This window comes from Klenkia sp. AC732 (assembly GCF_979256525.1).
Map to the genome: position 1 here is coordinate 1 of NZ_CEEDOS010000036.1, position 51,331 is coordinate 51,331.

47 protein-coding genes, 4 tRNA genes, 1 other RNA gene and 1 pseudogene are annotated in these 51,331 nt (G+C 74.8%); 24 read left to right on the forward strand and 29 right to left on the reverse strand.

What is annotated here, in order from left to right; genetic code table 11:
* The 6 genes from AC0IVP_RS16235 to AC0IVP_RS16260 form a co-directional block, all read left to right on the forward strand.
* Positions 1–929, forward strand: a 929-nt coding sequence (locus AC0IVP_RS16235; protein ID WP_471757852.1) for a carbohydrate ABC transporter permease, incomplete at its 5' end; no start/stop codon positions are given.
* Positions 930–938: 9 nt separating this feature from the next.
* Entirely contained in the window at positions 939–1,844 is a 906-nt protein-coding gene (locus AC0IVP_RS16240; RefSeq protein WP_471757854.1) for a carbohydrate ABC transporter permease, read from the forward strand.
* Between the two features lie 47 nt (positions 1,845–1,891).
* Complete coding sequence (locus AC0IVP_RS16245; protein ID WP_471757856.1) at positions 1,892–2,983, forward strand: ABC transporter ATP-binding protein; 1,092 nt, start codon at positions 1,892–1,894, stop codon at positions 2,981–2,983.
* 25 nt (positions 2,984–3,008) lie between these two features.
* A complete protein-coding gene (locus tag AC0IVP_RS16250; protein ID WP_471757858.1) occupies positions 3,009–4,403 on the forward strand; it encodes a GH1 family beta-glucosidase in 1,395 nt (464 codons plus the stop codon).
* Positions 4,404–4,557: 154 nt separating this feature from the next.
* Positions 4,558–5,544, forward strand: a complete 987-nt coding sequence (locus AC0IVP_RS16255; RefSeq protein WP_471757860.1) for a pirin family protein — start codon at positions 4,558–4,560, stop codon at positions 5,542–5,544.
* A gap of 1 nt (position 5,545) precedes the next feature.
* Complete coding sequence (locus AC0IVP_RS16260; protein ID WP_471757862.1) at positions 5,546–6,514, forward strand: pirin family protein; 969 nt, start codon at positions 5,546–5,548, stop codon at positions 6,512–6,514.
* A gap of 104 nt (positions 6,515–6,618) precedes the next feature.
* Here AC0IVP_RS16260 and AC0IVP_RS16265 read toward each other — a convergent pair whose 3' ends face one another.
* The 3 genes from AC0IVP_RS16265 to AC0IVP_RS16275 all read right to left on the reverse strand — a co-directional run bounded on the left by AC0IVP_RS16265 (position 6,619) and on the right by AC0IVP_RS16275 (position 11,674).
* Positions 6,619–8,643 (reverse strand): TPM domain-containing protein, encoded by a 2,025-nt coding sequence (locus AC0IVP_RS16265; protein ID WP_471757864.1) that lies wholly within the window; start codon positions 8,641–8,643, stop codon positions 6,619–6,621.
* A gap of 52 nt (positions 8,644–8,695) precedes the next feature.
* Positions 8,696–10,639 carry a TPM domain-containing protein gene (locus tag AC0IVP_RS16270; RefSeq protein ID WP_056294045.1) on the reverse strand — a complete coding sequence of 648 codons (1,944 nt, stop codon included), beginning with the start codon at positions 10,637–10,639 and terminating at the stop codon, positions 8,696–8,698.
* 75 nt (positions 10,640–10,714) lie between these two features.
* Entirely contained in the window at positions 10,715–11,674 is a 960-nt protein-coding gene (locus AC0IVP_RS16275; protein WP_471757866.1) for a PDR/VanB family oxidoreductase, read from the reverse strand.
* Between the two features lie 95 nt (positions 11,675–11,769).
* On the opposite strand from AC0IVP_RS16275, the gene AC0IVP_RS16280 reads away from it, so the two are divergent.
* Together AC0IVP_RS16280 and AC0IVP_RS16285 are read left to right on the forward strand one after the other, a co-directional pair.
* Positions 11,770–13,113 (forward strand): FAD-binding oxidoreductase, encoded by a 1,344-nt coding sequence (locus AC0IVP_RS16280; protein WP_471757868.1) that lies wholly within the window; start codon positions 11,770–11,772, stop codon positions 13,111–13,113.
* Positions 13,110–13,703 carry a pyridoxamine 5'-phosphate oxidase family protein gene (locus tag AC0IVP_RS16285; protein WP_056294053.1) on the forward strand — a complete coding sequence of 198 codons (594 nt, stop codon included), beginning with the start codon at positions 13,110–13,112 and terminating at the stop codon, positions 13,701–13,703. Before AC0IVP_RS16280 ends, AC0IVP_RS16285 begins: the two co-directional genes overlap by 4 nt.
* 26 nt (positions 13,704–13,729) lie before the next feature.
* Here AC0IVP_RS16285 and AC0IVP_RS16290 read toward each other — a convergent pair whose 3' ends face one another.
* The 5 genes from AC0IVP_RS16290 to AC0IVP_RS16310 all read right to left on the reverse strand — a co-directional run bounded on the left by AC0IVP_RS16290 (position 13,730) and on the right by AC0IVP_RS16310 (position 19,654).
* Positions 13,730–14,857, reverse strand: a complete 1,128-nt coding sequence (locus AC0IVP_RS16290) for an ABC transporter ATP-binding protein (protein ID WP_056294056.1) — start codon at positions 14,855–14,857, stop codon at positions 13,730–13,732.
* On the reverse strand, positions 14,854–15,894 hold the full coding sequence (locus AC0IVP_RS16295; RefSeq protein WP_235564733.1) for an ABC transporter ATP-binding protein: 1,041 nt from the start codon (positions 15,892–15,894) through the stop codon (positions 14,854–14,856). Before AC0IVP_RS16295 ends, AC0IVP_RS16290 begins: the two co-directional genes overlap by 4 nt.
* Before the next feature lie 5 nt (positions 15,895–15,899).
* Positions 15,900–16,853 carry an ABC transporter permease gene (locus AC0IVP_RS16300; RefSeq protein WP_235564734.1) on the reverse strand — a complete coding sequence of 318 codons (954 nt, stop codon included), beginning with the start codon at positions 16,851–16,853 and terminating at the stop codon, positions 15,900–15,902.
* Positions 16,850–17,854 carry an ABC transporter permease gene (locus AC0IVP_RS16305; RefSeq protein ID WP_056294059.1) on the reverse strand — a complete coding sequence of 335 codons (1,005 nt, stop codon included), beginning with the start codon at positions 17,852–17,854 and terminating at the stop codon, positions 16,850–16,852. Before AC0IVP_RS16305 ends, AC0IVP_RS16300 begins: the two co-directional genes overlap by 4 nt.
* A gap of 96 nt (positions 17,855–17,950) precedes the next feature.
* Positions 17,951–19,654: an ABC transporter substrate-binding protein gene (locus AC0IVP_RS16310; protein WP_056294060.1), complete on the reverse strand. Its 1,704-nt coding sequence runs from the start codon at positions 19,652–19,654 to the stop codon at positions 17,951–17,953.
* A gap of 227 nt (positions 19,655–19,881) precedes the next feature.
* Between AC0IVP_RS16310 and AC0IVP_RS16315 the strand changes: the two genes are divergently transcribed.
* Positions 19,882–20,802 (forward strand): aldo/keto reductase, encoded by a 921-nt coding sequence (locus AC0IVP_RS16315; protein ID WP_471757870.1) that lies wholly within the window; start codon positions 19,882–19,884, stop codon positions 20,800–20,802.
* A 4-nt stretch (positions 20,803–20,806) separates the two neighbouring features.
* Here the strand turns inward: AC0IVP_RS16315 and recR are convergent, their stop codons facing one another.
* Together recR and AC0IVP_RS16325 are read right to left on the reverse strand one after the other, a co-directional pair.
* On the reverse strand, positions 20,807–21,406 hold the full coding sequence (recR, locus tag AC0IVP_RS16320; protein ID WP_056294067.1) for a recombination mediator RecR: 600 nt from the start codon (positions 21,404–21,406) through the stop codon (positions 20,807–20,809).
* 58 nt (positions 21,407–21,464) lie between these two features.
* Positions 21,465–21,797 (reverse strand): YbaB/EbfC family nucleoid-associated protein, encoded by a 333-nt coding sequence (locus AC0IVP_RS16325; RefSeq protein WP_082556796.1) that lies wholly within the window; start codon positions 21,795–21,797, stop codon positions 21,465–21,467.
* Between the two features lie 52 nt (positions 21,798–21,849).
* On the opposite strand from AC0IVP_RS16325, the gene AC0IVP_RS16330 reads away from it, so the two are divergent.
* Entirely contained in the window at positions 21,850–22,707 is an 858-nt protein-coding gene (locus tag AC0IVP_RS16330) for an N-acetylmuramoyl-L-alanine amidase (RefSeq protein ID WP_471757872.1), read from the forward strand.
* A 16-nt stretch (positions 22,708–22,723) separates the two neighbouring features.
* On the opposite strand, the gene AC0IVP_RS16335 is transcribed toward AC0IVP_RS16330, so the two are convergent.
* Positions 22,724–23,386 carry a TetR/AcrR family transcriptional regulator gene (locus tag AC0IVP_RS16335; protein ID WP_471757874.1) on the reverse strand — a complete coding sequence of 221 codons (663 nt, stop codon included), beginning with the start codon at positions 23,384–23,386 and terminating at the stop codon, positions 22,724–22,726.
* Between the two features lie 96 nt (positions 23,387–23,482).
* On the opposite strand from AC0IVP_RS16335, the gene AC0IVP_RS16340 reads away from it, so the two are divergent.
* Positions 23,483–25,003 carry an MFS transporter gene (locus AC0IVP_RS16340; RefSeq protein WP_471757876.1) on the forward strand — a complete coding sequence of 507 codons (1,521 nt, stop codon included), beginning with the start codon at positions 23,483–23,485 and terminating at the stop codon, positions 25,001–25,003.
* A 127-nt stretch (positions 25,004–25,130) separates the two neighbouring features.
* On the opposite strand, the gene AC0IVP_RS16345 is transcribed toward AC0IVP_RS16340, so the two are convergent.
* The 3 genes from AC0IVP_RS16345 to ffs form a co-directional block, all read right to left on the reverse strand.
* Positions 25,131–27,620 carry a DNA polymerase III subunit gamma and tau gene (locus tag AC0IVP_RS16345; protein WP_471757878.1) on the reverse strand — a complete coding sequence of 830 codons (2,490 nt, stop codon included), beginning with the start codon at positions 27,618–27,620 and terminating at the stop codon, positions 25,131–25,133.
* Between the two features lie 45 nt (positions 27,621–27,665).
* Entirely contained in the window at positions 27,666–28,334 is a 669-nt protein-coding gene (locus AC0IVP_RS16350; RefSeq protein WP_056294087.1) for a YceI family protein, read from the reverse strand.
* A 110-nt stretch (positions 28,335–28,444) separates the two neighbouring features.
* Positions 28,445–28,540, reverse strand: an RNA gene (gene ffs, locus AC0IVP_RS16355) — signal recognition particle sRNA small type.
* A 58-nt stretch (positions 28,541–28,598) separates the two neighbouring features.
* Here ffs and AC0IVP_RS16360 point away from each other — a divergent pair.
* Positions 28,599–29,390, forward strand: a pseudogene (locus AC0IVP_RS16360) (DMT family transporter); the annotation flags it as partial.
* 63 nt (positions 29,391–29,453) lie between these two features.
* On the opposite strand, the gene AC0IVP_RS16365 reads toward AC0IVP_RS16360, so the two are convergent.
* A tRNA-Ser gene (locus AC0IVP_RS16365) sits at positions 29,454–29,538 on the reverse strand.
* A 38-nt stretch (positions 29,539–29,576) separates the two neighbouring features.
* Entirely contained in the window at positions 29,577–31,562 is a 1,986-nt protein-coding gene (locus tag AC0IVP_RS16370; protein WP_056294095.1) for a CASTOR/POLLUX-related putative ion channel, read from the reverse strand.
* Between the two features lie 200 nt (positions 31,563–31,762).
* On the opposite strand from AC0IVP_RS16370, the gene AC0IVP_RS16375 reads away from it, so the two are divergent.
* Both AC0IVP_RS16375 and AC0IVP_RS16380 read left to right on the forward strand, forming a co-directional pair.
* Positions 31,763–32,113: a hypothetical protein gene (locus AC0IVP_RS16375; RefSeq protein WP_056294100.1), complete on the forward strand. Its 351-nt coding sequence runs from the start codon at positions 31,763–31,765 to the stop codon at positions 32,111–32,113.
* Positions 32,114–32,147: 34 nt separating this feature from the next.
* On the forward strand, positions 32,148–33,764 hold the full coding sequence (locus AC0IVP_RS16380) for a serine/threonine-protein kinase (RefSeq protein ID WP_471757880.1): 1,617 nt from the start codon (positions 32,148–32,150) through the stop codon (positions 33,762–33,764).
* Positions 33,765–33,803: 39 nt separating this feature from the next.
* On the opposite strand, the gene AC0IVP_RS16385 is transcribed toward AC0IVP_RS16380, so the two are convergent.
* Positions 33,804–34,637 carry an alpha/beta fold hydrolase gene (locus AC0IVP_RS16385; protein ID WP_471757882.1) on the reverse strand — a complete coding sequence of 278 codons (834 nt, stop codon included), beginning with the start codon at positions 34,635–34,637 and terminating at the stop codon, positions 33,804–33,806.
* A 102-nt stretch (positions 34,638–34,739) separates the two neighbouring features.
* Between AC0IVP_RS16385 and AC0IVP_RS16390 the strand changes: the two genes are divergently transcribed.
* A complete protein-coding gene (locus AC0IVP_RS16390) occupies positions 34,740–35,180 on the forward strand; it encodes a MarR family winged helix-turn-helix transcriptional regulator (protein WP_471757884.1) in 441 nt (146 codons plus the stop codon).
* 54 nt (positions 35,181–35,234) lie between these two features.
* Here the strand turns inward: AC0IVP_RS16390 and AC0IVP_RS16395 are convergent.
* The 5 genes from AC0IVP_RS16395 to AC0IVP_RS16415 all read right to left on the reverse strand — a co-directional run bounded on the left by AC0IVP_RS16395 (position 35,235) and on the right by AC0IVP_RS16415 (position 37,627).
* A tRNA-Ser gene (locus AC0IVP_RS16395) sits at positions 35,235–35,322 on the reverse strand.
* Between the two features lie 10 nt (positions 35,323–35,332).
* Positions 35,333–35,791 carry a nucleoside deaminase gene (locus tag AC0IVP_RS16400; RefSeq protein WP_471757886.1) on the reverse strand — a complete coding sequence of 153 codons (459 nt, stop codon included), beginning with the start codon at positions 35,789–35,791 and terminating at the stop codon, positions 35,333–35,335.
* The gene (locus AC0IVP_RS16405; protein ID WP_056294113.1) at positions 35,788–36,432 is read right to left on the reverse strand and encodes an HAD family hydrolase; all 645 of its coding nucleotides are present in this window, start codon (positions 36,430–36,432) and stop codon (positions 35,788–35,790) included. Before AC0IVP_RS16405 ends, AC0IVP_RS16400 begins: the two co-directional genes overlap by 4 nt.
* Positions 36,429–36,968: a tRNA adenosine deaminase-associated protein gene (locus AC0IVP_RS16410; RefSeq protein ID WP_235564735.1), complete on the reverse strand. Its 540-nt coding sequence runs from the start codon at positions 36,966–36,968 to the stop codon at positions 36,429–36,431. Before AC0IVP_RS16410 ends, AC0IVP_RS16405 begins: the two co-directional genes overlap by 4 nt.
* Complete coding sequence (locus AC0IVP_RS16415) at positions 36,965–37,627, reverse strand: O-methyltransferase (protein ID WP_471757888.1); 663 nt, start codon at positions 37,625–37,627, stop codon at positions 36,965–36,967. The genes AC0IVP_RS16410 and AC0IVP_RS16415 overlap by 4 nt, the downstream gene beginning before the upstream one ends.
* On the opposite strand from AC0IVP_RS16415, the gene AC0IVP_RS16420 reads away from it, so the two are divergent.
* The 3 genes from AC0IVP_RS16420 (at position 37,626) to AC0IVP_RS16430 (ending at position 39,464) form a co-directional block, all read left to right on the forward strand.
* Positions 37,626–38,219 carry a PaaI family thioesterase gene (locus AC0IVP_RS16420; RefSeq protein WP_471757890.1) on the forward strand — a complete coding sequence of 198 codons (594 nt, stop codon included), beginning with the start codon at positions 37,626–37,628 and terminating at the stop codon, positions 38,217–38,219. The two genes, AC0IVP_RS16415 and AC0IVP_RS16420, sit on opposite strands and share 2 nt — an antisense overlap.
* Entirely contained in the window at positions 38,216–39,151 is a 936-nt protein-coding gene (locus AC0IVP_RS16425; RefSeq protein WP_471757892.1) for a prephenate dehydrogenase/arogenate dehydrogenase family protein, read from the forward strand. The genes AC0IVP_RS16420 and AC0IVP_RS16425 overlap by 4 nt, the downstream gene beginning before the upstream one ends.
* Before the next feature lie 76 nt (positions 39,152–39,227).
* Complete coding sequence (locus AC0IVP_RS16430; protein ID WP_056294124.1) at positions 39,228–39,464, forward strand: DUF2630 family protein; 237 nt, start codon at positions 39,228–39,230, stop codon at positions 39,462–39,464.
* Position 39,465: 1 nt separating this feature from the next.
* Here the strand turns inward: AC0IVP_RS16430 and AC0IVP_RS16435 are convergent, their stop codons facing one another.
* A complete protein-coding gene (locus AC0IVP_RS16435) occupies positions 39,466–40,008 on the reverse strand; it encodes a MarR family winged helix-turn-helix transcriptional regulator (protein ID WP_056294127.1) in 543 nt (180 codons plus the stop codon).
* Between the two features lie 14 nt (positions 40,009–40,022).
* Positions 40,023–41,117 carry a hypothetical protein gene (locus tag AC0IVP_RS16440; protein ID WP_471757894.1) on the reverse strand — a complete coding sequence of 365 codons (1,095 nt, stop codon included), beginning with the start codon at positions 41,115–41,117 and terminating at the stop codon, positions 40,023–40,025.
* A gap of 270 nt (positions 41,118–41,387) precedes the next feature.
* Here AC0IVP_RS16440 and AC0IVP_RS16445 point away from each other — a divergent pair, with 270 nt between their 5' ends.
* The 5 genes from AC0IVP_RS16445 to AC0IVP_RS16465 all read left to right on the forward strand — a co-directional run bounded on the left by AC0IVP_RS16445 (position 41,388) and on the right by AC0IVP_RS16465 (position 46,937).
* Positions 41,388–42,668: an alpha-hydroxy-acid oxidizing protein gene (locus AC0IVP_RS16445; protein ID WP_471757896.1), complete on the forward strand. Its 1,281-nt coding sequence runs from the start codon at positions 41,388–41,390 to the stop codon at positions 42,666–42,668.
* A 61-nt stretch (positions 42,669–42,729) separates the two neighbouring features.
* A complete protein-coding gene (locus AC0IVP_RS16450; protein ID WP_471757898.1) occupies positions 42,730–44,136 on the forward strand; it encodes an amino acid permease in 1,407 nt (468 codons plus the stop codon).
* Positions 44,133–45,026 (forward strand): universal stress protein, encoded by an 894-nt coding sequence (locus tag AC0IVP_RS16455; protein WP_471757900.1) that lies wholly within the window; start codon positions 44,133–44,135, stop codon positions 45,024–45,026. Before AC0IVP_RS16450 ends, AC0IVP_RS16455 begins: the two co-directional genes overlap by 4 nt.
* A 133-nt stretch (positions 45,027–45,159) precedes the next feature.
* Positions 45,160–45,441: an MSMEG_0570 family nitrogen starvation response protein gene (locus AC0IVP_RS16460; RefSeq protein WP_471757902.1), complete on the forward strand. Its 282-nt coding sequence runs from the start codon at positions 45,160–45,162 to the stop codon at positions 45,439–45,441.
* A 29-nt stretch (positions 45,442–45,470) separates the two neighbouring features.
* Complete coding sequence (locus AC0IVP_RS16465; RefSeq protein WP_471757904.1) at positions 45,471–46,937, forward strand: NAD-dependent succinate-semialdehyde dehydrogenase; 1,467 nt, start codon at positions 45,471–45,473, stop codon at positions 46,935–46,937.
* A gap of 12 nt (positions 46,938–46,949) precedes the next feature.
* Here AC0IVP_RS16465 and AC0IVP_RS16470 read toward each other — a convergent pair whose 3' ends face one another.
* The 4 genes from AC0IVP_RS16470 to AC0IVP_RS16485 form a co-directional block, all read right to left on the reverse strand.
* The gene (locus tag AC0IVP_RS16470; RefSeq protein ID WP_471757906.1) at positions 46,950–48,059 is read right to left on the reverse strand and encodes an ABC transporter ATP-binding protein; all 1,110 of its coding nucleotides are present in this window, start codon (positions 48,057–48,059) and stop codon (positions 46,950–46,952) included.
* A gap of 187 nt (positions 48,060–48,246) precedes the next feature.
* Positions 48,247–48,319: transfer RNA gene (locus AC0IVP_RS16475), tRNA-Arg, on the reverse strand.
* Positions 48,320–48,344: 25 nt separating this feature from the next.
* Positions 48,345–48,433, reverse strand: a tRNA-Ser gene (locus AC0IVP_RS16480).
* A gap of 76 nt (positions 48,434–48,509) precedes the next feature.
* Positions 48,510–49,712, reverse strand: coding sequence for an MFS transporter (locus AC0IVP_RS16485; RefSeq protein ID WP_471757908.1), 1,203 nt, complete (start codon positions 49,710–49,712; stop codon positions 48,510–48,512).
* Between the two features lie 148 nt (positions 49,713–49,860).
* On the opposite strand from AC0IVP_RS16485, the gene AC0IVP_RS16490 reads away from it, so the two are divergent.
* Entirely contained in the window at positions 49,861–50,391 is a 531-nt protein-coding gene (locus AC0IVP_RS16490; protein WP_056294162.1) for a CGNR zinc finger domain-containing protein, read from the forward strand.
* Positions 50,392–50,395: 4 nt separating this feature from the next.
* On the opposite strand, the gene AC0IVP_RS16495 is transcribed toward AC0IVP_RS16490, so the two are convergent.
* Entirely contained in the window at positions 50,396–51,226 is an 831-nt protein-coding gene (locus AC0IVP_RS16495) for a hypothetical protein (RefSeq protein ID WP_471757910.1), read from the reverse strand.
* Between the last annotated feature and the right edge of the window lie 105 nt (positions 51,227–51,331).

Sequence of the window (51,331 nt, forward strand, 5' to 3'; positions counted from 1 at the left end):
CGCCCACCCCCGACGCACCGCCGGCCCGCCGCCGGACCACGCTCACGCGCAACCGCTGGGGCTACGCCTACGTGGCCCCGTTCTTCCTGGTCTTCGCGGCCTTCAGCCTCTACCCGTTCCTCTACACCGCGTGGGTGTCCCTGCACCGCACGAGCCTGTCCGACATCGACGGCGGCACCTTCGTGGGGCTGGAGAACTACCGCAACCTGCTGCAGAGCGAGTTCTTCTGGAACGCCGCCCGCAACACCCTGACCATCGGCATCCTGGGCACGGTCCCCCAGCTGTGCATGGCCCTGGGCCTGGCCCACCTGCTCAACTACAAGCTCCGCGGCCGGACCTTCTTCCGCACCGTGATGCTGATGCCCTACGCGACGTCGATCGCTGCGGCCACGCTGGTCTTCGCCCAGCTCTTCGGCCGCGACTACGGCCTGATCAACACCGCGCTGGAGGCCGTCGGCCTGGACCGGGTCGACTGGGAGGCCGGCACCTGGACCAGCCAGATCGCCATCGCGGTGATCGTGACCTGGCGCTGGACCGGCTACAACGCGCTGATCTACCTGGCCGCGATGCAGTCCATCCCCGGCGAGCTCTACGAGGCCGCCGAGATCGACGGCGCCAGCCGGTGGAAGCAGTTCCTGCACGTCACGATCCCGTCGCTGCGGCCCACGATCCTCTTCACGATCGTCGTGTCGACCATCGGTGCGGTCCAGCTGTTCGGTGAGCCGCTGCTCTTCGCCGGCAACGGGACGACGTCGGGCGGGTCCTCGGGCCAGTACCAGACCCTCGGCCTGCTGATGTACCAGCAGGGCTGGACCAACTTCCACATCGGCCAGGCCGCGACGACCGCCTGGGCCATGTTCCTGATCATCCTCCTGGTCGTGGGGGCCAACGCCGTCGTCGGCCGCCTCCGCGCCCGGGCCGACCGGTAGGAGACCGGCATGGCGACCCTCGCACTCCCCGGGACCGAGACCACCTCGGTCCAGCCGGTCGACCGGCCCACCGACCGCCGCGGCGGCCGGGGCACCAAGTCCGGCAAGGCCGGCCCGGTGACCTACGTGCTGCTGACCCTGACCGCGCTGGTCTCGGTCTTCCCGCTCTACTGGACCCTCGTCGCCGGCTCGCACACCAACGCCGAGATCGCGGCGACCCCGCCGCCGTTCCTGCCCGACGCCGACCTGTTCACCAACTTCGGGCTGGCCCTGGAGCAGGCACCGATCGGCAAGGCGATCCTGAACTCGGTGCTCGTCGCCGGCAGCATCACGATCGGCACGGTGCTCTTCTGCACGCTGGCCGGGTTCGCCTTCGCCAAGCTGCGCTTCCGCGGCAAGGGACTGCTGCTGTCGCTGGTGATCGGCACGATGATGGTGCCCACCCAGCTCGCGGTGATCCCGCTGTTCATGATGATCGCGGACCTGCAGTGGGTGAACCAGCTGCAGGCGGTCGTCCTGCCCACCCTGGTCAGCGCGTTCGGCGTCTTCTTCATGCGCCAGTTCCTGACCTCGGCGCTGCCCGACGAGCTGCTGGAGGCAGGCCGCGTCGACGGCGCCTCCACCCACCGCATCTTCTGGTCGATCGTCGTCCCGGTGGCCCGCCCGGCGATGGCCGTGCTGGCGATGCTGACCTTCCTGACCGCCTGGAACGAGTTCTTCTGGCCGATCATCGCCCTCACCCAGGCCAACCCCACCGTGCAGGTCGCCCTGGCCGGCCTGGGCTCGGGCTACGTGCCCCAGCGGGCCGTGATCATGGCCGGCACCATCCTCGGCACCCTGCCCGTCCTCATCGTCTTCGCCGTCCTCGGCAAGCAGATCGTCGGCGGGATCATGCAGGGCGCGGTCAAGGGATGACACCGGTCCGAACCACCCCCACCCCCTCCCCCACAGAGAGCTGACCCGTGGCCACCGTCTCCTTCGCCGCCGCCACCCGCCGGTACACCGCCACCGGCCGCCCCGCCGTGGACGCCCTGGACCTGGACATCGCCGACGGCGAGTTCCTGGTCCTGGTCGGCCCCTCCGGGTGCGGGAAGTCCACCTCGCTGCGCATGCTCGCCGGCCTGGAGGAGGTCGACTCCGGCTCCGTCCTCATCGGCGACCGGGACGTCACCGACTCCCCGCCCAAGGACCGCGACATCGCGATGGTCTTCCAGAACTACGCGCTCTACCCGCACATGACCGTCGCCGAGAACATGGGCTTCGCCCTGAAGCTCGCCGGCGTCGGCAAGGCCGAGATCGGCACCCGGGTCCGCGAGGCCGCCGGCATCCTGGACCTCACCGACCACCTCGAGCGCCGGCCCAAGGCACTCTCGGGCGGCCAGCGGCAGCGCGTCGCGATGGGCCGGGCCATCGTCCGGTCCCCGCAGGTCTTCCTGATGGACGAGCCGCTGTCCAACCTGGACGCCAAGCTCCGCGTGCAGACCCGCACCCAGATCGCCGCGCTGCAGAAGCGGCTGGGCACCACCACGGTCTACGTCACCCACGACCAGGTCGAGGCCATGACGATGGGCGACCGGGTCGCCGTCCTCAAGGACGGCGTGCTGCAGCAGTGCGCCCCGCCCGGGGAGCTCTACGACCGGCCGGTCAACGTCTTCGTCGCCGGCTTCATCGGCTCCCCCGCGATGAACCTGGTCACCGGGGACGCCGTCGAGGGCGGGGTCCGGGTCGGCGACGCCGTCCTGCCGGTGCCCCGCACCCAGCTGGACCGGGCCGCCGCCGGCAACGGCCAGGTCACCGTGGGCTTCCGGCCGGAGTCCCTCGTGCTGGGCGACGAGGGCCTGCCCGTCGTCGTCACCCTCGTCGAGCAGCTGGGCTCCGACGCCTACGTGCACGGCCGCCTCGCCGGCTCCGACGACAGCCCGCTGCACGTCGACGACGTCGTCCTGCGCACCGCGAGCCGGGAGGCCCCGGCCGTCGGCTCGACCGTCCGGGTGCTGACCCGGCCCGACGCCGTGCACGTCTTCGACCCCACCACCGGCACCCGCGTCGACTGACGCGCCACCCCACCTGGAGACCCGCGTGACCACCACCGACACCCGCGAGACCACCGCCACCGGGCTGGTCTTCCCGCCCGGCTTCGTCTTCGGCGCCGCCACCGCCGCCTACCAGATCGAGGGGGCCGTCGACGTCGACGGCCGGGGCCCCTCGATCTGGGACACCTTCAGCCACACCCCCGGCAAGACCCACCTCGGCCACACCGGGGACGTCGCCGTCGAGCACCACGCCCGCTACCGCGAGGACGTCGCGCTGATGGCCGACCTGGGCCTGGCGGCCTACCGGTTCTCCGTCTCCTGGTCCCGGGTGCTGCCCGAGGGTGCCGGCCGGGTCGAGCAGCGCGGCCTGGACTTCTACCGCCGGCTGGTCGACGAGCTGCTGGAGGCCGGCGTCGACCCGTGGCTGACGCTGTACCACTGGGACCTGCCGCAGGCCCTGCAGGACCAGGGCGGCTGGACCTCCCGGGACACCGCCGAGCGCTTCGCCGACTACGCCGGGGTCCTCTACGACGGGCTCGGGGACCGGGTGTCGCACTGGTCCACGCTCAACGAGCCGATGTGCAGCGCGCTGCTGGGGCACATGGCCGGCCAGCACGCACCCGGGCACCGGGACGCCGTCGAGGCCTCACGGGCCACCCACCACCTGCTGCTGGGCCACGGCCTGGCCACCCGGGTGCTGCGCGAGCGCGGGGCGGACTCCTGCGGGCTGACCCTGAACTTCACCCCGATGACGCCGGCCAGCGACTCCCCCGCCGACGTCGACGCCGCCCGCCGCCTCGATGGTCAGCAGAACCGGATGTTCCTGGTCCCGGTCGTCACCGGCGAGTACCCGGCCGACGTCGCCGAGGACCTGGCTGCCGCCGGCGCCCCGCTGCCGATCGAGGACGGCGACCTGGAGCTGATCGCCACCCCGCTGGACTGGCTGGGCGTCAACTTCTACTTCGGGTCCGTCGTCCGGGCGACCGAGGAGCCCACCGGCAAGGCGAGCTCCTTCATCGGTGGCGAGCGGGTCGAGGAGGACCCGCCGACCGGGCCGACCACGACGATGGGCTGGGGCGTCACCCCGCACGCCTTCACCGACCTGCTGCTGCGACTGCGGGACACCGCACCGGGCCTGCCGCTGGTGATCACCGAGAACGGCTCGGCCTGGCCGGACGAGGTCTCCCCCGACGGCGCCGTGCACGACCCGCAGCGGGTCCGGTACCTGATGGACCACCTGGCCGCGGTCACCGACGCCATCGAGCTCGGGGCCGACGTCCGTGGCTACTTCGCCTGGTCGCTGCTGGACAACTACGAGTGGGCCCGCGGCTACGACCAGCGCTTCGGCATCGTGCACGTGGACTACGACACCCAGGTCCGGACGCCGAAGGACAGCGCGCTGGCCTACGCGGAGGTGATCCGCCGCCACGCCGCCGGCTGACCCGCCCCGGCATGGGATCCCCCGCATACAGAAGGCCGCTCCTGCCATGTGCGGGGGATCCCATGCCACCGCGGGCGGGGGAAGACATCCGGGTGGGCGCGGGTTAGGGTCCTCACAAGCAGTTGAGCACTCAACTAGCAACCTGGAGGTCGGGATGCCCGCCGTCACCGTCGAGGACACCACCACGCTGGCCCGGGTCCCGGTGCCCGCGCCCGGCACCGTGCGGCGCCGCGTCCGCTCGGTCACCACCGCCCCGCGCGGCTTCGAGGGCGAGGGCTTCCCGGTCCGCCGCGCCTTCGCCGGCGTCGACCTGCGCGACCTGGACCCCTTCATCCACATGGACCAGATGGGCGAGGTCGAGTACGCCCCGGGTGAGCCCAAGGGCACCTCCTGGCACCCGCACCGCGGCTTCGAGACCGTCACCTACATCATCGACGGCACCTTCGAGCACGCCGACAGCCACGGCGGCGGCGGGTCGATCACCAACGGCGACACCCAGTGGATGACCGCCGGCGGCGGCGTCCTGCACATCGAGAGGCCCCCGGAGTCCCTGGTGCTCTCCGGCGGCCTCTTCCACGGCCTGCAGCTGTGGGTGAACCTGCCCAAGGCGCAGAAGTGGGTCGAGCCCCGCTACCAGGACCTGCGCGCCGACCAGTCGGTGCTGCTGGCCAGCCCGGACGCCGGGGCGTTCCTCCGCGTCATCGCCGGGGACGTCGGCGGCCACGCCGGCCCGGGGACGACGTACACCCCGATGGCCATGGTGCACGCCACCATCGCCCCCGGCGCCACCCTGGACCTGCCGTGGGAGCCGGACTTCAACGCCCTGGTCTACGTGCTGAGCGGCAACGGCACCGTGGGCGCCGGCGACCAGCCGGTCACCGGCGGCCAGCTCGCCGTCTTCGGGCCCGGAGACACCGTCACCGTCAAGGGCGCCCTGAACCAGGACAGCCGCACGCCGTCGCTGGACGTCGTCGTCCTGGGCGGCCGCCCGATCCGCGAGCCCATCGCCATGTACGGGCCGTTCGTGATGAACACCCGCGAGGAGGTCCGGGACGCCTTCACCGACTGGCAGGGCGGCCGGCTCGGCTCCATCCCGGCACAACACGTCGCGCACGCGGGCGTGCGTGGGCAAGCTGACTGACGTGAGCGACCTCGAGCCCCGTCCGGACACCCACGTGCTGGGCGGGCTCGGGGGCGTCGCACCCCGCCCGGCCCTGGACCTGCTCCCCGGCAAGACCGTCACCCTCGGCGAGCGCATGCAGGTCCGCCGGCTGCTGCCGACGCTGGGCCGCCGGATGGTCGGCGCCTGGGCGTTCGTCGACCACTACGGTCCCGACGACGTCGCCGGCACCGACGGCATGCAGGTCCTGCCGCACCCGCACACCGGGCTGCAGACGGTGTCCTGGTTGATCGAGGGCACCGTGCACCACAGGGACTCCCTGGGCAGCGACGTGCTCTTCGGTGCCGGCGAGCTGGCGCTGATGACCGCCGGGCGGGCGATCAGCCACAGCGAGCAGTCCCCCGTCGCCCGCCCGGGACTGCTGCACGGGGCTCAGCTGTGGGTCGCGCTGCCCGACGGCGTCCGGGACGTCGCCCCCGCCTTCGAGCACCACGCCACGTTGCCCGGCTTCGTCTCCGACGGGGTGACGGCGACCGTGCTGATGGGCTCGCTGGGCGGGGCCACCTCGCCGGGCACCGCGTACTCCCCGCTGGTCGGCGTGGACCTGGCCCTGGCGGCCGGGGCGGACGTCGAGCTGCCGCTGGAGCCCGGCTTCGAGCACGCCGTGCTGGCGTCCTCCGGTGACTCCGTCGTCGAGGGCGCCCCGGTGGCGCACGGCTCGATGCTCTACCTGGGCACCGGCCGCAGCACCGTGCGGGTCCGCGCCGAGCAGCCCAGCCGGCTGCTGCTCCTGGGCGGGGAGCCCTTCGAGGAGCAGATCGTCATGTGGTGGAACTTCGTCGGCCGCAGCGGCGACGAGGTCGCCGGGTTCCGCGAGCAGTGGGAGTCCGGCGAGCGGTTCGGCCACGTCGACGGCTTCGAGGACGGCGAGCGCACCGGCGCCCCGCCGATGCCCCCGGTACCGCTCAAGGCCCGCGGCCGCGAGCGCTGACCCGCGGCCGCTCCTGCTCCGGCAAAGGAAGCTCTACACCCCCCATCGGGCGCGCGAGGAGGTGTAGAGCTTCCCATGCCGGGGGCTGGGGCGATCTGGGGTGGCTAGAAGCCGCCGCCGCCGAAGTCGCCGCCACCCCCGAAGTCTCCGCCGCCGAAGTCCCCTCCACCGCCGCCGTCCCCGAAACCGCCTCCGTTGCCTCCGCCGAGACCGCCGATGAGCAGCCCGCCGAGCAGGCCGCCGGCCAGCCCGCCGCCGAAGCCGCTGCCCCCGTAGCCCCGGCCGTACCCGCCGCGGCCGTAGCCCTGGCCGTACCCGCCGCCGTAGCCGCCGTCCTGGTACTGCGCCACGTCCTGCTGGGCGGCCTGCATGGCCTGCTGGGCCAGTGCGTCGGCGCGCTGGGCCGCGCGCAGCGCCGCGATGGGGTCGGTCGACCCGGTGCGCGACGCCTCGTCGAGGTACCGCTCCGCCTCGGCGAGCCGGGTGCGCGCCGAGCTGCCCACCGCACCGCGGCGGGTGGTGATGAAGTCCCCGGCCGAGGCGACCGAGGCATCCGCCGCCCGGATGGCCTGCTGCAGGTGGGCGGTGGCCCGCTCCTGCTGCTGACGCAGGTCGCGCGCGGGCTCCAGCGCCGCCTCCAGGGCGAGGTCGGCCTCGTCGAGGCGGCGGGTCACCGCCAGTGGGTCGGGCAGCGAGCCGTCGGCCGGCTGCAACTGGCCGACCGTCCCGGCCAGCGCCGCCTCGGCGCGGGCCAGCTGCTCGCGCAGCCCCGGGGTGTCCACGCCCCGACTGAGCATGGCGTGCGCCTCGGCGATGTCGCGCTCGGTCTCGGCCCGCACGGCCTCGAAGTGGCCAGGGGCGTCCCGCAGGTCGGCGACCGTGCGGTCCACGGCGTCCAGCAGCGTGCCGGCCTCGGAGAGGGAGTCCTCGCCCGCCCGGACGGCGGGCACCGCACCGTTGGGTCGACCGGCCTCGATCTCGGCCCGGCCGGCGACCACCAGCTGCTCGGCCCGGTCGATCCGGGCCCGCGCCTCGTCCACGTTGTCCGCGACCGGGGCCCAGGCCGACCGCGCGTACCGCTCCGACAGCCAGACCAGGGTCCGGTCGCCGTCGGGCAGCCGGTCGCGCAGCCGCTGCGCCACCGGGGTCAGTGCCTCCAGTGCCTCGGGCGCGGAGTCGGCCAGGTGCCGCAGCTCGGCGTAGGCCTCGCGCTGGCCCTGCAGCCGGCCCCGGGCGGACGCGGTGAGCTCCAGCAGCTCGGTGAGCATCCGCCGCTGGGTGGGCTCGTCCTCCGGGATGTCGTCGTCGAGCTCCTGGCGGATGGTGAACGCCCGGGAGAGCTCGGCCTTGGACTCCGCGAGTGCCTCGCCGAAGCCGGCCACCGGGCCGTCGCCGTACTGCGACCGGGCGTAGGCCAGGTCCAGCTCGGAGGTCTTGACCGCCTCGTCCAGGCCGAGCAGCTCCTCGCTGGCCCGGAACGTCAGCTGCTGGGTGGGGGTGCCGTGGTGCGGGTCGCGGGCGGCGGCCTCGGCCTCCTCCTTCTCCCGGCGGACCTGGGCCGAGGCGGCGGCGGCCTTCTTCTTGCGTCGGTTGCGCAGCAGGGCGTACCCGCCAGCGCCCACGACGGCGACACCGACGAGCCCACCGAGAGCGATCGCGCCCCCGTCACCTGGCTGCAACCCCTCGGCCAGGGCCGTCGCAGCCCCCGCGTAGTCGTCCTGCGTGAGCAACGGCTCCACGTCCGAGGCGAGCACGTCCTGGACCTGAGAGGCAGTCACCCCAGGGTCGCTGCCGGCCCAGACGCGGTAGTTGTCGTCGCCGACCGAGGCGGCGAAGAGGAGGTCGTTGCCGCCCAGGCCAGACTCCTGGAAGGTCTGCTCAGCCCACTCTGCAGGTGTCAGATCACCAAAGTCGTCCACGTACGCCACGTACAACGTGGTGCCGTCCTGCTGCAGGGCACTGATGGCATCGCTGACCGAGCTCTCCTGCGAACTCGACAACACGTCCGCCGAGTCCGTGAGCTGTTCGGTCAGCTGCAACGGCTCCTCCGCGGACGCCGCACCGGCACCGGCGAGCAGGACGGTCAGGCCGACGGCGGTCCCGGCGAGGAGTCGGGAGAGGGGTCGCATGACCCCATGGTCCCCCACTCCGCTGTGTGCCGCGGCGCCTCGGAGGGACCGCTCAGAAGCGGCCACCGCTGCTGCGCCGGCCGCCGGAGCTGCCGCCGGAACTCCGTCGGCCCGACGACGAGGACCGCCCGGACGACGACGAGCGGCCGGACCGGCCCGAGGAGCCGAACGACCCACCGCTGGACCAGCCACCCCCGCTGCCACCGAAGAACCCCCCGGAGTAGGAGGAGGACTGCCGTTCCCGGTCCCGGCGGGCGTCGCTGATGGAGCTCTGCACGGTGTCGGCCAGCGAGTTGGCCTCGGTGGCCTCGCGCAGTGCGGTGGCCGGGTCGGCCAGCAGGGCGGCCTCGGCCGCGGCCAGGTGCCGCTCGGCCTCGCTGAGCCGGGTGCGCGGCACGGTGCTGGCGACGTCCCGCCCCGAGGACACGGCGAGGGCGGCGGCGTTCACCGCGCTGCGGGCGGTGGTCACCGCGCGCTCGGCGCGGGCAGCGGCGTCCCGGCGGGCGGTGGCCGCCTGCTGGGCCCCGGCGAGGGCGGTGTCCAGTGCGTCGTCGGCGGCGTCCAGCCGGGACAGCGCGGCGATCGGGTCGGGTGCCGTGCCGCCGGCCAGCTGGTCGGCGACGGTCAGCGCCTCCTGGGCCTGCGCGACCGGGCCGGCGACCGCGGCGGCGTCGGTGGGGTCGACGGACCGGGCTGCGGTGATGCCGGCCTGCACCTCGGCGCGGGCGGCGGGCACGGTCGTGGCTGCGGTCTCCAGCTCCTGGGCCCGGGCACCGACCGAGTCCAGGGTGGCCTGGGTCCCGGACAGCGCGGCCTCGGCGGTGCGCAGGTACGGCACGGCCCCGCCGGTGCGCCCGGCGGCGAGCTCGGCCCGGGCCGCGGTGACCGCGTGCTCGGCGGAGGCCAGCTGCTCACGCGCCTGCGGGACCGCCTGGTCGACCGGGGCGACGGCGCTGGGCGCCCACCGCCGGCGCAGCTGCTCGACCTTCTGCTCCTCGGCGGGCAGCCGACCGGTGAGCGCGGTGACCCGGGGCGCGAGGCCGTCGAGGACCTGGGGGGCGTTCGCCTCCAGGTCGCGCAGCTGGGCGAACTCGGCGGCCTGGGCGTCGAGCCGGTCGTCGGCGGACTTCACCAGGCCGAGCAGGTCGGCGAGCATCCGGCGCTGGGTCGGGTCGTCCTCGGGGACCTCGTCGTCGAGCTGCTGGCGGATCGTGAAGGCCTGCTGCATCTCCTGGCGGGCGGTCGCGACGGTGCCCGCGAACGGGGCGACGCCGGCCTCGCCGTACTGCAGCTTGGCGTAGTCCAGGTCCAGCTGGGAGGTGCGCAGTGCCTCGTCGACGGCCAGCAGCCCCTCGCTGGCGCGGGCGGTGAGCTGCTCGGTGCTCTCGTCCGGGAACGGGCCGGCCGCGCGCACCCGCTCGGCCTCGGCAGCGGCATCCCGGCGGCGCTTGACCAGCGCGTACCCGCCTCCACCCACGGCCAGCACCCCGGCGCCCGCGCCGAGCAGGCCCCACGGCACGGACCCGGGGACGAGCCCGTCGGCGAAGGCGGTGGCCGCACCGGCCCAGTCGTCGTCGCCGAGCGGGGGCTCGACGTCGCTGAGCACCAGGTCGTCGACCTGGCCGGCGTCCAGCCGGAACCCCTCGGGCACGTCGACGCCGTAGGACCGGTCCTCGACCGCGACGGCGAAGAGCACGTCGCTGGTGCCCAGCCCGGACAGCTCCGCGGTCTCGGCGGCCCAGTCCGGGCCGCTCAGTCCGTCGAAGGTGGCCACGAAGGTGACGAAGAGCTGCGTGCCGTCCTCGTCCTGCAGCCGCTGCAGCGCCTCCTCGACCTGCTGGCGGCCCTCGTCGTCCAGGACGCCGGCGTCGTCGGTGAGCTGGCCGGCCAGCCGGGAGGGCTCCTCCGCGGACGCCGGAGCGGCCAGCAGCAGCGGGGCGGCGACCAGGCCGAGCACGGCGAGCGTGCGGGTGAGCAGGGCGGACGGGCGCGACATGCCGCACATGGTGTCCCACCCGGGGGCCGAGGGGCGGGACCCCCACGCCCTGGGTCCGCGCTCCACGGCCCCGGCTCAGAGGTCGAGCACCAGCCGGGGTCCGGCGGCGCGGGAGACGCAGACCATCATCACCGTGTTCGAGGCCCGCTCGCCGTCGCTGAGGATCGAGTCCCGGTGCTCGACGTCGCCCTCCAGGACCGGGGTCTCGCAGGTGCCGCAGGTGCCCTCGCGGCATGAGCTCAGCACCAGCACGTCCTCGGCCTCCACCGCCTCGAGCACGGTCTGCCCCGGCTCGACGGTGACGGTCGTGCCGGACAGCGCCAGTTCCACCTCGAAGGGCCCGTCCCACACGGGGGCGCCGAACTCCACGGCCTCGAAGCGCTCGGCGTGCACCGTCAGCCCGAGCGCGGCGCCGGCCTCGACGACGGCGTCGATGAGCCGGGCCGGGCCGCAGACGTGCACCTGGGCCCCCGCCGACAGTGCGGCCAGCGAGCCGACGTCCAGGCGGCCCCCCTCGTCGGCGGCCAGCACCCGCACCCGTCCCGGGTGGGCGGCAGCGAGCTCGTCGGCGAAGGCCATCGTCGACCGGGAGCGACCGGCGTAGTCCAGGGTCCAGTCCGCGCCGGCCTCCTCGGCGGCGGCCGCCATCGACCGCAGCGGGGTGATCCCGATGCCCCCGGCGACCAGGTGGTGCCGGGCGCCGGCGGCCGGGTCGAACGGGAAGTGGTTGCGCGGGCCGCGCACCCGCAGCCGCTGCCCGACCTCGACCCGCTCGTGGACGGCGACCGACCCGCCCCGGCCGGCGTCCTCGCGCAGCACGGCGACCCGCCAGCGGGTGCGGTCGGCCAGGTCGCCGCACAGCGAGTACTGCCGTTCCAGGCCGGGGCCCAGCAGCAGGTCCAGGTGCGACCCCGGCGTCCAGGCCGGCAGGTCCCGTCCGTTGTGCGAGACGAGGTCCACGGCCAGCACCCCGTCGGCCAGCACGGTCCGCCCGGCGACGACGAGGTCGCGCTCCACGTCGCTGAAGAAGCTCACGCCCGGCAGGGTGCCGCGCGCGTGTTCCGACGGGGTGACGACGCCGTGCCCCGGTCGTCACACGGGCGCAACGCGGGGCAGCGACGATCGCCGGCATGAGCGCCCCGCCTGCCGCTGCCCCCACCGCTGTCGCCGCCCTGGAGTCCGAGCTCGTCGAGCTGCTCGGGGAGAAGAACGTCAGCAGCGAGCTGCGGGTCCGGGAACGGGCCTCGGTGGACGGCAGCCGGATGTCCCCGATCATCGCCGAGCAGCTGCCGCTGGGCGTCGCGGACCTGGTCGCCTTCCCGACCACCGCCGAGGAGATCGGGCTGGCCGTGGCGGCCGCCGTCCGGCACGGGGTGGGGGTGACCCCGCGCGGCAAGGGCACCGGCAACTACGGCCAGGCCATCCCGATGCCCGGTGGCCTGGTCCTCGACGTGTCCCGCGCCCGCGCGGTCGTCGAGGTCGGCGAGGGCTGGGTCACCGCCGAGGCCGGCGCCCCGATGGTCGCCCTGGAGCGTGCCGCGCACGCCACCGGCCAGCAGCTGTGGATGTACCCCTCGACCGCGCAGTCCTCGATCGGGGGGTTCCTGGCCGGCGGGTCCGGCGGCACGGGCAGCATCGCGCACGGGGCCAACCACATGGGCTTCGTGCAGGCCCTCGACGTCGTGCACGCCACCGGGTCCGCCGAGCTGGTCCACGTCGAGGACGCCGAGGCCGACCTGTACGTGCACAACTACGGCACCGCCGGCGTCATCGCCCGGGCCACCGTCCGGCTCGAGCCGCTGCAGGAGTGGCGCGGGGTCTACGCCAGCTTCCCCGACGCCGCGTCGGCGTTCTCCGTCGTCCGGCCGCTGGGCAGGCTGGACCCGCTCCCCCGGCTGGCCTCCGCCGACGGTCCGGTGATCACCGCCGCACTGCCGGAGGACCCGGCGTTCGTGCCCGGCCGCGCGAGCCTGCGGGTGATCGCCGACCTGGCCACCGTCGAGGAGGTCACCGCGATCGTGGAGGCCGCCGGCGGCCGGGTCGAGGACGTCCGGGAGGGCGCCCAGACCGCGCTGACGATCTCGATGCTGAGCTACAACCACCCCATCGAGTGGCTGCAGAAGTCCGCACCCGGCGTGTACTTCCACCTCGAGGTGGGCGGCGATGCCCTGGTCGACCGGCTGGGGGAGGTCGAGGCCGTCTTCGAGGGCGGTCTGCTGCACATCGAGGCCGGGCACACCACGCCGATCGGGATGCTCGCCGGGGTCTACCAGAGCCCCGAGCAGGTGTACGCCGGGATCGCGGCGCTGGGCGAGCTGGGCGTGGGCGTGCACGACCCGCACCAGTGGAACGTGGACTTCCAGCTGGCCCGCACCGTCGAGGTGGCCCGGCGCACCGACCCCGACGGCCTGCTCAACCCGGGCAAGCTCAACCCCGACTACGCCGGCCCCACCAAGGGCGCGATCATCCGGTGACGCTCGGGGCCGAGGTCCACGCCGACACCGCACCGCCCGCCGACCCGGTCGCGCTCGCCGTCTCCTGGCTGCCCGCCGACGACGACCCCGACCGGCCGCAGGTCACGCTGTCCACGCAGGGCCTGGACGGGTGGCCGAACGCCCGCACCGTGCTGCTGTCGGCGGTCGACCGGACCGGGTTCGCCTTCCACACGTCGGCGTCCAGCGCCAAGGCCCACGAGCTGGCCGCGGTCCCGCGGGCGGCGATGACGGTGGTCTTCGCACCCGCGTTCAGCCGCCAGCTCGTCGTCCGTGGGGACGTCGTCCGCTGCTCACCGGGCGAGCTGGCCGCGGCGTACACGGCCCGCTCCCCCTACCTGCGCCGGCTCGCCTGGCTCAACGACGACGCCCTGGCCGCCCTCCCCCGGGCCGAGCGGGTGGCCCGCTGGGCGGCGGGCGAGCCCGCGGCGGGTGCGCCCGAGGGCTGGACCGGCTGGCGCCTGGTGCCCCGGGAGCTGACCTTCTGGGTCAGCGACGCCGACACCGCCAGCCGTCGGCTGCAGTACCGCCGCACGGCCGAGGGCTGGCGCGTGCGCCCCCTCGCCGGCTGACCCCCACGCCGGCGAGGGGGCGCCCCTCAGAGGTAGCTGATCGGCTCGTCGACCCCGCCGACGAGCGCGTCGTCGGCCGCCCGGCCGCCGGTCGCGGCGACCGACACGCCCTGCGTGGCGGCCACCTCGTCCGGGCCCTTGGGCAGCAGCCGCCCGTCCCGCACGTCCTCGGCCCAGTGGCAGCTGACCAGGTGGCCCGGCGCGAGCTCGCGCAGCACCGGCACCTCGTCGTCGCAGCGGGTCTCCTGCCGCCAGGGGCAGCGGGTGTGGAACCGGCAGCCCGAGGGCGGGTCGGCCGGCGAGGGCAGGTCACCGGAGAGCAGGATCCGCTCCCGGGCGTCCTCGACCACCGGGTCGGGCACCGGGACGGCGCTCATCAGCGAGCGGGTGTAGGGGTGCAGCGGCTGCTCGTAGAGGGAGTCCGCCGGCGCCTGCTCGACCAGCGAGCCCAGGTACATGACCCCGACGACGTCGCTGATGTGCCGGACGACGGCCAGGTCGTGCGCGATGACCAGGTAGGTCAGGCCGAGACGCTCCTGGAGCTCCTCCAGCAGGTTGAGCACCTGGGCCTGCACCGAGACGTCCAGGGCCGACACCGGCTCGTCGGCGATGAGCAGGTCGGGCTCGACGGTGATGGCCCGCGCGATGCCGATGCGCTGGCGCTGGCCGCCGGAGAACTCGTGCGGGTAGCGGCGCAGCGCGGCCGTGGGCAGCCCGACGGCGTCCAGCAGCTCGCGCAGCCGCGTGCTGATCGCGGCCTTGTCCCCGCCCAGGCCGTGCGCCTTCAGCGGCTCGGCCAGCAGCGACTCGACGTCCTGGCGCGGGTCCAGGGAGCCCAGCGGGTCCTGGAAGACCATCTGCATCCGCCGGCGCATGTGCCGCAGCGGCTCGGGCTTGAGCGAGGCGACGTCCACGCCGTCGAACCAGACCTGCCCGGCGGTGGGCTCCTCCAGGCGCAGGATCGCCCGCCCGAGCGTCGACTTCCCGCACCCGGACTCGCCGACCAGCCCGTACGTCGTCCCCCGGTCGATGGTGAGGTCGACGCCGTCGACGGCCTTGACGTGCCCGACGGTGCGGTCCACGAAGACCCCGCGCTTGATCGGGAAGTGCACCTGCAGCCCCTCGACGCGCAGCAGCGGTCCGGCGTCGGTCACGAGGTCGCTCCAGGGGTCAGCGGGGAAGTGGTCGGGACGGCGGGGGTCAGCGGGTGCCGGCAGCGCAGCTCCCGGCCGCCCGGCTCGGTGACCAGGTCGACCTCGGAGCCGGACACCTCCACCAGGCAGTCGTCCTCGGCGGAGTCGCAGCGCGGGGCGAACGCGCAGCCCTGGGCCCACGGGATGGTGTCCCGGGCGGACCCGCGGATGGGGGTCAGCGGGGTCCCGCGGCCGCTGTCCAGGCGGGGCACGGAGTTCAGCAGCCCGCCGGTGTAGGGGTGCCGGGGGCGGGCGAAGAGGTCGCGCCGCTCGGCGGTCTCGATGATCCGGCCGGCGTACATGACGTGCACACGGTCGCACAGGCCCGCGACGACGCCCAGGTCGTGGGTGATCATCACCAGCGCCGTCCCCGAGCCCTGCACGAGGTCGCGGAGCAGCTCGAGGATCTGGGCCTGGATGGTGACGTCGAGGGCGGTGGTCGGCTCGTCGGCGATCAGCAACCGCGGCGAGCAGGCCAGGGCCATGGCGATCAGCGCCCGCTGGCGCATGCCGCCGGACAGCTGGTGGGGGTACTCCCCCAGCCGGCGCCGGGGGTCGGGGATGCCGACCCGGTCCAGCAGGTCGACGGCCTCGGCCTTGGCCGCCTCGCCCTTGAGGCCGCGGTGCTGGGCGAGCACCTCGGTCACCTGCAGGCCGACGGTGACCGTCGGGTTCAGCGAGGACAGCGGGTCCTGGAAGACCATCGCCATGTCCTTGCCGCGCAGCTTGCGCAGCGTCCGGTCCCCGGCGCCGAGCAGCTCGCGTCCGTCCAGGCGGACCGAGCCGTCCACCTGCACGCCGCGGGAGGGCAGCAGGCCCATCGTGGCCAGCGAGGTGACGGACTTGCCGCAGCCGGACTCCCCGACCAGCCCGACGGTCTCCCCGGGCGCCACGGAGAAGCTGACACCGTCGACGGCGAGGGTCGCGGGCTCGCCGCGGCGCTGGAAGCGGACCCGCAGGTCCTCGACCTCGAGGACGGGGGTGGTCAGGGGGTTCACGGCGCTCACCTGCGGAACTTGGGGTCGAGGGCCTCGCGCAGCGACTCCCCGAGCAGGGTGAAGCCGAGCGCGACCACGATGATGCACAGCGCCGGGTAGACGGCCAGCTCCGGACGGACCGACAGCACGGCCTGGGCGCTGGCGAGCATGGCGCCCCACTCGGGCCGGCTGATGTCGGGGTCGCCCAGGCCCAGGAAGCTCAGCGCGGCGGCCTCGATGATCGCCGTGGCCAGCGACAGCGTGGCCTGCACGATCACCGGGGACAGCGAGTTGGGCAGCACGTGGCCCAGCACGATCGTACGGCGCTTGACCCCGAGCGCGCGGGCGGCCAGGGCGTAGTCGCTGTCCCGCTGGACCAGCATCGACCCGCGCAGCAGGCGGGCGAAGACCGGCACCTGGGTGACCGCGATGGCGATCATCAGCGACAGCTGGTTGGCCCCCAGGAGCACCGACACGCTGATCGCCATGAGCAGGCCGGGGATGGACAGCAGGATGTCCACGAAGCGCATGACGACCGTGTCGACCCTGCCGCCCAGCCCGCCGGCCAGGATGCCCAGCAGCATCCCGACGGCGGCGCCGAGCACGGTGGAGACGACGCCGATGACCAGCGACTGGCGCGAGCCGTAGACCAGCCGGCTGAGGACGTCGCGGCCCAGCTGGTCCACGCCCAGCGGGAAGCCCTCGCGGGCACCGGGGATGGAGCCCTGCCGGACCTCGGACAGCAGGGTCTGCGCGAACGGGTCGCGCGGGGCCAGCCACGGGGCGAGGACGGCGACGACGAGGAACACCAGCACGATGACCGCGCCGGTGATGGCCACCGGGTCCCGGCGCAGCCGCCGGACGGCGCTGCGCAGCAGGGACTCCCCGCCGGTGCCGGCCGACAGCGTCCCGGCGCGGGCGGCCAGCTCGTCGATCTTCTCCCGGCGGCGTCCGCCCGGGGTCAGGGTGGGGGCGCTCACCGGGCACGCACCCGGGGGTCGAGCAGCCCGTAGGAGACGTCGACCAGCAGGTTCACCAGCACGTAGACCACCGCCAGGATGAGGATGAAGCCCTGCAGCAGGGCGTAGTCGCGGTCGCTGATCGCCTGTCGCAGCGCCGACCCCACCCCGCCGAAGGCGAAGACGGTCTCGGTGAGGACCGCCCCGGACAGCAGCAGCCCGGTCTGCAGGCCGATGGTGGTGGACACCGGCAGCAGCGCGTTGCGGACCACGTGCCGGTTGCGCACGGTGGTGACGCTGAGCCCCTTGGCGTTGGCGGTCCGGACGTAGTCCTCGTTCACCACGTCGAGGACCGCGGCGCGGGTGATGCGCACGATGATGGCCAGCGGGATGGTGCCCAGGGCGATGCCGGGCAGCACCAGGTGGGTGACGGCGTCCCAGGCGGCGTCCCACTCGCGGGTCAGCAGGCCGTCCAGGACGTAGAAGTTGGTGATGTGCGTGGCGTCGATGCGCACGTCCTGCCGGCCGGACCCGGGCAGCCAGCCCAGCTCGACGGCGAACAGCAGGCGGAGCAGGTAGGCCAGGAAGAACACCGGGATCGTCACCCCGAGCAGCGAGCCGATGACCGAGGCGTTGTCGACGAACCCGCCGTGCCGCTTGGCCGCCAGGTAGCCCAGCGGGACGCCGAGGCCGATGGCGAAGGCCATCGCGAAGAGGGTCAGCTCGATGGTGCCGGGGAAGCGGAGCAGGAACTCGGAGGTGACCGACTGCCCGGTGCGCGCGGAGGTGCCGAAGTCCAGCTGGACCGCCCGGCCCAGGAACTTCAGGTACTGCACGACGATGTTCTCGTTGAGCCCGAAGGCCTCGTTGTAGGCGGCGACCCGCTCGGGGGTGGCGCGCTCGCCGAGGGCGGCCTGGGCCGGGCCCCCGGGCAGCGCCCGGAGCCAGGCGAAGAGCAGCACCGACAGCCCCAGCAGGATCGGGACCAGCTGCAGGAGCCGGCGGACGATGAAGCGCAGCACGCGCGGGTCAGCCTCTCGGTCGGGGGGCCGGGCCGGCGGGGCCCGGACGGACCTCCGGCCGGCACCCCCGCGAGGGGGCACCGGCCGGAGGGTGGGTCAGTTGCCGATCGTGACGGTGGAGAAGTCCTCCGCCGAGAGCGGGCTGGGGACCAGCCCGTCGACGTCGGCGGCCACCACGAGGGCGTTCGGGGCGTGCGAGACCGGGACCGCCGGGAGGAAGTCCATGATCGCGGCGTTGGCCTCGGCGTAGAGCTCGCCGCGGGCGTCGATGTCGGGCTCGCTGTCACCGGCGGCGAGTGCCGAGAAGACCTCGGGGGCCTCCCAGCCGCCGAACTCCGCCTTCATCCGGCCACCGCCGGCGTCGGCGAAGAACGTGCCGATGAAGTTGTAGGCGTCGTTGTAGTCACCGGTCCAGCCCAGCAGGTGGATGTCGGCCTGACCGGCCTGGACGGCGTCCAGGTAGTCCGGGTTCCACGGCAGCGAGACGGGCTCGATGGTGAACCCGGCGTCGGTCAGGTTCTGGCTGATGACCTCGAACATGGCGGCCGGGTCCGGCAGGTACGGCCGGCTGACGTCGGTCGGGTAGTAGAAGCGCAGCGTGGTGTTCAGCGCACCGGCCTCGGTGAGCAGCTGGCGGGCCCGGTCGGGGTCGTAGTCGTAGGTGGTGACGTCCTCGGACCACCCGTCGACGGCCGGCGGCACGAACTCGATGGCCTCCTCGGCGCCCTCGGGGAGCAGCGAGTTGACGATGGTCTCCCGGTCGATGGCGTGCGCGACGGCCTGCCGGACGCGGACGTCCTGCAGGGCCGGGTTGGCGCTGGTGCCCTCGACCCCGCCGCCGTTCATGCCCAGGTACAGGATGTTGAACGGGTCGCGGGGCAGGACCTGGAAGCCGCCCTCCTCCAGCGTCTGGTAGTCCGCGGGGGCGACGAGGTCGTAGCCGTCGATGGAGCCGGCCTGCAGCTCCTGCCGGCGGGTGTTGCCGTCGGCGATCGAGCGGAAGACGATCTCGTCGACGCCGGGGGCGTCGCCCCAGTAGTCCTCGTTGGCCACGATGCGGACCTCGCCGTTGCCCTGGTCCCAGCTGTCGAAGCGGAAGGGCCCGGTGCCGGTCGGGTGCTCGATGGCGTACTCGGTGTAGGTCAGTGCGTCGCCGTTGCCGCCCAGCTCGTCGGCCTGGTACTGCTCCAGGGCCTCGGGGCTCTGCATGGCGAAGGACGGCAGCGCCAGGACCGCGGGGAACCGGCTGGTGACCTGGGTGGTGCTGACCTCGGCGGTGAACTCGTCGGTGGCCTCGCAGCCGGCGTACAGGCTGGGGACGTCGGGGGTGCTGGCGAAGCCGCCGAAGTTGTTCTGCCAGTACTCCGAGGCGGCGGGGCTGGCCGCCAGGCCCTCGAAGTTGTACCAGCGCTCGAAGTTGAAGCAGACGGCCTCGGCGTTGAAGGGCGTCCCGTCGTGGAACGTCACGTCGTCGCGGAGGTCGAAGGTGTAGGTCAGGCCGTCCTCGGACGCCTCGTAGCTCTCGGCGAGGGCCGGGGCCAGGTCGGCGGAGCCGGGCTCGTTGGTGAGCAGGCCCTCGTAGATCTGCCGGGTGACGCGGAAGGACTCGCCGTCGGTGGCGAACGCCGGGTCGAACATCGTCGGGTCGCCGGCGGCGCCGAAGACGAAGGTGCCGCCGGAGGACTCGCCGCCCTCGGCAGAACCGGAGTCGTCCCGGTCGCTGGAGGCACAAGCCGCCATGGTCAGGGCGGTGAGGGCGGCCGCGGAAGCGGCCAGCACACGGGTGGGGCGACGGTGCATCGCGGAAGACCTGCCTTCTCGGCCCGTTCGGGCCGGATGAGCTGGAGCCTGATCGGCCGGTGACGGGAAGGCGTCCCGGCGCGAGACGGGACGTTAAGCCCCGTCTGTGACGGGCGTGTGACCCGACGGGGTGATCGTCACCGGATCGAGACCTCGGGCGTCCCTTTTCCGCGGCAATGACGTGGGTCACTCGCCACGGCGTCCGACGGCATCGGCAGGATGGGCCCATGACCGCCGTCCTGGGACTGGGCCTGGCCGCCGTCGGGCGCCCCGCGTACATCACCCTGGGCCGGGACGCCGACCTGCCCGGGGACCGCTCCCCCGACCTGCTGCGCGCCCGCGCGCACGAGCTGCTCGACGCCGCCGTCGACGACCTCGGCATCGGGTACCTGGACACCGCCCGCTCCTACGGCCGGGCGGAGGAGTTCCTGGGCGGCTGGCTCGCCGGCCGCCCCGACGACCCCTTCGTGGCCAGCAAGTGGGGCTACACCTACACCGCCGAGGACCCCACGGTCGACGCCGACGAGGTCAAGACCCACGACCTGCCCACCCTGGAGCGCCAGTGGGCCGAGACCCGGGCACTGCTCGGTGACCGCCTGCGACTCCACCAGGTGCACTCCCTCACCGTGGACAGCCCCCTGTGGGACGACGAGGCCCTGCTGCAGCGGCTCGCCGGGATCCGCGACGCCGGCACCGAGCTGGGGTTCTCGACGTCGGGCCCGCGCCAGGCCGACGCCGTCCGGCGTGGCACCGAGCTGCAGGTCGGGGGCGCCCGGCTGTTCGACACGGTGCAGAGCACCTGGAACCTGCTGGAGACCTCGGCCGGGCCCGCGCTGGCCGACGCGCACGCCGCGGGTCTGCGGGTGGTGGTCAAGGAGGGCGTGGCCAACGGGCGGCTCACCGACCGCGGGCTGCCCGCCCACTCCCCCGTCCGCACCGCCGCGGCGGCTGCCGGGGTCGCGCCGGACGCCGTCGCGCTGGCCGCGGTGCTGGCGCGCCCGTGGGTGGACGTCGTGCTCAGCGGGGCCGTGACGGTCGCCCAGCTGCGCTCCAACGCCGACGCCCGCGGGCTGGCCGTGGACCTGCCGGACCTCGCCGAGACCCCGGAGGCCTACTGGGCCACCCGCTCCGCCCTCGCCTGGCAGTGACGCCTCAGGCGTCGATGCGACGGCGGCCCTCGAACGCGCGGCCGAGGGTGACCTCGTCGGCGTACTCGAGGTCACCGCCCACGGGCAGCCCGCTGGCCAGCCGGGAGACCGCCAGCCCCATCGGGCTGATCAGCCGGGCCAGGTAGGCCGCGGTGGCCTCGCCCTCGAGGTTGGGGTCGGTGGCGATGATCAGCTCGGTGACCGTGCCGTCCATCAGCCGGGTCATCAGCTCCTTGACCCGCAGGTCGTCGGGTCCGATGCCCTCGATCGGGCTGATCGCCCCGCCGAGCACGTGGTAGCGGCCGCGGAACTCACGGGTCCGCTCGATCGCCACGACGTCCTTGGGCTCCTCGACGACGCAGATGACGTCCAGCGAGCGCCGCGGGTCACGGCACACCCGGCACTGCTCGTTCTCCGCCACGTTGAAGCAGGTCACGCAGAACCGGACCTCGGCCTGCACCCGCTGCAGCGAGGCCACCAGCCGGCCGACGTCGGTCGCGTCGGCGGCCAGCAGGTGGAAGGCGATCCGCTGCGCGCTCTTGGGCCCCACTCCGGGCAGCCGGCCGAGCTCGTCGATCAGGTCCTGGACGGCGCCTTCGTACACGGGGGCTCCTGCTCTCGACGCTCGTCGGGTGGTGCTCGGTGGTGCTGGTGGGTGGGGCTCAGAAGCCGGGCAGGCCCATGCCGCCCATGCCGCCGGCCAGCGGGCCCATCGTGGTCTGGGTGAGCTCGCCCGCTGCCCGGTTGGCATCGCGCACGGCGGCCACCACCAGGTCCTGGAGGGTCTCGACGTCGTCGGGGTCGACGGCGTCCTTCGCGATCGTGATCGCGGTCAGCTCACCGCTGCCGGTCATCGTCGCGGTGACCATGCCGCCACCGGCGGTGCCGGTGACCTCGGCCTGGGCCAGCTCCTCCTGCGCGGCGGCGAGCTGCTGCTGCATCTTCTGCGCCTGCTTCATGAGCTGCTGCATGTCGGGCTGTCCACCGGGTCGCATGCCCCCGAGCGTATGCGCTGGCCGTCGGGTCGGCCGTGGCACGCTGCTGTCCGTGCGACGAGCGACGGTCCTGCTGGCGGCGTCCGTGCTGGTCCTGGCCGGGTGCGGCGGTGGTCCGGGCCCGGCGTCGTCGTCGGCGTCGTCCCCGTCGGCATCCGCCCGATCCAGCGAGAGCGGCCACCCGGTGACGACAGCCCCGCCCACCACCACCCCGCCCACCACCACCCCGCCACCGACCGCCGAGCCCCCGGCGCCCGCCACCACGGCGCCGGTGGTGGTCATCGACCCCGGGCACAACGGGGGCAACGCGGCCGCACCGGCGGTCGTCGACGCCCCGGTCCCGGACGGGACCGGGGGCACCAAGCCGTGCAACACCACCGGCACCTCGACCGACGCCGGGTACGCCGAGCACTCCTTCACCTGGGACACCTCGCTGCGGCTGCGCGACCTGCTCACCGCCGCCGGCGTCCAGGTGGTGCTGACCCGCCCCGACGACACCGGCGTCGGCCCGTGCGTCGACGTCCGGGGGCAGCTGGGCGCGCAGGTGGGCGCGGCGGCGTTCGTCGGGGTCCACGGGGACGGCGCGGCCCCCGGCTCCCGCGGGTTCCACGTCATCACCTCCTCCCGGGACCCGGGCGGCGCCGAGGTGGCCGCCTCGACGCAGGCGCTCGCGGTCGCCCTGCGGGACGCCCTCACCGCGGTCGAGCCGGTCAGCGACTACCTGGGCACCGACGGCCTGGACAGCCGCCCGGACCTGGCCGGGCTGAACCTGAACACCGTCCCGGCGGTCTACGTGGAGTGCGGCAACATGCGCAACGCGGCGGACGCGGCGCTGATGAGCTCCCCCGAGGGCCGGCAGGCACTGGCCCAGCAGCTGGCGACGGGGGTGCTGGCCTTCCTGGACCGGTGACTGGACCGGTGGGTCCTCAGCGTCGGCGCGCGGGCGCCACGATGCAGGCCAGGTCGTCCTCCGACGCCGGCACGGGAGCCAGCGGGGAGGGCCCGTCCCGGCGCACGGCCAGGCCGTCGAGCACCAGGGTCACGTAGCGCTCGCGCAGCTGGCTGCGGTCGGTGCCGCCGACCCGGCTGATCATCGCGACGGCGATGCCGATGTCGAGCTCGGTGACGTCGCCCCGCAGCACCCCGGCGCGCTGGGCGTGCCGGACGAGCGCCGCGACCGCCGGCCGGAGCCGTTCGCGGCCCGTGGCGACCCGCTCGTGCCCGTGCCCGGCCAGGGCCAGCACCTGGGCCAGCCCGCGGTCGGCGGCCTGCGCCTCGACGCCCCAGCTCAGGAACTCGCGCAGCCCGCGCCAGGGGTCCGGGTCGGCGGCGGCCTGCTCGGCCCGCGCGACGACGGCGTCGACCTCCTGCTCGAAGAGGGCCTCGACCAGGTCCGCGCGTTCGGGGAAGCGGCGGTAGACGGTGCCGACGCCGACCCCGGCGACGCGGGCGATCTCGTCGAACCCGGCCTCGAGGCCCTGGGCGGCGTACACCTCGCGCGCGGCGTCCAGGATCAGGGCCCGGTTGCGCTCGGCGTCCTTGCGCAGCGGCCGGACGGCGGTGTCCGCGGCTGACGTGACGGAGGACATGACGCCATCGTAACCGAAGCGGAACAAGTCCTCCGGTTCTGTTGCTAGCCTCTCGGAAGAACCGGAAAGACCGTTCCACTTCGTACCGGAGGACGCATGACCAGCACGACCGAGACCGGCCCGGGTGCCACCCCGAGCACCGGCACGGCCTCCGACGCCCCCCACGACGCGAGCGACCGCCGCCGTTGGCTGGTGCTGGGCGTCGTCGCCCTGGCCCAGCTGATGGTCGTCCTGGACGCCACGATCGTGAACATCGCGCTGCCCACCGCGCAGGCCGACCTGGGCTTCGGCAACGACAGCCGGCAGTGGATCGTCACCGCCTACGCCCTGGCCTTCGGCTCCCTGCTGCTGGTCGGCGGCCGCCTGGCCGACCTCGTCGGCCGCAAGCCCGTCTTCCTCGTCGGCCTCGTCGGCTTCGCGCTGGCCTCCGCCGTCGGCGGTGCCGCCGACGGCTTCGGCGTGCTGGTGGCCGCCCGCGGCGCCCAGGGCGTCTTCGGTGCCCTGCTGGCGCCGGCCGCCCTGTCGCTGCTGACCGTCACCTTCACCGACGGCAGGGAGCGCGGCCGGGCCTTCGCCGTCTTCGGCGCCATCTCCGGCGCCGGCGGCGCCATCGGCCTGATCCTGGGCGGCGCGCTCACCGAGTACCTGTCCTGGCGCTGGTGCCTCTACGTGAACATCCCGATCGCGGTCGCCGCCGTCGTCGGTGCGCTGGTCTTCCTGCCCCGTCGCGCCTCCCGCTCCGCCGACGCCCCCGGCCTGGACGTGCCCGGTGCCCTGCTCAGCGTCGCCGGCCTCGTCTCGCTCGTCTACGGCCTGGCCAGTGCCGAGACCGACGGCTGGACGGCGACGTCCACGCTGGGCTTCATCGCCGCGGGCGTCGTCCTGCTGGTCGCCTTCGTCGTCGTCGAGACCCGGGTGGCGCACCCGCTGCTGCCCATGCGGGTGGTCACCGACCGGGCCCGCGGTGGCGCGTTCGTCGCGGTCGGCGTGGTCGGTGCAGGCATGTTCGGCGTCTTCCTCTTCCTGACCTACTTCCTGACGACGGTGCTGGGCTACGAGCCGCTGCCCACCGGCGTCGCGTTCCTGCCGATGATCGTCGCGCTGACCATCGCCGCGCAGACCTCCCCGGCGCTGGTCGCCCGGGTCGGGGTCAAGGTGCCGGTGGCGCTGGGCTTCGTCATCGGCGCGCTGGGCATGCTGGTCTTCACCACCCTGGACGTCGACAGCGGCTACTGGACCCACGTCTTCCCGGGCCTGGTCGTCGTCGGCCTGGGCATCGGCCTGGTCATCGCACCGGCCTTCGCCGCCGCCACCCTCGGCGTCCGCGCCGACGACGCCGGCGTGGCCTCGGCCGCGGTGAACACCTTCCAGCAGATCGGTGGCTCCATCGCCACCGCGGTGCTCTCCGCGCTGGCCGCGGCTGCCGCCACCGACGCACTCGTCGGCGTGGACCCCAGCGACCCGGCCGCGCTGCTGCAGGCCTCGGTCTCCAGCTACACGACCGTGTTCGCCTGGTCGGCCGGCATCTTCGCCGTCGGCGCGGTCGTCTGCGGTCTGCTGCTCCCCCACGGCGCCGTCGAGCACGACCCCGACGCAGCACCCGTGATGGCGCACTGAGGGAGACCCCTCGTCGAGGGGTCCGTGACGGGGGCGTCCACCTGCGGGTGGGCGCCCCCGTCGGCGTCCCGGGCAGGGCGCCCAGGGCACCCGGGGCAGGACACTCGGGGCAGGACGACGCCCGGGCTCAGCTGTCGATCGGGTGGGCGCCCAGCTGGGCCTTGAGCAGGGCCAGCGCGGCCTGCTCGGGGTCGACCGGGGGCGGGGCGTCCGGGCCGGTGACGTCGGCGGCCCGCTCGGCCATCAGCTCGTCGGCCTCGGCGGACTCGGCCGCACGCGCCGCGGCCCGGGCCTGCTCCGGGGGCACGGGCGGGGCGTCGGCCGCGGGCTGACCCGGGGTGTCCACCAGGGTGGCCACCCGCCAGCGCACGCCCAACAGCTGGTTGAGCGACTCGCGGATGACGTCCTTGTTGAGGTCGTCGCCCAGCCGCCGGGACAGCGCCGGTGAGGTGGTGGACAGGGTCAGCACCCCGTTGGCCAGGTCGTGCACGGTCGCGCTCTGCAGCAGGGCCGCGGTGGTCCGCTTGTGCCCCTTGACCACGCTGAGCAGCTCCGGCCAGATCCGCCGGACGTCGGCCGTGGTCAGCTCGCCGTCGTCGGACTGCTCCTCGGGCGGGTTGGCCGACACCAGCGGCATCGGCTCACCACCGCGCGGGGCCGGGGAGGACTCGGCAGCGGCCCGCGGCTCGGGGCGATCGGCCGCCGGTGCCCCGGTCGGGGTCGCGGACGCGGCGGGCGCGGCGGGCACGGACGGCGCCGCCGGCGCGGCCGTGGGCCGGGACGGCTGCGGCCAGTCCTCGTCGTCGGTCGGCTCGGGGGGCAGCGGGATGTCCGGTTCGCCGGACGACGCCTGCGGGCGCGACCGCTCGGCGGCCGGGGAGGGGGGCGACGCCGCAGCCGGGCGTGCGGGCGCCGCACCCGGGGTGGCCGTGGCGGGCCAGCCGTCGACCTCGGCCGGCGGGGCGGCGGGAGCAGCCGGGGCGGACGTCGACCGGGTGGGCGCACTGCCCGGGGCGGTCGTGACGGGCCAGCCGTCCACCTCCTCCGCCGGGGGCGCCGGGACCGCCGGAGCCGACGCGGCTGCCGCCGGTCGGGCGTCGGGCGACGGCTCGGGCGTGCGCTCGGAGGAGGGCTCGGGCGCGGGCTCGGCCGGTCGGGCCACAGCCTCCCCCTGCGTGCGAGCCGCGGACGGGGCCGGCTCGGCCCGGCGCGGCGTCGCGGCGGCCGGGACGGGCGGGTCGTGAGGGGGCGCGGCCTGGGTCGGCGCAGCCTCCTCGGCCCGCGCGACCGGGCGGGCCGCCGGCTCCTCCCGGGCCTGGGACGGGCGCACGTACGTGGGCCGCCGGGCCTCCTCGGCAGCAGCATCCCGGGGCGCCTCCACCGGTCGCGGCGACTCGACCGGCCGCTGGGGGGCGGGCGCCGCCTCGGCCGCCGGGCGCCCGGCGTGCTCCCCGGCGATGGACATCCGCCGCTCGAGACGCTCGAGTCGCTGCAGGGTGGCCACCGCGGAGCCGTCCACGCCGGGCAGCAGCATCCGCGCGCAGACCAGCTCCAGCAGCAGCCGGGGCGCGGTGGTGCCCCGCATCTCGGTCAGGCCCTCGTGCACGGTGTCGGCCAGCCGGGACAGCGTCGCGGCACCCATGGACGTGGCCTGCCGGCTCATCAGGTCCAGCCGGTCCGGCGGGCAGTCCAGCAGCCCGTTGCCACCGGCCTCGGGCACGGCCTCCAGCACGATGAGGTCGCGGAGGCGGTCCAGCAGGTCGGTGGCGAACCGGCGCGGGTCGTGACCGGCCTCGACCACCCGGTCGACGGCCTGGAAGACCCCGGGGGCGTCGTGCGCGGCCAGGGCGTCGACGGTCTCGTCGAGCAGGGCGTCGTCGGTGACCCCGAGCAGGCCCACCGCCGTGCGGTACGTGACGCCCTCGGGCCCGGCACCGGCCAGCAGCTGGTCCAGGATCGACAGCGAGTCGCGCACCGAACCACCGCCGGCCCGCACCACCAGCGGGAACACGGTCGCCTCGACCGTGACGCCCTCCCGCTCGCAGGTGGACTCCAGCAGCTTGCGCAGCGTGGTCGGCGGCACGAGCCGGAACGGGTAGTGGTGCGTGCGCGACCGGATGGTCGGCAGCACCTTCTCCGGCTCCGTCGTCGCGAAGACGAAGACCAGGAACTCCGGCGGCTCCTCGACGACCTTGAGCAGTGCGTTGAAGCCCGCCGTCGTGACCATGTGGGCCTCGTCGACGATGTAGACCTTGTAGCGGCTGTGCACGGGGGCGAAGAACGCCCGTTCCCGCAGGTCACGGGCGTCGTCCACACCACCGTGGCTGGCCGCGTCGATCTCGATCACGTCGATCGACCCGGGGCCGTCCGGCGCCAGCGCCACGCAGGAGACGCAGACCCCGCACGGCGTCGCCGTCGGACCCTGCTCGCAGTTCAGCGAGCGGGCCAGGATCCGCGCGGAGGAGGTCTTCCCGCAGCCCCGGGGACCGCTGAAGAGGTAGGCGTGGTTGATCCGCCCGCCCTCGACCGCGTTCACCAGCGGGGTGGTGACGTGCTCCTGGCCGACCACCTCGGCGAAGGTCGCCGGACGGTACTTGCGGTAGAGCGCCAGAGCCACGCCCTGAGGCTACGGGTCGCCCCCGACACTCCTGCCGGGTGAGCGCTACTGGGTCAGGGCGAGGAAGAACTCGACGGAGCCGGCGTCCTCGACGCTGACGAAGCCCAGGTCCGGCGCGGTGACGTCGTAGTCGCCGAAGGTGACCGGGATCGAGCCCGAGGCCTGCACCCCGTCCGCCGTCCGGACGACGGACAGGTCCACCGTGACCGGCTGGGTGACCCCGTGCAGGGTCAGCGTGCCGGCGACCGGGACGGTGACCGGCGTGCCGGTGAGCTCGGGCAGGTCCACGGCGTCGGTGACGGCGAAGGTGGCCGTCGGGTTCGCGTCGACCTCCATGACGTCGTCCCGGAAGTAGGAGTCCCGGCGGTCGCTGTCGGTGGTGATCGAGGCGACGTCGACGGTGACGTCGGCCGAGGCGAGGTCGCCCTCGGCGACGACGACGGAGCCCGTCACCTGGTCGGTGGTGCCGGCGACGGTGACGTCGGCGCCGTTGAGCACCTCGTCGACCCGGTAGCCGGCGGAGGAACCCGGGCCGATGGTCCAGGTCCCGTCGGTGGTCTCGGTGAGCGGGACGTCGGACTCCTGCGCCTGCACGGTCTGCGCGGGCGGGGCGTCGTCCTCGAGGGCGGCGTAGACGAGCGGGCCGGCGACGGCGCCGACCACGACGAGCGCGGCGACACCCCCGGCGATGGTCCAGGTGCGGCGACTGGGCACGGAGCGCTCCTCAGCGGTTGAAGGTTCATGCAGTGAACCAGTCCGGGATGAGAGCGGGCTGTGCGAGATGTGCGTGCGCTGTGACCGTGCGCGGCACCCTGCCCGGGACACGAAGGGACCCCCCGCACACCCGCCAGAGCCCGCTTATCCTTGCTGCCTTCCGGCCCTGGGGAGGTTCACAGGTTGACGCCGCACGAGGGGTCTGCCGGAGAGTCTAGAGGACACCGCCGCGAACCCGGTGGACGGCTCCGCGACGATCTCCCCGTGACCACCCCGGCCCGCGGCTTCACCCTCGTCGTGCTCGCCGCGCTCTGCTGGGGAACCTCCGGTGTCGCCGGGGACGCGGTGCTGCGACGCACCGACCTGGACCCCCTCGACGTCGCCTGGCACCGGATGGCGGTCGGCGCGGTCGTGCTGGTGGGACTGCACCTGGCGCGCCGCCGGCCGGTGGGCACCGGCGGCGCCCGGGGCCGGCTGCTGCTGGTGGGCCTGGGGCTGGGGGCCTACCAGGCCGCCTACTTCCTCGCCGTCAGCGCGGCCGGGGTCTCGATCGCCACCCTGGTGGCGCTGGGCGCGGCCCCGCTGCTCATCGCGGTCGGCGGCACCGTGCTCGGGCACGGCCGCCCCGACCGGGCCACCGTGGTCGCCCTGGCCGTCGCGCTCGTCGGCCTGGTGCTGCTGGTGGGCGTCTCGGCGGCGGAGGACACCGGCTCGGCGGTCCTGCTCGGCGCGCTGACCGCGCTGGGCTGCGCGGTGGCCTACGCCGCGGTCGTGCTGACGTCGTCCCGGGTGCCGGCCGGGGTGCCCACGACGACGGTGGGCTTCGCCGTCGGCGCGCTCGCACTGACCCCGGTGGCGCTGCTGGCGGGGCTGGACACGACCGGCGACCCGATCGCCCTGGCCCTGCTGGTCTACCTGGGCGCGGTGCCCTCGGCGCTGGCCTACGGGCTGTTCTTCACCGGCGTCCGGGCGGTGCCCGCGGCGGTGGTCTCGATCGTGACGCTGCTCGAGCCGCTGACCGCGACGGCGCTGGCCACGGTGCTGCTCGGGGAGCGGCTGGCCCCCACCGCACTGGTGGGGGGCCTGCTCATGCTCGGCGCGGTGGCCGGGCTGTACCTGCGGAGGATGGGAGATTCGAACTCCCGAGGGCTTGCACCCAACCCGCTTTCCAAGCGAGCGCCATAGGCCACTAGGCGAATCCTCCAGTTGCGCCGCCCAGACTACCGGGCGGCTCGGGGCGACTCAGCCCCGGCTCTCCACCACCAGCACCTGGTCGGCCGCCTCGAGGGTCACCACGGCGGACTTGGGCGGGTTGAGGTGCACCGACCCGGTCGCGGAGACCCGCCAGCCGAGCACGGACTCCCCCCGCAGGGCGCCGGAGGAGACGATCGAGCCGTACCCCACCGGCGCGGTGCCGACGTAGCGGTGTGCGGGCCGGAAGGACAGCCGGGCGCCGTCCGGGGAGAACAGGTCCAGGAACACCTGGGCCAGCTCGGTGCGCTCGGAGAGCTGGGCCAGCATCAGGCTGGTGACCTCGTCGCTGACGATCCAGTCGTCGACACCGCCGGCCTGGGCCAGCTCGACGTCGTCGCGCTCGAGGACCTCGGCCACGATCCGCACCGACCGCTCACCGCCCGAGGGCCACACCCGGCGCAGCGCGAGCAGGGTCAGCAGCGTGCGGGCGTCGCCGTCCGCGGCCTCGACGGCGTCCCGGTAGCTGAGCACGATGCCCTGGTCGTAGGTCTGGTCGGCGACCAGCGTGGCCAGCTCGTCGGGGCCTGCGGAGGAGGCGAAGACCCGCAGCTGCGAGTGCGTCAGGCCCTCGACCCGGACGTCGGCCGGGTCGACCAGCGCCGGGTCGACGACCACGTCGACGACCGTGCCGTCGACGGCGAACTGGTCGATCTCGCGGACCACCTTGGGGCCGAGCACCGACCAGCCGACCACGAGCAGGTGGGTGGTCTGCGGCACCTCGTCGGTGGCCACCAGCGGCACCGAGGGCTCGACGGCGCGCACACCGGTGCAGGTGAAGGTGGAGTCGTCCTCGGCGACGGCGATGACCTCGTCACCGGCGACGACGACCCGGTCGGCGGGCGGGTTGACCTCGACGCTGCCGTCGGCGTGGGCCAGGCCCAGCACCGAGGCGCGGTCGAAGGCGACCAGCACGTCGGCGTACGTGGCGCCGGTGAGCTCGGGGAAGGAGGAGAAGTAGACCTCGTCGCCGGCGAAGTCCAGCAGGTCGCGCAGCACCTGGGACAGCCCCGACTGCCGGCACGACTGGGCGGTGATCTCGGCGATGACGTGGTCGGAGTTGACCGTGACGACCTTCTGGTCGGTCAGGGTCTGGATGCTGGCGGCGTAGGTGGGGTCGGCGATCTCGGCGACCACCCGCGGGCCGCTGAAGTCCGGGTCCAGGGTCTTGATGGCCAGCACGGCCTTGATCGCGTCGGCGTCCCCGGACCCCGCGCCCATGACGATCACCGAGCGCGCGCCGAGCAGGTTGACCATCCGCAGGTCGTCGGCCTTGGCCGGCGACCCCGAGCGGCAGACGACCCGGGTGGTGCCCAGGTCGCGGACGGCGGCGGACAACGTGTCCTCCATGACCGTCTTGTCCTCGACCCCCAGGACGACGACGGCGGCGTCCTTCTCGCTCTCGTTGGCGACCACCAGCTCGCTGACGATCGCGCCGATCCGCGGCGACCAGCCCAGCACCAGCGTGTGGCCGGTCTCCAGCACGTCCGAGCGGCCCTTGCGCAGGCCCTCGATCCGCTGGTCGACGCCGTTGGCGATCAGCCCGATGAGGCTGCCGGCGATGAAGATGCCGGCCAGGGTGACGACGAAGGAGAGCAGCCGGACCGGCCACGTGCTGTCCCCGGCGAAGGTGCCGGCGTCGACGACGCGCAGCATCGCCTGCCAGATGCCCTCCAACGGGTTCGACACCGCAGCGCCGCCGTTGACCCCGGTCAGCCCGGTGACCCAGAACAGGACGCCGAAGAGGACGAAGATCGCCAGGGTCAGAGCGGCGAGCCAGCCGATGACCACCGCCGGGCCCTTGGCCAGGGCGTTGTCGAACCGGTACCGGGTCTTCTGCGCGAAGGTGGGGTCCAGGACCGGGCGCTGGCGGCGCACGGTGTGGGCCGCGGGGGCCGGCTTGGCCATCCGGGTCCGGCGGCTGACCGCCTTGCCGGGCCGGGCCGGTCGCGCCGACTGTGTCTTGATCTCGCCCATGTGAAAGCTCCTCGCTGCCCCGGGTGGTCTCCCCGGGGGGTCCCCCGACCGTCCCGAGGACGGCGATCAGCCGACACCGTAGGGCCTGGTGGGCGCGCCGTTGCGGCACCGCACCGCCTCGTCGCCGGTGTGGTGGAGCACCGCTCCACCGGGCAAGCTCGCAGCCACCGACCCCGAGCCCGACCCAGGAGTGCCCCGAGATGACCGCCGAGACCGAGCCCGTCCGCCCCGAGGTGGTGGACGCGATCGTCGCCGCGCTGACCGAGACCGACCCCAGCGGGCTGCCCGCGGACGCCACCCGCGCGGAGAAGGACGCCGCCAAGGACCGGTACTTCACCCGGATGGTGGCCGGGCGCGACCAGCGGGACCGGCAGTCCCGCGCCTGGGAGCTGCTGCTGACCCGCAGCTACGACGACCCGCCCACCTGGTCCCAGCTCTTCGACGACCTGCCCGCCGGCAGCCAGGACGAGCTCGGCGACCTGTTCGACGCCCTCCCCGAGGGCGCGCAGGCCGAGTACACCAAGCGCTACGGCACCCCCGCCGGCGTCTGAGCGGCCCCCGTCCCGCGCCGGTAGCGTCGCTGCGGTGACGAGTCCCGGTCCCGGCCACCGGGTGGCCGGGCGGTACCGGTTGCTGTCCCGCATCGGTGGCGGCGGGATGGGCGCGGTCTGGCTGGCCACCGACGAGCGGCTGGGCCGCGACGTCGCGGTCAAGCAGGTCGTGCTGCCGGTGGGGGTCTCCCCGGAGGCCGCGGCGCAGCAGCACGCCCGGACGATGCGCGAGGGCCGGATCGCGGCCCGGGTCAGCCACCCGCACGCGATCGCCGTCTACGACGTCGTGGACGACGGCGGCTCACCGTGGCTGGTGATGGAGCACCTGCCCTCGCGCAGCCTGGCCGACGTGCTCTCCTCGGCCGGGGTGCTGCCGGTCCAGCAGGTCGCCCAGATCGGCGCCCAGCTGGCCGACGCGCTGACCGCCACCCACGCGGCCGGCATCGTGCACCGGGACGTGAAGCCGGGCAACGTGCTGGTCGGGCAGGGCGGCCGGCTCGAGGGCCTGGTGAAGATCACCGACTTCGGCATCTCGCACGCCACCGGCGACGTGCGGCTGACCCAGACCGGCATGGTCACCGGCACGCCGGCCTTCCTGTCCCCCGAGGTCGCGCGGGGCGAGGAGCCCGGGCCGGCCAGCGACGTCTGGTCGCTGGGCGCGACGCTGTTCACCGCCCTGGAGGGCGACCCGCCCTTCGGCTCCAGCGGCAACAGCCTGGAGCTGCTGCACCGGGTGGCGGCCGGCGACGCCGACCCGCCGGTCCGCTCGGGGGCGTTGACCGGACCGCTGCAGCGGATGCTGGCGCCCGACCCGACGCAGCGCCCGGAGATGAGCCGGGTGCGCGACGAGCTGGCCCGGATCGCGGCCGGCTCCGACGGCGACGTGACCGCCGTCCTGGACGCCCGGACGCCGCTGACCACGGTGCCGCTGCCGCCGGCCCGCTCGGCCACCCGGACCGACGTGCCGGTGCCCCCGCCGCGCACGGCTGCCCCGCCGCGGACGAGCGCGCAGCCCCCGCCGAGCCCGCAGCCCCGGCCGGTCGCCCAGCCACGTCCCGCAGCCGCCGGCCCGCAGGTCGGCGCCCGTCCCACCCGGCGGCGACGCGGGCCGGTGGTGGCCGCGGTCGTGGCGCTGGTGGCGCTGCTGGCCGCGGGTGGGGTCTGGCTGGGGACCCGGGACAGCGGCGGGCCGACGGCGGCGGACCCGGCCGGCAGCAGCACCCCGGCGCCGGCGCCGGACCCCACCACGGACGGGGCCGGCCAGGAGTCGACGCCGGCGCCGACCACCGAGCCGACCACGGCCCCCACCACGGAGCCCCCGCCGACCACCGAGCCGGACGTCGTCACCGCCAACGAGGTGGCCGCGGCCCTCGCCTCGTACTACGCCTTGCTCCCCGAGGACCCGCAGACCGCCTACGGGTTGACCGGACCGCAGCTGCAGGACGCCGCGAGCCGCGGGGACTACACGTCGTTCTGGCGGCGCTTCGACGACGTGGTGCTGGGCCCGGTGAGCGCCACCGACGGCTCGCTGGAGGCGACCGCGCAGGTCACCTACGTCGAGGACGGCGAGCAGCTGGTCGAGCAGCACCGGTTCACCCTGGTCGAGGCCCCGGACGGCTCGTTGCTGGTCGACCTCGACGTCGCGGTCTGAGCCCGGGGCGGGTGCGCCACCCCGGGCCCAGCCGGTGCGTCAGCGGGCCAGGAAGCCCAGCAGGGCCGCGTTGAACTCCGCCGGGTGCGAGGCGTTGACGCCGTGCGGTCCGCCCGCGATCACCACGGTCTCGGCACCGGGGATCGCCGCGGCGGTGCGCTTGCCGCTGGCCTCGAAGGGCACCACGGCGTCGGAGTCACCGTGCAGCACCAGCACCGGGATCGTGAAGGCCTCCAGGTCGCGGCGGAAGTCGGTGCCGGAGAACGCCACGACGCAGTCGTACGTGCCCTTGGGCGAGGCGTAGGCGGCGATGTCCGCGGAGTGGTCGCGGACGGCCTGGCTCACCGTCTGCTCGCCGTCCGCGTCGAAGAAGTTGCTGGCGAAGCCGTCGACGAAGGCCACCCGGTCGCTGCGGATCGCGTCCAGGAAGGACTGCACCGTGGCCGCGTCCAGCGCGCCGTCCGGGTTCTCGTCGGACTTCCCCAGGAACGGCGGGACGGCGGCGGCGAACACGGCCTTCGCGATCCGCTCGGTGCCGTACGTGCCGACGTAGCGGGCCACCTCGCCCCCGCCCATGGAGAACCCGACCAGGGTCACCTCGCGCAGGTCCAGGTGCTCGAGCAGGGCGTGCAGGTCTGCGGCGAAGGTGTCGTAGTCGTAGCCCTCCCACGGCTGGGAGGACTTCCCGAAGCCGCGCCGGTCGTAGGTCACGACCCGGTGGCCGGCCTCGACCAGGGCGGGTACCTGGGCCTCCCAGGAGCGGCCGGACAGCGGCCAGCCGTGGATCAGCACGACGGGCCGGCCGGCCCCGTGGTCCTCGTAGTACAGCTCGACGGGTGCGCCGCTCTCGGTGCCGACGGTCAGGGTCGTCATCGGGGTGCCCTCTCTGTCCGACCGCGGGATGCGGTCTCCGTCCCGCACAACACCTCGTGCACGAGGTTGTTCCCGGGAGGCGGCGCCGAGGATGATCACGGCATGGACGACGACGCCGCCGAGCTGTCCGAGCTGCTCTGCTTCGACCTGTACGCGGCCTCCCGGGCGGTCACCGGGCTCTACCGCCGGCTGCTGGCCGACCTGGACCTCACCTACCCGCAGTACCTGGTGCTGGTGCTGCTGTGGCGCCGCGGTGCCCAGCCGATCAAGGCCATCGCGGAGGACCTGCACCTGGACTACGGCACGCTGACCCCGCTGCTGCAGCGCCTGGAGGCCAAGGGGCTGCTGGTCCGGACCCGGCGGGCCGAGGACGAGCGGTCGGTCACGATCACGCTGACCGACGCCGGGGACGCCCTCCGCGGCCGGGCCCGCGGCATCCAGGCCGGCGTGCGCGAGGCGATGGCACTGGACCCCGACGAGACCGGGGCGCTGCAGCAGCAGCTGCGTCGACTGGCCGGCTCGGTGGAGCAGGCCGCGCGCTGAGACGCCGCACGGACGAGCGAGGGCGGCACCCGCGTGGGTGCCGCCCTCAGTTGCTGGCGGTGGCGGTGGGATTTGAACCCACGGAGGCTTTCACCTCACCCGCTTTCGAGGCGGGACCCTTCGGCCGCTCGGACACGCCACCGTCGAGCACACTACAGGCCGCGTCGGGCGGCGAAGAAGGCACGTAGCAGCGCGCCGGACTCCGCGGCCCGGACGCCGGCCACCACCTCGGGGCGGTGGTTGAGCCGGCGGTCCCGGACGACGTCCCACAGCGAGCCGGCGGCCCCGGCCTTCCGGTCGTCGGCGCCGTAGACGACCCGGGCGACCCGGGACAGCACGGCGGCCCCGGCGCACATCGTGCACGGCTCGAGGGTGACGACGAGGGTCGCACCGGTGAGCCGCCAGCCGTCCCCGTGCGCCGCGGCGGCAGCCCGCAGGGCCAGCACCTCGGCGTGGGCGGTGGGGTCTCCGACCTTCTCCCGCTCGTTGGCGGCCTCGGCCAGCACCTCCCCGCCCGCGGACAGGACGACGGCGCCGATGGGCGCGTCGCCCCACTCCGGCGCCTGCGCCGCCAGCTCCAGGGCCCGGTCCATCGCCTGCTCGGGGGTCACGTCAGGTCGACCCCGGTCAGCCGGGCGAGCTCGGCCAGCGCGTCGGCCGGGTCGACGACCTTGACGGTCTGCCAGCCCAGTGCGCGGGCGGGCTTCAGGTTGGGCCCCAGGTCGTCGAGGTAGCCGACCTCGGTCGGGTCGATCTCGCGGGCCACTGCCCGGCACAGCCTCTCCAGGGTCAGCGGGTAGATCGCGGGCTCGGGCTTGCGGATGCCCTCCACCGAGCTCTCCACGACGACGTCGAAGAGCTCCATGAGCGGCCCGTGCTCGCCCTCGGGGTCCATCGGGGCGGCGTTGTTGCTCAGCAGCGCCAACGGCAGCCCGGCGTCCCCCAGGCGGCGGACAGCGGTGACCACCTCGGGGCGCACCCGGCCGTGCAGCGCGGCGAGCACCCGGGTCGCGTCCACGTCGTGCCCGGCCGCGCGGGCCTCGGCCTCGAAGACCTCCACGAAGCCGTCGGTGTCCAGCTCGCTGCGCTCGAAGCGGGCCCAGGCGTTGTCGTGCGGGTTGGTCGTGTTCAGCCGGGCCACGGTGCCCTCGGGCAGCCCGACCTCGCGCTCGTAGTCGCCGAACGCCGCCAGCGGGCTGGTGGTGACGACGCCGCCCAGGTCGAACACGACGGCGGTCACCCGGGCGGTCACGGGCGCACCGCGGCGGCGAGCTCGTCGGCGAACCCCAGCCGGGCGGCGACGGCGGCCACCATCTCGTCGGCCCACAGGTCCGCGGCCAGGATCGGGGCCAGCTCGTCGGCGGGCAGGCCGGCGTCGCCGAAGAGGTCCAGGTCCCCGGCCGGCCAGCCGTCCTCGGCCTCGTCGGCGGCGTCGAGGTCGCCGGGGTCGATGCCGTAGCGCTCGACCAGCTCGCTGGCCAGCAGCCACTCCTGCAGGGTGACGTCGCTGATCAGCGCCCGCACCATGCCGCCGGGGCCGTGGGTGAGCGCCACGAAGTACAGCCGGGTGTCCACGACCAGCACGTAGGGCCCCGGCCAGCTGGTGCCCGGGGCGCCGAGCGCCCGCTCCAGCACGGGCAGCTCGTCGGAGGCGTCCTGGGCGAGCAGCTCGACCTCCCAACGGTCGGCCTTCTTCTCCACCCGGACGGCCCAGGAGGCGAGCACCTGGGTGACGGACTCCTCCGCGTCCCCACCCACCGGCTCCTCGCCCACCGCTCCCTCGTTCACCGCTTCCTCAGCAACGTCAGTCCGTCGGCGATCGGCAGCAACACGGTCTCCCAGCGTTCGTCGGTGGCCAGCGCGGCGTTGAGCGCCGCGATGGCCCGGTCGTCGTCGTCCTGCGGGTCCAGCACCCGGCCGGCGCGCAGCGTGTGGTCCAGCAGCACCAGGCCGCCGGGGTGCAGCCGCGGGTGCAGCGCCTCGACGTGGCCGGCGTACCCGGTCGCGTCGGCGTCGAGGGAGGCCAGGTCGAAGGTGGGCTGCAGCGGGAGGGCGGCCAGCAGCTCGGCGGCCTCTCCCAGGCGCAGCTCGATCCGCTCGTCCACGCCGGCGCGGGCCCAGTACCGGCGCGCGACGGCGGTCCGGTGCCCGTCGCGGCCCAGGCACAGCAGGCCGCCGTCGGCGGGCAGGCCGCGGGCGATGGCCAACGCGGACAGCCCGGTGGAGGTGCCGATCTCGACCGCCCAGCGCGCCCCGACGAGCCGGGTGAGCAGCTGCAGGAACCCGGCCTGCTCGGGGGCGACCTGGTGGATCGGGCGGCCGTCGCCGGCGGCAGTCGTCGCGGCGGTCTCGGCGACCAGGTCCGCGACGACGTCGTCCGGCGGGTCGCAGGAGGCCCGGACGTGGTCCGCCAGCTCCGCGCTCAGGAGGAACGACTGCGGCGTCATGGGTGCGATCATCGCCGACGTGTCCGACCCCACCGAGCCCGACGTCCCCCCGGCGCTGTTCGCGGCGCTGGCCGCGGACCCCCTGGCGGCCCAGCTGGGCATCACCCTGGAGCAGGTCCGGCCGGGCTACGCGCGCGCCTCGATGACCGTGGGGCCGGCGCACCTGAACGCCGTGGGCATGGCGCACGGCGGCGCCACGATGGCCCTGCTGGACGTCGTGCACGCCGCGGTGAGCAACAGCCACGGCACGCTCGCCGTCGCCCAGGACGTGCACACCGAGTTCCTCGCGGCCGGCCGGCCGGGCGACGTGCTCACCGCCGAGGGCACCGAGGTGCACCGCAGCAGCCGGACCGCGGTCTACCGGATCGAGGCCCGGGCCCAGGACGGCCGGATGGTGGCCACCGCGCTGGCCCGGGTGTTCCGGCTGGGCACCGAGTGGGAGCTGCCCACCGACGACTCCCCGCCCCCGGTCGCGCCCACCCAGCTGCTGGACCCGGTCGTGGTCATCGAGACCGCTCCCCCGCCGCCGCCCGTGGCCGGCCCCGGCACCCGGCCGGCCGGTCCCACCCCGGCGCCCGACGAGCTCCGGTGAGCCGCCTGCCGGTGCCCACGATGCCCGCGCCGCCGGTCTGCGTCGTCGGGCTGGGACAGCTGGGCGGGTCGCTGGCTGCCGCGCTGGTCGCGGCGGGCCGCCCGGTCACCGGCTGGGACACCGACCCGGCCGCCCGTGCGGCCGCCGCCTCCCGCGGGGTCACGATCGGTCGTGAGCTGTCCGGCGTCGTCGTGCTGGCCACCCCGATCCCGGCCCTGGACACCGCCCTGGACGACCTGCAGGTCGACGGCGACGCCACCGTCACCGACCTGGGCTCGGTGAAGGCCCCCGTGCTGGCCGCCCTGGGCGCCCGGTTCGGCACCCGCTTCGTCGGCGGTCACCCGATGTGCGGCACCGAGCGCAGTGGCCACGCCGCCACCGACCCGGAGCTGTTCCGCGGCGCCCGCTGGGCGGTGTGCCTGGAGCCCGACACCGAGCTGCCGCGCTGGCTGCGGGTGGCCGAGCTGGCCCTGGCCGTCGGGGCCGAGGTCGTGCCGGTCACCGCCCGGGAGCACGACGACGCCGTCGCCGCGATCAGCCACGTCCCGCACCTGCTGGCCGCGGCCCTCGCCGCCGCGGCCGCCGACGCCGGCCCGCTGGCGCTGGGCCTGGCCGCGGGCAGCTTCGCCAGCGGCACCCGGGTCATCGGCAGCGACCCGGCCTTCGTCACCGCGATGGTCGAGGGCAACGCCGGCCCCACCGCGGCCGCGCTGGCCGCCGTCCGGGCGCAGCTGGAGCGGCCGTGGCCCGAGCTGGTGGCCGACGGGCACGCGGTGGCCCGCCGCGCGGGCGACCACCGGACGCTGCGGGTGCCGCTGGACCGGGCCGCGCTGCTGGCACTGGGCCGGGCCGGCGGCGCCGTGTCCCGCCGGCTGGCCGCCTTCGTCGAGGGCTGGGTGCCCGAGGAGCCGGCGGCGTCGACCGCGCCCTGACCGGTTGACCGGGCCGTTCCGGGGCACGGTGCACGGTGGACGGCGGCACCAGCCGCCCTGAGGACAGGAGCGCAGCATGGACGAGAAGGACATCCTCGGCCGGATCCACGAGCTGGTCGAGGAGGAGCACCAGCTCCGCGAGACCGCCGCCGAGCACGGCGACGACCAGCGGGCCCGGGTCGCCGAGCTGGAGCGGCACCTGGACCAGGCCTGGGACCTGCTGCGGCAGCGCCGGGCCAAGCGGCAGTACGGCGAGGACCCCGACGCCGCGGGTGAGCGCCCCGAGCCGCAGGTGGAGAGCTACCTGCAGTAGGTCAGTGCGGCGGCCGCGCCACCGCGGCCACCCGGGTGAGGGCGTCGGTGACGCGGCCGGCGTCCTCCCCCAGCACCCCCAGCAGGTGGCCCAGCAGCGCGTCATGGGTGGCCTGCGCCGCGGCCAGCCGGTCGACGCCGCCCTCGGTCAGCCGGGTGCTGGTCGTGCGCCGGTCGCCGACACCGCGTTCCTGCACCACCCAGCCGTCCTCGGCCAGCCGGGCGAGCGCCTGACCCACCCCGGCACGCGAGGACCCGACGTCCTCGGCCAACCGGCCCACCGAGGCCCGCTCGCCGCCGACGGCCGCGACCAGGGACAGCAGGCGCAGGTCGGCCAGCGACAGCCCGTGCTGGGCCCGCAGCGCGGCGTCCAGCCGGACGCCCACCCGGGCGTGCACCTGCAGGACCCGGGTCCAGGTCTCGGTCACCGAGGGCCGGGCCCCGGCGAGCCCCCGCAGGTCCCGGGGGACCGTGGCGGCCGGGTCCAACGGGCGGTCGACGTGGGCGCGGTCGCCGGGGTCACCGTGCCTGCCGTGCCTGACCACCTCGGGGACGGCGCTCAGCCGGGGGTGCCGGGTGACGCCCAGTCGTCCCGGCGGGGACGACGGGCGGCCGCGGCGGCCAGCGCCACCGCGAGGAGCAGCAGGGCGAGGCCCGCGGCCATCAGCGGCCACGGTGCGCCCCGGCCGTCGTCGCGGGTCTGCACGGCGGCGATCTCCAGGTCCACGGCGGTGCTGGCCGCGGAGGCCCGGCCCAGCAGCTGCACGGTCGCAGAACCCAGCACCACGTCCTGCGGGATCTGGACGACGGCCTCGACCCGGCCGAGCTCGTCGGCGGTGACCGTGGCCAGCGGCGCGGCGACCCCGCCCAGGGACACCGTCACCTCCTCGCCGGGGGTGAACCCGGTGCCGCGCACGGTGACCACGCTGCCCGGGGAGACCTGACCGGAGGAGACGGTCCCGCCCAGCGGACCGCTCGGCGTGGGGGCCGCGGTGGGGCCGCTCGGGGTGGCCGGCGGCGCCGTCGTGGCGGGCGGCGTGGTGGTCGGTGTGGTGGTCGGTGCGGTCGTGGTGGGAGCCGTCGTGGTGGGGGACGCGGTGGGCGAGGGCGTCGGCCGCGTGGGCCGCGGCGTCGTCGGCGTCGGTGCGGGTGCGGGTGTCGTCGTGGGCACCGTCGTCGTCGGCACCGGGGTGGTCGTCGGGGCGCTCGTCGTCGGCTCGGTGCCGGTCGGCGGGGCCACGGCGGCGCAGTCGGCCTCGGTGGGGCGCGTGTAGTCCCGGAAGGTCAGCGGGTCCTCGGGCCCGTCGGCGCCCTCGACGGCGACGTCCACGACGACGGTGGTGCCCCAGTCGACCTCGCGGCCCTGCAGGGTGGCCTGGGCGCCGGCCGCCAGCTCGGTGGCCGGGCCGGCGGCGACCCCGTCGTAGCCGATCGTGAGCGTGAGCGGCTCGGACCCGTTGGTGACGGCGATCCGGACGAACCCGTCGGTGCAGTTCGGGCCGTACACGACCCGGCCGCTGGGGCGGGTCGGGTCCTCGATCGCCGCGGCGGGGCCGGCGGTCACGATCCCGCCGAGGAGGAGGACGGCCAGGGTGACGGCGAGGCGGGCGGCCGGCCGGTGCGCGCCGGGGACCGCGGACACTGCGCTGCGCACCCCACACCCCCGTCCGGTGCCGGCGGGGACGCTCCCCGGGCGACCCATGATGTCCACGGGACCTGCACGTTTGTCGAGCCGGAGCCGTTCCGCAGGCGTGTCGGGCGGTGTGTCGGGGCGCAGGTGGCGGGTGTGACGCCCGGGTCCCGGTCCGAGGGCCCGGGCCGGGGGTCTGGGCCGGGGGTCCGGGCCGGGGGTCCGGGCCGAGCACGCCCGTGGCCGCCCACGCCGTCCGTGGCACGGTGTGCAGCAGCTCACTAGCGTCGCGGCATGACCGCAGGGGCAGGCACCGGACGGCGACGGCAGGACGAGGTCTACCGGGCGGGCGTCTACGGCCGCCGTCCGCGGGTGCCCACGGTGCACACCGCGCTGGCCGCCGCGGCCCGCCGCAAGCTCACCGCGCGGGCGCTGGGCTACGTGGCCGGTGGCGCCGGCGGGGAGTCCACCGTGGCGGCCGACCGGGCCGCCTTCGACCGCTGGCGGGTCGTCCCCCGGGTGCTGCGCGACGTCAGCGCGCGGGACACCTCCGTCGAGCTCCTCGGCCGCCGGCTGCCCGCGCCGCTGCTGCTGGGCCCGGTCGGGGCGCTGGAGCTGGTGCACCGGGAGGCCGACCTCGCCGTCGCCCGCGCCGCCGCGGACACCGGTGTGCCGATGGTCTTCTCCAACCAGGCCTCGGTGCCGATGGAGACCACCGCCGCGGCGATGGGCGACAGCCCGCGCTGGATGCAGCTGTACTGGTCCACGTCGGACGACCTGGTCTCCTCGATGCTGCAGCGGGCCGAGGCCAGCGGGTGCGAGGCGGTCGTGGTCACCCTGGACACCACGATGCTGGGGTGGCGCCCCCGCGACCTGGACCTGGGGCACCTGCCCTTCGCCCTGGGCAAGGGCATCGCGCAGTACACCTCCGACCCGGTGTTCCGCCGGCTGGTCGAGGAGCGCGCGGCAGTCGCGGCGCCCCGGGACCCGCAGCCCCGCCCGACGCCGGCCGCCGTCCGGGCGCTGGTCGGGATGGCCCGGGCGTGGCCGGGGTCGCTGGCGGAGAACCTGCGCTCCCCGCTCCCCCGGGCTGCCGTCGAGACGTTCCTGGCCATCTACTCCCGACCCTCCATCACCTGGACCGACCTGGCCTGGCTGCGGGCGCAGACCCGGCTGCCGCTGCTGCTCAAGGGCGTCCTGCACCCCGACGACGCCCGGCGCGCGCTCGACGAGGGCGTCGACGGGCTGGTGGTCAGCACGCACGGCGGCCGCCAGGTGGACCGCTCGATCGGCGCGCTGGACGCGCTGCCCGACGTCGTCGCTGCGGTGGACGACCGGGTGCCGGTGCTGCTGGACAGCGGCGTCCGCAGCGGGGCCGACCTCTTCGTCGCGGTCGCGCTGGGCGCCCGGGCCTGCCTGCTGGGCCGGTCCTACGTCTACGGGCTCGGACTGGCCGGCGAGGAGGGCGTCCGGCAGGTGGTGGAGGACGTCGTCGGCGAGTTCGACCTGACGCTCGGCCTGACCGGGCACACGGCGGTCGACCAGCTCTCCCCGGAGGTGCTGCGCCGGGTTTGACAGCCGCCACGGGGGCCACCACCGTCGTCGGGCACCTGCCCGCGGCGAGAGGGGACCACCCGTGAGTGCACCGACGGTCCGCAGCCAGCTCTTCCGCCGCAAGCCCGTGTCGGCGCTGACCGAGGAGACCGACGGCGGCCTGGCCCGCAGCATCGGCACCTTCCAGCTGATGGCCTTCGGGATCGGCGCCACCATCGGCACGGGCATCTTCTTCGTGCTGACCACCGCGGTGCCCGAGGCCGGCCCGGCCGTCGTGCTCAGCTTCGTGATCGCCGCGGTGACCGCCGGGTTCACCGCGCTCTGCTACGCCGAGCTGGCCTCCACCATCCCGGTCTCGGGGTCCAGCTACTCCTACGCCTACGCGACGCTGGGCGAGGTCGTCGCCTACGCGGTGGGCTGGTGCCTGGTGCTGGAGTACGCGGTCAGCTCCGCCGCGGTCAGCGTCGGCTGGTCGGAGTACCTGGACCAGCTCCTGAGCGACACCGTGGGCTGGCGGATCCCGGAGGCGCTGTCCGCCGCCCCTGGCGCCGGCGGGGTGGTCAACCTGCCGGCGATCGTGCTGGTCACGCTGTGCGCGCTGCTGCTGGTGCGCGGGGCCAGCGAGTCCGCGACCGCCAACGCGGTGATGGTCGTGGTCAAGGTCGCGGTCCTGCTGCTCTTCGTCGTCATCGCCGCCACCGGCTTCGACAGCGGCAACCTGACGCCGTTCGCCACCATGGGCGTGGCCGGGGTCAGCGCAGCTGCCTCGACGATCTTCTTCTCCTTCATCGGCCTGGACGCGGTGTCCACGGCCGGGGAGGAGGTGCGCGACCCGCGCCGCACGCTGCCGCTGGCGATCCTCGGCGCCCTCGTCGTGGTCACCGTCGTCTACCTGCTGGTCGCCTTCGCGGCCGTCGGCGCCCAGCCCGCCGCGGAGTTCGAGGGCCAGGAGGCCGGGCTCGCGGTCATCCTGGAGCGGGTGACCGGGGCGTCCTGGCCCGGCGTCCTGCTGGCCGCCGGGGCGGTCGTGTCGATCTTCTCGGTGACCCTGGTGACGATGTACGGCCAGACCCGGATCCTGTTCTCGATGAGCCGGGACGGGATGATCCCGTCGCTGTTCAGCCGGGTGGACCCGCGCACGCTGACCCCGCTGCGCGGCACGGTCGCCGTCGCGCTCTTCGTGGGCCTGCTCGCCGGGTTCGTGCCGCTGGACTTCCTCATCGACCTGACCTCGATGGGCACCCTGGTCGCCTTCTCGGTGGTCTCGGTGGGCGTCGTCGTGCTGCGGCGGACCGCGCCGGACCTACCGCGCGGCTTCCGGGTGCCCGGTTACCCGGTGGTCCCGGTGCTGTCGGTCGCGTTCTGCCTCTACCTGATCGCCGGGCTGTCCGGGACGACGTTCGCGCTGTTCGCCGGCTGGCTGGCACTGGCCGCCCTGGTCTACGTGACGTACTCCCGCACGCACTCGACGCTGCGGGAGCCCCGGTGACCACCGTCCTGGGCTGGGCCGGTGCGGACGACGACTCCCCGCTCCGGCTGGCCGCCGCGGTCGCCCTCGCCTCGGCCGAGCCCCTGGTGGTGGCCTCGGTGGTGCCGCCGGACCCCGACGCCCCGATCGTGTCCCGGGTGGACCGGGAGTACCGGGCCTGGCGGGACACCACCGTGCGGGAGCGGCAGGAGGCCGCGGTGGGCGCGCTCCGGTCGCTCGGGGTCGACGAGGTGCGCGGCACCGTCGTCCGGGCGACGTCGGAGCCGGCCGGGCTGGTCGACGCCGTCCGCCGGGAGGACGCCGGGCTGCTCGTGCTGGGGGCCGCCGCCGCGGCGCCGACCGGCCGGTTCTCCGCCGGCTCGGTGGCCGAGCGGCTGCTGCACAGCTCCCCGGTGCCGCTCGCGCTCGCGCCCCGCGACTGCGGGCCGGTCGGACCGCCGTCCCGACTGACCTGCGCGTGGGCCGGCACCGCCCGCTCGGCGGAGGCGCTGACCTGGACCCGGCGACTGGCCCGGCGCTGGGGCGTGCCGGTCCGACTGGTCACCTTCGCCCCGGAGCGGGCCGCGATGCTGCCCTCGGAGATCGGGCTGCGGATCGAGCAGACGGTCAGCGAGGAGTGGGCCACCCAGGCCCAGGGCCGCCTGGACGACGTCGTCGGCGCCTGGGAGGGCGACCCGCCGGAGACCGTGGTGGCCCGCGGTGCCGGCTGGGCGGGTGCGCTGGCCGCCGTTCCCTGGGCGTCGGGCGACCTGTTGGTCGTCGGGTCCTCCCGGCTCGGGCCCCTCGCCCGGGTCTTCCTGGGGTCGACCGCGAGCCGGATCCTGCGGCACTCACCGGTGCCGGTGGTCGTCGTGCCGGCCGGGGCGGGTGGCGCGCCGACGAGGGGTTGACGCCGTTGAGTGGCGTGGGTCACAGTGGTCGTGGGCGGGGCAGCCGGCAAGATGATGGCTCCTCACTGCTGAGCGAGACCGACCAACGCGGCCAGACCGCCAGGACCGGCGCCCCGCCCCACACACTGGGTGCATGCCCGAGGTCGAGTTCGACGTGCACTGGCCCGACGGCCGCTCGCAGTGGGTGTACTCGCCGTCCCTGGTGGTGGAGGACGTCTTCACCGCCGGGAACGCCTACCCGGTGGCCGAGTTCCTGGCGCTGAGCCGACGGGCGATGCAGGCCGCCAGCGACCGGGTGCAGGCCCGCTGGGGCTTCCCGTGCACCCGGGCGGCGGCGACCCTGGCCGTCCTGGAGACCCGGGGCGCGGCGTTCGCCGACGGCGAGGTGGTGGTCGCGGGGTTCCGGCGCTGCTGAGACCCGCCCGGGGGTGGTGGGATGGGCGGGTGACGACTGACGCACAGATCCCCGGCATCCCCTCCCCGCTGCCCACCGGGGTGTTCATCGGCGGGCAGTGGCGGGACTCCTCCTCCGGGGCCACCTTCGAGGTGCTCGACCCGGCCGACGAGACCGTCCTGGCCCGGGTGGCCGACGGCACCACCGACGACGTGACCGCCGCCGTGGACGCCGCGTACGCCGCCCTGCCCGGGTTCGCCGCGACCCCGCCACGGCAGCGCGGGGAGATGCTGCGCCGCGCGTTCGAGGCGATGACCGCCCGGGCCGAGGAGTTCGCGCTGCTGATGACCCGGGAGAACGGCAAGGCCACCGCCGACGCCAAGGCCGAGCTGACCTACGCCGCCGAGTTCTTCCGCTGGTTCGCCGAGGAGGCCGTGCGCATCGACGGCGACTACCGGGTCGCCCCGGCCGGGGGCACCCGCACCGTCGTCACCCGCCAGCCCGTCGGGGTCTGCCTGCTGGTGACGCCGTGGAACTTCCCGGCCGCCATGCTCACCCGCAAGCTCGGCCCGGCCCTGGCCGCCGGCTGCACCGTGGTGATCAAGCCCGCCGAGGACACCCCGCTCACCGCGCTGCTGCTCACCCGGCTGCTCACCGAGGCGGGCGTCCCCGACGGCGTGGTCAACATCGTGCCGACGATGAACGCCAAGGACGTCGTCGCCACCGCCATGGCCGACCCCCGGCTGCGGAAGATCAGCTTCACCGGGTCCACCGAGGTCGGGAAGATCCTGCTCAAGCAGGCCGCCGACCAGGTGCTGGTGTCCTCCATGGAGCTCGGCGGGAACGCGCCCTTCGTCGTCTGCGAGGACGCCGACCTCGACGCCGCCGTCGACGGCGCGATGCTGGCGAAGATGCGCAACGGCGGCGAGGCCTGCACCGCCGCCAACCGATTCTACGTCCAGTCCGGGGTGGCCGAGGCCTTCGCCGGCAAGCTCGCCGAGCGCATGGGCGCGGTCCAGGTCGGCCGCGGGGACGACGAGGGCGTCGGGCTGGGCCCGCTGGTCAACGAGGAGACCGTCGCCAAGGTCGACCGCATCGTCCGGTCCACCGTCGACGCCGGTGCCCGGGTCGTCACCGGGGGCACCCGGCCCGAGGGGCGCGGGTTCTTCTACCCGCCCACGGTGCTGGTCGACGTCCCCGTCGGGTCGGCCGCCGTGGTCGAGGAGACCTTCGGCCCGGTCGCGCCGATCATCACCTTCGACACCGACGCCGAGATGCTGGAGCAGGCCAACTCCACCCCGTACGGCCTGGTCGCCTACGTCTTCACCGGCGACCTGGCCCGCGGGCTGCGGCTGTCCGAGGCGCTGGAGTTCGGCATGGTCGGCATCAACCGGGGCGTCGTGTCCGACCCGGCCGCGCCCTTCGGCGGGGTCAAGCAGTCCGGCCTGGGCCGGGAGGGCGCCCACGAGGGCCTGGCCGAGTACCTCTCCACGAAGTACGTCAGCTTCCCGCTCTGAGCCCGCCGTGGGTCAGGAGGTGGCGACCCGGGCGCCGGACTCGACGTCGAAGACGTGCAGCTCGGTGGTGTCGATGTCCAGGTGGACGGTCTCGCCCTTCATGGGGGGACGGCGGCCGGGGACCCGGATGGTGGTCATGCCCGACCGGTTCTCGGTGCCGGCTGCGGCGCCGGCCAAGGAGCCGTAGGCGAAGGCGTCGGAGCCCAGTTCCTCGACGACGGCGACCTCGAAGGGCACGCCGGTCTGGGCGGTGGTGAGGGTGGCGGACTCGGGCCGGAAGCCGATGGTGGCGGTGCGGGCACCGCGGCCGGCCAGCTCGGCCAGCGCGGCACGGGGCACCGGGATCGTCTGCCCGCCCAGCAGCGCACCGCCCTCGGTGAGCTCCACCTCGACCAGGTTCATCGCCGGGGAGCCGATGAAGCCGGCGACGAAGACGTTGGCCGGGCGGTCGTAGAGGTTGCGCGGGGTGTCGACCTGCTGCAGGTAGCCGTCCTTGAGGACGGCGACCCGGTCGCCCATCGTCATGGCCTCGACCTGGTCGTGGGTGACGTAGACGGTGGTGGTGCCCAGCCGGCGCTGGAGGGCGGCGATCTCGGTGCGGGTCTGTACCCGGAGCTTGGCGTCCAGGTTGGACAGCGGCTCGTCCATCAGGAAGGCCTTGGGCTGGCGCACGATGGCCCGGCCCATCGCCACCCGCTGACGCTGGCCGCCGGACAGGGCCTTGGGCTTGCGGTCCAGGTAGTCGGTGAGGTCCAGGATGCGGGCGGCGTCCTCGACGCGGCGGCGGGCCTCGGCCTTGTCCATGCCGGCGATCTTCAGGGCGAAGCCCATGTTCTCCGCGACGGTCATGTGCGGGTACAGCGCGTAGTTCTGGAACACCATCGCGATGTCCCGGTTCTTGGGCGGCACGTGGGTGACGTCGTGGTCGCCGATCCGGATGCTGCCCTCGGTGACGTCCTCGAGACCGGCCAGCATCCGCAGCGACGTGGACTTGCCGCACCCCGAGGGACCGACCAGCACGAGGAACTCCCCGTCGGCGATCTCCAGGTCCAGGGCGTTGACCGAGGGACGCTCGGCACCCGGGTACGTCAGGGTGGCGCGGTCGTAGGTGATGGCGGCCATCGCGGGGGCGGTCCTCTCGGGACGTCGTTCGTGGCGGGTCCGGACGGACACAGCAGTGACCACCGACACTGACACGGCGTAGCGGGCGACGGCAAGCCGTGCCCGCGGCCCGCTGACCAGGCCCCGGACAGACGTCGGCCCCCGCACTCACGAGGAGTGCGGGGGCCGGCGCTGTCTCAACCAGACGTGCACCCGAAGGGATTCGAACCCCTAACCTTCTGATCCGTAGTCAGATGCTCTATCCGTTGAGCTACGGGTGCGTGGTCGTGCTGTTCAGTTGTCGCGCGGAGGCTCCGGGATTTGAACCCGGGATGGGCCAAAACCCAAACCGCATTAGCAGTGCGGCGCCATAGACCGGACTAGGCGAAGCCTCCCGGGCCACCAGGTTCCCCCGGAAGCACCGAGGACGAAGACTACCAGCGCCTCCGACCGGTGCCACCGGGGGGTCCCTCAAGCGGCGACGGTCTCCCGCGCGGCCGACACCGGCACCCGGCGTCCGGGCAGCAGGGTGACGACGACGGCCAGGGCCGCCGCGCCCGTGGCCAGCACCAACGCACCGCCCACCCCGTACGTGGTCTCCACGAGCGCCCCACCCAGGGCCGCCCCGACCGCCGACGCGCCGAAGGCGATCGTCGACAGCCAGGTGAAGGCCTCCGTGGTGGCGTCGGCCGGGGCGATGGACCCGACCAGCGAGCTCTGCACGGTCAGCGTCGGGGCGATGGCGGTACCACCCAGGAAGAGCAGGGCCCCGAGCAGCAGGGGCGAGGAGACGGCGGCCAGCGGGAGCATGCCGATCGTCGTCCCCAGCAGACCCCAGCGGTAGAGCCGGGGCAGGGACGCCGACAGCACCCGGGCGCCGAACCAGAGCCCACCGGCGACCGACCCGAGCGACCAGGTGGCCAGCAGGACGCCGGACAGGCCCGGCGAGCCGGCGGCGTCGGCGAACGCCGGGACGGCCACCTCGATCGCACCGAAGCCGAGCATCAGCGCCGTCCCACTGACCAGCACCCGGGGCATGCCGGGCACCCGGACGGTGGCGAAGAGGCTGCGCTGCACCGGGACGGCGGGCTGCCAGGCCCGCATCGCGCCGGAGGACGCGATGCCCAGCGTGCCGACCACGGTCAGCACACCGGCGACGGCGATCGCGGCGACCGGGCTGGCCAGCAGCGTCAGCGTGGCCACCGTCGTGGGGCCGGCGACGAAGACCAGCTCGGTGGTGGTGGCGTCCAGCGCGTAGGCCGTCGGCCGGACGGCGGGGTCCACCCGGGACCACAGCGCGCGCACGGTGCCGCTGACCAGCGGCGTGCTCATCCCGGCCGCGGCCGAGGCGCCGAGGACGGCCGGGGTGGACGTGGAGGTCAGCACGACGGCGGCCAGGGCCAGGAGCAGCAGCGGGTAGGTGACGGACTGCACGAGCAGGATCACCCGTGCTCCGCGACGATCGGCGAGACGGCCGAGCACCGGGGCCATCACCGCCATGGCGATCCCGTAGGTGGCCGAGGCCAGGCCGGCGACGGCGTAGGAACCGGTCTGCTGCTGGACCAGGAGGAGGAGGGCCAACGGGACCATCGCCGAGGGCAGGCGACCGGCGAAGCCGGCCACCAGCAGCACCGGGGCGGACGGCAGCCGCCACACGGTGAGGTACTGACGCATGACTGTGCTCACTTCAGACGTACGAGTGGGGAATCGTAGGGGGCCAACACCCGTTGGGTCCCTACGTCTTCCCGACGGTAGGAGATCGTGCGTAGGGAGTCAACCAAGTGACGACGCCTACAGGGCGTGTCGAGGGCGAAGGGGTCCCATGGACTACGACGACTACGGCTCCAACGCCGTCGAGCTGGCGATCGACCTGGCCAACGTGGACCGGTCCGCCGAGGACTGGCTGCCGGCCTTCCTGACCGCACACGACGAGTGGTTCACCGAGGGCACGTCACTGGACCTCACCGCGCGCGAGGCGAAGGCGGTGGCCTCGACGTCGGACCTGGTCCGCGAGGTCGCCCGGGCCCAGACGCAGGCCGACGTCATCGGCGGGCTCAACGCACTGCTCGCGCTGGCCGCGCCCCGGCCCTACGCGACCGACCACGACGGCGACCTGCACCTGCACTACGCCGCACCCGAGGCCGGCGCCCTGGACCAGCTGACGACCACGGTGGCGATGGGGCTGTCCCAGCTCGTGGTGCAGCACGGCTGGCAGCGACTGGGGGTCTGCGCCGCCGAGGGCTGCGGGAACGTCTACGTGGACACCTCGCGCAACGCGAGCCGGCGGTACTGCTCCAACACCTGCTCGTCCCGCTCGACGGTGGCGGCCTACCGGGCCCGCCAGAGGAGCTGAGCGCTCAGAAGGCGAAGTGCCGGGCCGCCACGCGACGGCGCACCGTGCTGCGGCGGGCACTGAGCGCCGTCGTGCCGGCGACGCCGACCCCCAGCACGACGACCCCGCCCAGGGCGTAGACGGCGGCCACGTCGGGCAGCGGGGTGCTGCTGGCAGCCGGGTCGAGCCGGTCCAGCAGCGAGGCCAGGGTGGCCACGGCGTCCTGCACCGGGGCGGTCAGCGCGCCGACGGCGGCGACGGCGGCGTCCGCCCGGTCGGCCGACACCCGGGCAGCGGCGACGACGGTCTCGGCGAAGGCGGTCTGCCCGGCGACGCCGGGTGCCGACTGCGGGAGTGCGGCGACCTGGTCGCGGGCGGTGCTCGCCGCGACGAGCGCGGCGTGGGCCTCCACGGCGGAGGCGCCGATGGCCTCGACCTGACCGGCGAGCAGCTCCTGCGCGGTGCGGGCCTCGTCCAGGGCCAGCGCCACCAGGGTGGCGGAGGCCGACGCGTCGGCGCCGGCAGCGGCCTGGGCGCGGGCGGCGTAGGAGGTGGCGAGCAGCTGCCCGGTCTCGCTCTCGGCGGCGGCCTGGGCGCCCTGACGGGCCTGGTCAGCGGCCGAGGCGGCGATGCCGGTGGCGGTGTCGGCCTCGGCCGAACCGCCGGTGGTCGGCTGCTCGGGGACGACGACCTGCGGCTGCGACGTCCGCGGCGCGACCTGCCCCGCGGCCGGACGCGTGGGGGTCCGACCAGCGGCGACCACGGGGGCGGCGACCGGGGCCGGCCCGGCGTCGACCACAGCGACCGGCGGGGCCTCGACGACGGGCGGGGTGACGGCGCTGTCTCTGATACACATCTGACGCTGCCGACGAAGATTAAGTGGTGTAGATCTCGGTGGTCGCCGTATCATTAAAAAGGGGGGGGGGGGGGGGGGGGGGGGGGGGGGGGGGGGGGGGGGGGG

Coding starts and splice junctions, on each gene's coding strand:
- AC0IVP_RS16240 (WP_471757854.1), top strand. CDS start 939: ATGGCGACCCTCGCACTCCCCGGGACCGAGACCACCTCGGTCCAGCCG.
- AC0IVP_RS16255 (WP_471757860.1), top strand. CDS start 4,558: ATGCCCGCCGTCACCGTCGAGGACACCACCACGCTGGCCCGGGTCCCG.
- AC0IVP_RS16265 (WP_471757864.1), bottom strand. CDS start 8,643: ATGCGACCCCTCTCCCGACTCCTCGCCGGGACCGCCGTCGGCCTGACC.
- AC0IVP_RS16270 (WP_056294045.1), bottom strand. CDS start 10,639: ATGTCGCGCCCGTCCGCCCTGCTCACCCGCACGCTCGCCGTGCTCGGC.
- AC0IVP_RS16280 (WP_471757868.1), top strand. CDS start 11,770: ATGAGCGCCCCGCCTGCCGCTGCCCCCACCGCTGTCGCCGCCCTGGAG.
- AC0IVP_RS16310 (WP_056294060.1), bottom strand. CDS start 19,654: ATGCACCGTCGCCCCACCCGTGTGCTGGCCGCTTCCGCGGCCGCCCTC.
- AC0IVP_RS16315 (WP_471757870.1), top strand. CDS start 19,882: ATGACCGCCGTCCTGGGACTGGGCCTGGCCGCCGTCGGGCGCCCCGCG.
- AC0IVP_RS16325 (WP_082556796.1), bottom strand. CDS start 21,797: ATGCGACCCGGTGGACAGCCCGACATGCAGCAGCTCATGAAGCAGGCG.
- AC0IVP_RS16335 (WP_471757874.1), bottom strand. CDS start 23,386: ATGTCCTCCGTCACGTCAGCCGCGGACACCGCCGTCCGGCCGCTGCGC.
- AC0IVP_RS16340 (WP_471757876.1), top strand. CDS start 23,483: ATGACCAGCACGACCGAGACCGGCCCGGGTGCCACCCCGAGCACCGGC.
- AC0IVP_RS16370 (WP_056294095.1), bottom strand. CDS start 31,562: ATGGGCGAGATCAAGACACAGTCGGCGCGACCGGCCCGGCCCGGCAAG.
- AC0IVP_RS16375 (WP_056294100.1), top strand. CDS start 31,763: ATGACCGCCGAGACCGAGCCCGTCCGCCCCGAGGTGGTGGACGCGATC.
- AC0IVP_RS16385 (WP_471757882.1), bottom strand. CDS start 34,637: ATGACGACCCTGACCGTCGGCACCGAGAGCGGCGCACCCGTCGAGCTG.
- AC0IVP_RS16390 (WP_471757884.1), top strand. CDS start 34,740: ATGGACGACGACGCCGCCGAGCTGTCCGAGCTGCTCTGCTTCGACCTG.
- AC0IVP_RS16420 (WP_471757890.1), top strand. CDS start 37,626: ATGGGTGCGATCATCGCCGACGTGTCCGACCCCACCGAGCCCGACGTC.
- AC0IVP_RS16415 (WP_471757888.1), bottom strand. CDS start 37,627: ATGACGCCGCAGTCGTTCCTCCTGAGCGCGGAGCTGGCGGACCACGTC.
- AC0IVP_RS16430 (WP_056294124.1), top strand. CDS start 39,228: ATGGACGAGAAGGACATCCTCGGCCGGATCCACGAGCTGGTCGAGGAG.
- AC0IVP_RS16445 (WP_471757896.1), top strand. CDS start 41,388: ATGACCGCAGGGGCAGGCACCGGACGGCGACGGCAGGACGAGGTCTAC.
- AC0IVP_RS16460 (WP_471757902.1), top strand. CDS start 45,160: ATGCCCGAGGTCGAGTTCGACGTGCACTGGCCCGACGGCCGCTCGCAG.
- AC0IVP_RS16470 (WP_471757906.1), bottom strand. CDS start 48,059: ATGGCCGCCATCACCTACGACCGCGCCACCCTGACGTACCCGGGTGCC.
- AC0IVP_RS16485 (WP_471757908.1), bottom strand. CDS start 49,712: ATGCGTCAGTACCTCACCGTGTGGCGGCTGCCGTCCGCCCCGGTGCTG.
- AC0IVP_RS16490 (WP_056294162.1), top strand. CDS start 49,861: ATGGACTACGACGACTACGGCTCCAACGCCGTCGAGCTGGCGATCGAC.
- AC0IVP_RS16495 (WP_471757910.1), bottom strand. CDS start 51,226: ATGTGTATCAGAGACAGCGCCGTCACCCCGCCCGTCGTCGAGGCCCCG.